The sequence below is a fragment of the Streptomyces sp. NPDC107500 genome (genome assembly GCF_055582785.1).
This window is the reverse complement of the sequence record NZ_JBVJPF010000009.1, coordinates 400,086-446,521: the sequence shown is the minus strand read 5'-3', so window position 1 is coordinate 446,521 and position 46,436 is coordinate 400,086. Positions and strand designations below refer to the sequence as shown.

General features: G+C 72.8%; 44 protein-coding genes and 1 rRNA gene (1 of these 45 only partly in view). 34 read left to right on the top strand and 11 right to left on the bottom strand.

Features of this window, described 5'->3' with window-relative positions; genetic code table 11:
* The 3 genes from rrf to ACZ67M_RS34010 form a co-directional block, all read left to right on the top strand.
* A 5S ribosomal RNA gene (gene rrf / locus ACZ67M_RS34020) occupies positions 1-91 on the top strand; the annotation flags it as partial.
* A 411-nt stretch (positions 92-502) separates the two neighbouring features.
* Positions 503-1,375: a hypothetical protein gene (locus ACZ67M_RS34015; protein WP_469853928.1), complete on the top strand. Its 873-nt coding sequence runs from the start codon at positions 503-505 to the stop codon at positions 1,373-1,375.
* Positions 1,267-2,013, top strand: a complete 747-nt coding sequence (locus ACZ67M_RS34010; RefSeq protein ID WP_392239423.1) for a tetratricopeptide repeat protein — start codon at positions 1,267-1,269, stop codon at positions 2,011-2,013. Before ACZ67M_RS34015 ends, ACZ67M_RS34010 begins: the two co-directional genes overlap by 109 nt.
* A 49-nt stretch (positions 2,014-2,062) precedes the next feature.
* On the opposite strand, the gene ACZ67M_RS34005 is transcribed toward ACZ67M_RS34010, so the two are convergent.
* Complete coding sequence (locus ACZ67M_RS34005; RefSeq protein ID WP_451854950.1) at positions 2,063-3,355, bottom strand: DUF1015 domain-containing protein; 1,293 nt, start codon at positions 3,353-3,355, stop codon at positions 2,063-2,065.
* A gap of 72 nt (positions 3,356-3,427) precedes the next feature.
* On the opposite strand from ACZ67M_RS34005, the gene ACZ67M_RS34000 reads away from it, so the two are divergent.
* From ACZ67M_RS34000 to ACZ67M_RS33985, 4 genes are all read left to right on the top strand, one after another.
* Positions 3,428-4,459: an HAD hydrolase-like protein gene (locus ACZ67M_RS34000; protein WP_451854951.1), complete on the top strand. Its 1,032-nt coding sequence runs from the start codon at positions 3,428-3,430 to the stop codon at positions 4,457-4,459.
* A 72-nt stretch (positions 4,460-4,531) separates the two neighbouring features.
* Positions 4,532-5,578, top strand: a complete 1,047-nt coding sequence (locus ACZ67M_RS33995) for a FecCD family ABC transporter permease (protein ID WP_469853924.1) — start codon at positions 4,532-4,534, stop codon at positions 5,576-5,578.
* Positions 5,579-5,592: 14 nt separating this feature from the next.
* A complete protein-coding gene (locus ACZ67M_RS33990; RefSeq protein WP_361360463.1) occupies positions 5,593-6,657 on the top strand; it encodes a FecCD family ABC transporter permease in 1,065 nt (354 codons plus the stop codon).
* Positions 6,654-7,553 (top strand): ABC transporter ATP-binding protein, encoded by a 900-nt coding sequence (locus tag ACZ67M_RS33985; protein WP_361360465.1) that lies wholly within the window; start codon positions 6,654-6,656, stop codon positions 7,551-7,553. Before ACZ67M_RS33990 ends, ACZ67M_RS33985 begins: the two co-directional genes overlap by 4 nt.
* Here the strand turns inward: ACZ67M_RS33985 and ACZ67M_RS33980 are convergent.
* Positions 7,537-7,884 (bottom strand): sterol-binding protein, encoded by a 348-nt coding sequence (locus ACZ67M_RS33980; RefSeq protein WP_361360467.1) that lies wholly within the window; start codon positions 7,882-7,884, stop codon positions 7,537-7,539. The two genes, ACZ67M_RS33985 and ACZ67M_RS33980, sit on opposite strands and share 17 nt — an antisense overlap.
* 42 nt (positions 7,885-7,926) lie before the next feature.
* On the opposite strand from ACZ67M_RS33980, the gene ACZ67M_RS33975 reads away from it, so the two are divergent.
* From ACZ67M_RS33975 to ACZ67M_RS33950, 6 genes are all read left to right on the top strand, one after another.
* On the top strand, positions 7,927-8,244 hold the full coding sequence (locus ACZ67M_RS33975) for a hypothetical protein (protein WP_392013901.1): 318 nt from the start codon (positions 7,927-7,929) through the stop codon (positions 8,242-8,244).
* A 7-nt stretch (positions 8,245-8,251) separates the two neighbouring features.
* Positions 8,252-9,067: a hemolysin gene (locus ACZ67M_RS33970; protein WP_392104877.1), complete on the top strand. Its 816-nt coding sequence runs from the start codon at positions 8,252-8,254 to the stop codon at positions 9,065-9,067.
* Positions 9,064-9,969, top strand: a complete 906-nt coding sequence (locus ACZ67M_RS33965) for an NAD kinase (RefSeq protein ID WP_064727154.1) — start codon at positions 9,064-9,066, stop codon at positions 9,967-9,969. The genes ACZ67M_RS33970 and ACZ67M_RS33965 overlap by 4 nt, the downstream gene beginning before the upstream one ends.
* A gap of 164 nt (positions 9,970-10,133) precedes the next feature.
* Entirely contained in the window at positions 10,134-11,852 is a 1,719-nt protein-coding gene (gene recN, locus ACZ67M_RS33960) for a DNA repair protein RecN (RefSeq protein ID WP_385797424.1), read from the top strand.
* Positions 11,853-11,885: 33 nt separating this feature from the next.
* Positions 11,886-12,644 carry a hypothetical protein gene (locus ACZ67M_RS33955; protein WP_469853923.1) on the top strand — a complete coding sequence of 253 codons (759 nt, stop codon included), beginning with the start codon at positions 11,886-11,888 and terminating at the stop codon, positions 12,642-12,644.
* 187 nt (positions 12,645-12,831) lie between these two features.
* Complete coding sequence (locus ACZ67M_RS33950; protein WP_385797387.1) at positions 12,832-13,980, top strand: glycosyltransferase family 4 protein; 1,149 nt, start codon at positions 12,832-12,834, stop codon at positions 13,978-13,980.
* A gap of 11 nt (positions 13,981-13,991) precedes the next feature.
* Here the strand turns inward: ACZ67M_RS33950 and ACZ67M_RS33945 are convergent, their stop codons facing one another.
* Positions 13,992-15,638 carry a PucR family transcriptional regulator gene (locus ACZ67M_RS33945; RefSeq protein ID WP_361360477.1) on the bottom strand — a complete coding sequence of 549 codons (1,647 nt, stop codon included), beginning with the start codon at positions 15,636-15,638 and terminating at the stop codon, positions 13,992-13,994.
* A 177-nt stretch (positions 15,639-15,815) separates the two neighbouring features.
* Positions 15,816-17,618 carry a glycoside hydrolase family 15 protein gene (locus tag ACZ67M_RS33940; RefSeq protein WP_122617436.1) on the bottom strand — a complete coding sequence of 601 codons (1,803 nt, stop codon included), beginning with the start codon at positions 17,616-17,618 and terminating at the stop codon, positions 15,816-15,818.
* 544 nt (positions 17,619-18,162) lie between these two features.
* Between ACZ67M_RS33940 and ACZ67M_RS33935 the strand changes: the two genes are divergently transcribed.
* From ACZ67M_RS33935 to ACZ67M_RS33880, 12 genes are all read left to right on the top strand, one after another.
* Positions 18,163-19,812, top strand: a complete 1,650-nt coding sequence (locus ACZ67M_RS33935) for a CTP synthase (protein WP_122617435.1) — start codon at positions 18,163-18,165, stop codon at positions 19,810-19,812.
* An 85-nt stretch (positions 19,813-19,897) separates the two neighbouring features.
* Positions 19,898-20,533: an NUDIX hydrolase gene (locus ACZ67M_RS33930; protein ID WP_361360479.1), complete on the top strand. Its 636-nt coding sequence runs from the start codon at positions 19,898-19,900 to the stop codon at positions 20,531-20,533.
* Positions 20,534-20,708: 175 nt separating this feature from the next.
* Positions 20,709-22,736: a tetratricopeptide repeat protein gene (locus ACZ67M_RS33925; RefSeq protein ID WP_469853922.1), complete on the top strand. Its 2,028-nt coding sequence runs from the start codon at positions 20,709-20,711 to the stop codon at positions 22,734-22,736.
* A gap of 142 nt (positions 22,737-22,878) precedes the next feature.
* Entirely contained in the window at positions 22,879-23,994 is a 1,116-nt protein-coding gene (ald, locus tag ACZ67M_RS33920; protein WP_392013910.1) for an alanine dehydrogenase, read from the top strand.
* Between the two features lie 387 nt (positions 23,995-24,381).
* Complete coding sequence (locus ACZ67M_RS33915) at positions 24,382-25,512, top strand: ParA family protein (protein WP_161328082.1); 1,131 nt, start codon at positions 24,382-24,384, stop codon at positions 25,510-25,512.
* Positions 25,509-26,069, top strand: a complete 561-nt coding sequence (locus ACZ67M_RS33910) for a hypothetical protein (RefSeq protein ID WP_392014469.1) — start codon at positions 25,509-25,511, stop codon at positions 26,067-26,069. Before ACZ67M_RS33915 ends, ACZ67M_RS33910 begins: the two co-directional genes overlap by 4 nt.
* Positions 26,070-26,087: 18 nt before the next feature.
* Entirely contained in the window at positions 26,088-27,170 is a 1,083-nt protein-coding gene (locus ACZ67M_RS33905) for a segregation and condensation protein A (protein ID WP_469853921.1), read from the top strand.
* On the top strand, positions 27,167-27,820 hold the full coding sequence (scpB, locus tag ACZ67M_RS33900) for an SMC-Scp complex subunit ScpB (RefSeq protein ID WP_125490791.1): 654 nt from the start codon (positions 27,167-27,169) through the stop codon (positions 27,818-27,820). The genes ACZ67M_RS33905 and scpB overlap by 4 nt, the downstream gene beginning before the upstream one ends.
* Positions 27,820-28,935 (top strand): pseudouridine synthase, encoded by a 1,116-nt coding sequence (locus ACZ67M_RS33895; protein ID WP_361360488.1) that lies wholly within the window; start codon positions 27,820-27,822, stop codon positions 28,933-28,935. The genes scpB and ACZ67M_RS33895 overlap by 1 nt, the downstream gene beginning before the upstream one ends.
* Positions 28,936-29,009: 74 nt before the next feature.
* Entirely contained in the window at positions 29,010-29,729 is a 720-nt protein-coding gene (locus ACZ67M_RS33890; RefSeq protein ID WP_361360913.1) for an NUDIX hydrolase, read from the top strand.
* Positions 29,726-30,748 (top strand): ADP-ribosylglycohydrolase family protein, encoded by a 1,023-nt coding sequence (locus tag ACZ67M_RS33885; RefSeq protein WP_469853920.1) that lies wholly within the window; start codon positions 29,726-29,728, stop codon positions 30,746-30,748. The genes ACZ67M_RS33890 and ACZ67M_RS33885 overlap by 4 nt, the downstream gene beginning before the upstream one ends.
* Before the next feature lie 4 nt (positions 30,749-30,752).
* Positions 30,753-31,505, top strand: coding sequence for a nucleotidyltransferase domain-containing protein (locus ACZ67M_RS33880; RefSeq protein ID WP_469853919.1), 753 nt, complete (start codon positions 30,753-30,755; stop codon positions 31,503-31,505).
* Here the strand turns inward: ACZ67M_RS33880 and ACZ67M_RS33875 are convergent.
* Together ACZ67M_RS33875 and ACZ67M_RS33870 are read right to left on the bottom strand one after the other, a co-directional pair.
* Positions 31,431-32,174: a nucleotidyltransferase domain-containing protein gene (locus ACZ67M_RS33875; protein ID WP_469853918.1), complete on the bottom strand. Its 744-nt coding sequence runs from the start codon at positions 32,172-32,174 to the stop codon at positions 31,431-31,433. The genes ACZ67M_RS33880 and ACZ67M_RS33875 overlap by 75 nt on opposite strands.
* A 23-nt stretch (positions 32,175-32,197) precedes the next feature.
* Positions 32,198-32,590, bottom strand: coding sequence for a Rieske (2Fe-2S) protein (locus ACZ67M_RS33870; RefSeq protein ID WP_392239398.1), 393 nt, complete (start codon positions 32,588-32,590; stop codon positions 32,198-32,200).
* Positions 32,591-32,740: 150 nt separating this feature from the next.
* Here ACZ67M_RS33870 and aroH point away from each other — a divergent pair, with 150 nt between their 5' ends.
* The 5 genes from aroH (at position 32,741) to der (ending at position 37,190) form a co-directional block, all read left to right on the top strand.
* A complete protein-coding gene (aroH, locus tag ACZ67M_RS33865; RefSeq protein WP_469853917.1) occupies positions 32,741-33,103 on the top strand; it encodes a chorismate mutase in 363 nt (120 codons plus the stop codon).
* Positions 33,100-34,185 (top strand): prephenate dehydrogenase, encoded by a 1,086-nt coding sequence (locus tag ACZ67M_RS33860; RefSeq protein WP_361360498.1) that lies wholly within the window; start codon positions 33,100-33,102, stop codon positions 34,183-34,185. Before aroH ends, ACZ67M_RS33860 begins: the two co-directional genes overlap by 4 nt.
* Positions 34,186-34,297: 112 nt before the next feature.
* Positions 34,298-34,993, top strand: a complete 696-nt coding sequence (cmk, locus tag ACZ67M_RS33855; RefSeq protein ID WP_361360500.1) for a (d)CMP kinase — start codon at positions 34,298-34,300, stop codon at positions 34,991-34,993.
* Positions 34,990-35,637 (top strand): lysophospholipid acyltransferase family protein, encoded by a 648-nt coding sequence (locus tag ACZ67M_RS33850; RefSeq protein WP_122617420.1) that lies wholly within the window; start codon positions 34,990-34,992, stop codon positions 35,635-35,637. The genes cmk and ACZ67M_RS33850 overlap by 4 nt, the downstream gene beginning before the upstream one ends.
* Before the next feature lie 74 nt (positions 35,638-35,711).
* Positions 35,712-37,190, top strand: a complete 1,479-nt coding sequence (gene der, locus ACZ67M_RS33845; RefSeq protein ID WP_361360502.1) for a ribosome biogenesis GTPase Der — start codon at positions 35,712-35,714, stop codon at positions 37,188-37,190.
* 69 nt (positions 37,191-37,259) lie between these two features.
* Here der and ACZ67M_RS33840 read toward each other — a convergent pair whose 3' ends face one another.
* Positions 37,260-37,550 carry a hypothetical protein gene (locus tag ACZ67M_RS33840; protein WP_469853916.1) on the bottom strand — a complete coding sequence of 97 codons (291 nt, stop codon included), beginning with the start codon at positions 37,548-37,550 and terminating at the stop codon, positions 37,260-37,262.
* 76 nt (positions 37,551-37,626) lie between these two features.
* The gene (locus ACZ67M_RS33835) at positions 37,627-38,427 is read right to left on the bottom strand and encodes a hypothetical protein (RefSeq protein WP_361360504.1); all 801 of its coding nucleotides are present in this window, start codon (positions 38,425-38,427) and stop codon (positions 37,627-37,629) included.
* A 409-nt stretch (positions 38,428-38,836) separates the two neighbouring features.
* On the opposite strand from ACZ67M_RS33835, the gene ACZ67M_RS33830 reads away from it, so the two are divergent.
* A complete protein-coding gene (locus ACZ67M_RS33830; protein ID WP_392104893.1) occupies positions 38,837-39,658 on the top strand; it encodes a hypothetical protein in 822 nt (273 codons plus the stop codon).
* Between the two features lie 367 nt (positions 39,659-40,025).
* A complete protein-coding gene (locus tag ACZ67M_RS33825) occupies positions 40,026-40,241 on the top strand; it encodes an I78 family peptidase inhibitor (RefSeq protein WP_161327356.1) in 216 nt (71 codons plus the stop codon).
* Between the two features lie 7 nt (positions 40,242-40,248).
* On the opposite strand, the gene ACZ67M_RS33820 is transcribed toward ACZ67M_RS33825, so the two are convergent.
* Positions 40,249-41,268: a phosphatase PAP2 family protein gene (locus ACZ67M_RS33820; protein ID WP_469853915.1), complete on the bottom strand. Its 1,020-nt coding sequence runs from the start codon at positions 41,266-41,268 to the stop codon at positions 40,249-40,251.
* A gap of 238 nt (positions 41,269-41,506) precedes the next feature.
* Positions 41,507-42,694: a mannosyltransferase family protein gene (locus ACZ67M_RS33815; RefSeq protein WP_469853914.1), complete on the bottom strand. Its 1,188-nt coding sequence runs from the start codon at positions 42,692-42,694 to the stop codon at positions 41,507-41,509.
* 257 nt (positions 42,695-42,951) lie between these two features.
* Here ACZ67M_RS33815 and ACZ67M_RS33810 point away from each other — a divergent pair, with 257 nt between their 5' ends.
* Positions 42,952-44,553, top strand: a complete 1,602-nt coding sequence (locus ACZ67M_RS33810; RefSeq protein ID WP_392013938.1) for an MFS transporter — start codon at positions 42,952-42,954, stop codon at positions 44,551-44,553.
* Between the two features lie 286 nt (positions 44,554-44,839).
* Positions 44,840-46,033: an acyl-CoA dehydrogenase family protein gene (locus ACZ67M_RS33805; RefSeq protein ID WP_450733791.1), complete on the top strand. Its 1,194-nt coding sequence runs from the start codon at positions 44,840-44,842 to the stop codon at positions 46,031-46,033.
* A 62-nt stretch (positions 46,034-46,095) separates the two neighbouring features.
* On the opposite strand, the gene ACZ67M_RS33800 is transcribed toward ACZ67M_RS33805, so the two are convergent.
* On the bottom strand, positions 46,096-46,436 hold the 3' portion of the coding sequence (locus ACZ67M_RS33800) for a cell division protein SepF (RefSeq protein ID WP_122617409.1). It continues 97 nt past the right edge of the window; only the last 341 of its 438 coding nucleotides appear in the window; its start codon lies beyond the right edge, outside the window; the stop codon is at positions 46,096-46,098.

Here is a 46,436-nt window from a genome sequence, read left to right as displayed (position 1 = left end):
GCCCGGTTACATTCCGAACCCGGAAGCTAAGCCTTACAGCGCCGATGGTACTGCAGGGGGGACCCTGTGGGAGAGTAGGACGCCGCCGAACAATCTTTGGGAAGGACCCCTGGTCCCCAGCGTTCAGCTGGGGACCAGGGGTCCTTTCGTTTTTCCAGGGCGCACCGGGTACCCGGCTGCGCGAGAATGACTTGCGGTACCGAAGACAGGAGTCACCCGATGTCCACCAACTCTCCCGACGACCGACCGGAGCGCGATCAGCGGCGCCGGGACAGTGGTGACCGCGGCGACCGTGGAGGTCAGCGCGGAGACCGTGGCGGCTTCCGTCGTGACAACGACCGTGATCGCGGCGGGCAGCGTGGTGGCGCCTTCCGCCGTGACGACCGTGACCGCGGGCCGCGTCGCGATGACCGCGATCGGGGCGGTGACCGCGGGGCCCGTCGCGACGACCGTCCCTCGTTCCGCCGCGACGACCGCGGTGACCGTCCTGCCTTCCGCCGCGATGATCGCCGTGACGACCGGCGCGATGACCGCCGTGACGATCGCCGTGACGACCGGGGCGGCCAGCGCGGTGGCTTCCGTCGTGACGAACGGCGCGATGACCGTCCCTCGTTCCGTCGCGATGACAACCGAGGTGGCGGGTACGGGCGTCGTGACGACCGTGACCGTGGTCCGCGTCGTGACGACCGCGGTGACCGTCCCTCGTTCCGCCGTGATGACCGCCGTGACGATCGCCGTGATGACCGCCGTGATGAACGGCGCGATGACCGTCCTTCGTTCCGCCGTGATGAGCGTCCGTCCTACCGTCGCGATGACCGGCGTGACGACCGGCGTGACGACCGGCGGGACGAGCGCCCCTCGTACCGCCGGGACGAGCGCCCCTCGTACCGCCAGGACGACCGCCGTGAGCGTCCGTCCTACCGGCGCGATGACCGGCGTGACGACCGTCGGGACGACCGGCGTGACGACCGTCCTCCGTTCCGTCGTGACGACCGCGGTGACCGCGGTGACCGTCCCGCCTACCGTCGTGACGACCGGCGTGATGACCGTCGCGACGACCGGGGCGACCGGGGTGGCTTCCGTCGGGACGACAGCCGTGGGGGTGACCGCGGTGGGTTCCGTGGCCGGGACGACCGTGGTGGGCGTGGGCCCCGTCGGGACGACCGTGGCGGCCGGCCCGGAGGCTTCCGGGGGCGTGACGACCGGCAGGGTGGCGGTGGACGCTTCCGCGAGGAGCGGGACCGTGACCGGGAGCCGATCAAGCGCCTGCCGATCCCCGAGGAGGTCACGGGCGACGAGATCGACAAGGACGTACGGCAGGAGTTGCAGAGCCTGCCCAAGACGCTCGCGGAGGACGTCGCCAGGAACCTGGTGATGGTCGCCAAGCTGCTGGACGAGGACCCGGAGAAGGCGTACGGCTACTCCAGGGTGGCCCTGCGCCTGGCGTCCCGTGTCGCCGCCGTACGGGAGGCCGCCGGTTTCGCGGCGTACGCCAACCAGAAGTACAGCGAGGCGCTGGCGGAGTTCCGTGCCGCGCGGCGGATGACCGGGTCCGTGGAGCTGTGGCCGGTGATGGCCGACTGCGAGCGCGGGCTGGGCCGTCCGGAGAAGGCGCTGGACATGGCCGGCACCCCCGAGGTGCACAAGCTGGACAAGGCCGGTCAGGTCGAGATGCGTCTCGTGGCGGCCGGCGCCCGGCGCGACATGGGGCAGCTGGACGCGGCCATCGTGACGCTTCAGAGCCCCGAGCTGGCCTCCAACTCCGTGCAGCCGTGGACCGCGCGGCTGCGGTACGCCTACGCCGACGCTCTGCTGGCCGCGGGCCGTGAGCAGGAGGCGCGGGAGTGGTTCGCGAAGGCCGTGGAGTCCGACCGGGACGGCAGCACGGACGCCTCGGACCGGCTGGCCGAGCTGGACGGCGTGGACTTCGTGGACGCCCTCGACGAAGAGGCGGACGACGCCGGGGAGAGCACGGCCGTTCAGGACGAGGCCGGGGACGGCGACAAGGACTGACGCGACATCGAAGGGGCGGGACCGTGCGTACGGTCCCGCCCCTTCCGCGTTACGCGTCGAGTGCGCGCAGCACCAGACCGGAGGCCGGCTTCGGGCCGAAGGACGTCGACTTGCGGGGCATCGTGACGCCCTGGCGGGCCAGGTCGCGGACGACTTCCTCGCGGACCGGGTGCATCAGCACCGCCGTACCGCCGTCGCGTTCCGCCTTCTCGACCGTGGCCGCCGTGTCGTGGATGTAGGAGACGTGCGCCGCCGAGTCGTCCGGGATGTGCCAGACGTGGGCGAGGAGTGTGGTGTGCAGGACGGTGGCGTCCAGCGTGCGCCAGGCCTCGGGCCGGTCGGTGGGGACCGTGCGGGCCAGCAGACCGGGCTCGGGGCGGTCCACGAGATGGAAGGCGCCGTCGCCGGCGAGCAGGAAGGCGTTGCCCGCGCCGGCCGCCTTCGCCAGGGTGTCCAGGGACTCGGCCAGCGGAGTCTCCAGGCGGCGGACCTGGAAGTGGCCGTCCAGGGCGGCGACGGCGTCCCGCACCGGGAGATCGTGCAGCAGGCGGTGGATGGCGCGGACCCGCAGCGGATAGCGGACCGTGTCGACCAGCAGGACCAGGCCGTGGTCCCACGGGCTGGGGGAGGGGTGCTCCGCGCGGAGGGTGCGGTAGGTCGCCCAGCGGTGGTGGCCGTCCGCGATGAGGGCCTGGTGCCGTGCCAGCTCGCCGCGGACCCGGGCCACGGCGTCGGGGTCGGTGACCGACCACAGCCGGTGGCGGTAGCCGTCCTCCGTGGTGGTCGCGAGCAGCGGTGGCCGTTCGGCGGTGCGTTCCACGAGGGCGGTCGTGGCGGACGTGGTGTCGTCTCCGCGGTAGGTCAGCAGCAGGGGTTCGAGGTTCGTCCAGGTGGCGCGCATCAGCGCCGCGCGGTCGGCGACGACGTGCGGCATGACGTCCTCGTGCGGCAGGACCACCCGCTCGGCGGGGTCCGACACGCGCAGGGCGCCGATGATGCCGCGTTGCAGGAGGCCGTCGCCGGCGCGCTGTTCGTAGACGTACAGGCCCGGTTCGGGGTCGGTGGTCAGGACGCCCTCCGCCAGCCAGCGCCGCAGGGTCTGGGCGGCCTGTTCGTGGCGCGCCTCCGGGGTGGCGGCCTGGGGCAGGATCAGGCGGACGATGTTGTGCGGGTCGGCGGACTCCAGGTGCAGCAGGCCGTCGGGGCGGACCACGACGTCGTAGGGCGGGGACGTCACGGCGGCCAGGCTGCCGACCCGGTCGGGGTCGTAGCGGAGGCCTCGGAACGGGGTGAGTTCCAGGCCCCGGTGCGCCGTTGCTTCCGGGTGACCTGCAGAGTTCATCCCGGCATCGTACGTCTGTCGGTGGCATGGGGGATGATCGGGGGAAAGGCGTCGAACGAGGAGCGATGTGCAATGAGCCGGAGCGTCAGGACGAGGCCCGCGGGCAGTGGGCGGCACCTGAGCGAGGCGTACGACACGGCGCTGCTCGACCTGGACGGCGTGGTGTACGCCGGGGGGAACGCGATCGCGCACGCGGTCGACTCGCTCGCCGTGGCCCGCGACGGCGGCATGCACCTGGCGTACGTGACGAACAACGCCCTGCGGACGCCGGACGCGGTGGCCGGGCACCTGACCGAGCTGGGAATCGCGACGGACGCCGCCGATGTGATCACGTCCGCCCAGGCGGTGGCCCGGCTGATCGCCGACCAGATGCCGTCGGGGTCGCGGGTGCTGGTCATCGGGGGCGAGGGACTGCGCGTGGCGCTGCGTGAACGCGGCCTAGAGCCCGTGGAGTCCGCCGACGACGACCCGGCGGCCGTGGTGCAGGGGTACGGCGGGCCCGAGCTGCCGTGGGGGCGGTTCGCCGAGGCGTGCTACGCCATCGCGCGGGGCCTGCCCTGGTACGCCTCCAACACCGACCTCACCATTCCGGGCGCCCGCGGAATCGCCCCGGGCAACGGCGCGGCGGTGGAGGTGGTGCGGATCGCGACCGGCGCCGAGCCGCAGGTCGCGGGGAAGCCGTTGCCTCCCATGCACCGGGAGACGATCCTGCGCACCGGCGCGCGGCGGCCGTTGGTGGTCGGGGACCGCCTGGACACCGACATCGAGGGCGCGTTCAACGGCGAGGTCGACTCGCTGCTCGTCCTGACCGGCGTGACCGACGGCGCCCAGCTGCTGTCCGCGCCGCCGCGGCACCGGCCGACGTACGTCGACGCGGATCTGCGCGGACTGCTCACCGGGCAGCCGGAGGTCACCGGTGACGCGGACGACGGATTCCGCTGCGGCGGCTGGACGGCGACCGCGGGCGAGGACCGGCTGGAACTGGAGGGCGACGGCGGGGCGCTGGACGGTTTGCGCGCCTTGTGCGCGGCGGCATGGACGGCCGGCGGGGAGGAAGGGTGCCGTCTGGACTCGGGGAAGGCGCTGGCGCGGCTGGGGCTGTGAGCCACCGGGACGGCCGGCGGTCCCGCGCCACGGAATCGTGATCGCTTGGCAGGGTAGGCTAGCCTAACCAACGTGTTGGTCGAGAGTCCCCCCGAACAGCGCGCGGAGACCGCCCCCGCGCCGCGCGCCAAGCGCCGCGTCCTGCGTGCCGCAGGGCTGCCCGTGTCCGTGGCCGTGCTCGTGTCCATCGCGTTGGCGAGCATCGCGATCGGTGCGAAGGACCTTTCCCTGGCGCAGGTCTGGCACGGTCTGTTCCACGACTCGGGCACCTACGGCGACGTCGTGGTGGGCGAACGCCAGTCGCGGACCGTCCTCGGTCTGCTGGCCGGTGCCGCGCTCGGCCTCGCGGGCGCGGTGCTCCAGGCGCTGACCCGCAATCCACTGGCCGACCCGGGACTGCTCGGCATCAACGCCGGAGCCTCGGCCGCGGTCGTCACGGCCATCACCTTCTTCGGCGTCACCTCGCTGACCGGATATGTCTGGTTCGCCTTCGCCGGTGCGGCCGGGGTCGGTGCGCTGGTCTGGTTCCTGGGCGGCAGCCGGGGGGCCACGCCGGTGCGGCTGGTCCTGGCCGGCACCGCGATCAGCGCCGCGCTGTTCGGTTACCTCCAGGCCGTGATGATCATGGACGACGCGGCGCTGGGCAGGATGCGCTTCTGGACGGTGGGTTCGCTCGCCTCGGCGACCGGTGACACCATCATGGAAGTGCTGCCGTTCTTCGGCGTGGGCACGATCCTCGCGCTCGCGCTCGCCCGGCCGCTCAACGCCATGGAGATGGGCGACGACACCGCCAAGGCCCTCGGCGCCAATCTGAACCGCACCCGGGCGCTGGCCATGCTCGCCGCGACCGTGCTGTGCGGGGCGGCGACCGCGGCCTGCGGGCCGATCGTGTTCGTCGGCCTGATGGTCCCGCACGTCGTCCGCTCCTTCACCGGGCCCGACCTGCGCTGGATCCTGCCGTACGCCGCGATCCTGTCGCCCGTGCTGCTGCTGGGCGCGGACGTCCTCGGCCGGATCGTCACCCGGCCCGCGGAGCTCCAGGTCGGCATCGTCACCGCCGTCCTCGGCGGGCCGGTCTTCATCTATCTCGTACGACGGCGGAGGACGGCCCAGCTGTGAGGACCGCGAAGACCGTGAAAACCGCCAAGAACGCCAAGACCCTCAAGAGCAACCGATCCGTCCGCGGCCCCGGTGGCCTGTCGTTCCGCCTCGACGTGCGGGCCGTGGTCGTCGTCGCCCTGCTGCTGGTCCTCGCGCTCGCCGCGAGCGTGGTGCTGATCGGCACCGGCGACTTCGAGATACCGGCCGCCGACGTGCTGCGGACCCTGGCCGGCGAGGGCAACGCCGGCCAGGAGTTCATCGTCAACGAACTGCGGCTGCCGCGGGTCCTGGTCGGACTGCTGGTCGGCGCCGCGCTCGGTGTCGGCGGGGCGCTGTTCCAGGCCATCTCCCGCAACCCGCTCGGCAGTCCGGACGTACTCGGCCTCGGACAGGGCGCGACGGCCGGCGCGCTCACCATGATCGTCCTGTTCTCCGGCAGCTCCGCCCAGGTCACCTTCGGCGCGCTCGCCGGCGGCCTGGTGACCGGCACCGCCATCTATCTGCTCGCCTGGAAGCGTGGCGTGCACGGGTACCGGCTGGTCCTGGTCGGCATCGGCGTGTCCGCGATCGTCACGGCGGTCAACGGCTACCTCCTCACCCGGGCCGACATCGTCGACGCCTCCCGCGCCGTCGTCTGGATGACCGGCTCTCTCAACGGCCGTGACTGGGACCAGGTCTGGCCGCTGCTCGCGCTGTGCGCCGTGCTGGTGCCGCTCGTACTCGGCAACGGTCGGGCGCTGCGGATGATGGAGATGGGCGACGACGTCTCGTACGCCCTCGGGGTGCGCGTCGAGCGGGTGCGCGCGCTGCTGATGGTGGCCGCCGTGCTGCTGACCGCCGCCGCCACGGCCGCCGCCGGCCCGGTCAGCTTCGTGGCGCTCACCGCGCCGCAGCTGGCCAGGCGGCTGACCCGTTCGCCGGGCCCCAACCTGCTGCCCTCCCTGTGCATGGGCGCCGCGCTGCTGGTGAGCGCCGACTGGATCTCGCAGCGGGCCTTCGGCGCGGACCAGCTGCCCGTGGGCGTGGTCACCGGTGTACTCGGCGGCGTCTATCTGCTGTGGCTGCTGGTCACCGAGCGCAAGGCGGGCCGGATATGAACGCCGGCACCGGCGCTCGCAGCGGGCCGAACGATCAAAGGAGCAACGTGAACCGCCTGACCGCCGAGAACGTCACCCTCGCCTACGACCAGCGGGTCATCGCGGAGCAGCTGTCGGTGGAGATACCCGACAACTCCTTCACGGTGATCGTCGGCCCGAACGCGTGCGGCAAGTCGACCCTGCTGCGGGCCCTGTCGCGGATGCTCAAGCCCACCCAGGGCCGGGTGCTCCTGGACGGGTCGGTCATCCAGTCGATGCCCGCCAAGCAGGTCGCGCGGACCCTCGGCCTGCTGCCCCAGTCCTCCATCGCGCCCGACGGGATCACCGTCGGCGACCTCGTCGGCCGCGGCCGCTACCCGCACCAGGGTCTGCTGCGGCAGTGGTCGACCGAGGACGAGCGGGTCGTCCAGGAGTCCATGGCGCAGACCGGCGTCTCCGAACTCGCCGAGCGGTACGTCGACGAGCTCTCCGGCGGTCAGCGCCAGCGGGTGTGGATCGCCATGGCGCTCGCCCAGCAGACCCCGCTGCTGCTTCTCGACGAGCCGACGACATACCTGGACATCCAGCACCAGATCGACGTCCTCGACCTGTGCGCCGAACTCCACGAGGAGCAGGGCCGCACGCTCGTGGCGGTCCTGCACGACCTCAATCACGCCGCCCGGTACGCCACCCACCTCATCGCCCTGCGCGAGGGGGAGATCATCGCCGAGGGCGCGCCGGGGGACATCGTCACGGCCGACCTGGTCGAGCGGGTCTTCGGGCTGCGCTGCCAGGTCATCGACGACCCGGAGACGGGGACGCCGCTGGTGGTGCCGGCCGCGCGCAAGGCGCGGGGCGCGGGCGGCACCCAGCTCGGCAAGGCGGGCCGGAAGGTGGCGGCTACAGAAGCTTCCTGAGCCGCAACAGGTCGCGCAGGCCCGCCTCCAGCCGCACCCGGCCCGAGCCCCAGGCCTTGGCGAAGTTCAGCTCGCCGGCGACCAGCGCCACCAGGTCGTCGCCGGTCATCGCCAGCCTGATCCCGGCCTTCTCGCGCGGGGGCCCCGCCAGGGTCTCGCGCACGTCGATCCCGCCGTCCGCCATGCGTCCGGCGAAGGTGACGTCCAGGTCGGTGATGTGGCAGCTCACCGAGCGGTCCAGCGCGGCGGCCGACCGCACGTCCCCTTCGGCGCCCCGCATGTCGTTCGAGAGCTTGTCGAGTGCGGCGCGGCACTCCTCAGTCGTCGCCATCGGGACGAACCGTACCCCAGCGGTACGCGGTAGCGTCGGGGCATGAGCGACGCAGTACCGGAGCCGGCGGTCCAGGAGAACGGGGCCGGGCCGCAGCCCGGGGAGGCGGAGTCCGGGTACGAGCCCGCGGCCCCCGCCCCGCTGGGCGTCCCCCGCACCCCGACCGGCAACGCCGAGGTCGACGCCCGGCTGGCGCGGCTGGCCGACGCCGACCACCTGGCCACCGACGGACACGTCGAGGTGTACGAGGATGTACACCGGGGGCTGCGCGACGCGCTCACCGCGCTCGACGCCCGCCCGGGACCCCAGGGACCCCCGGCGCCCCCGCCGCCGCCATCACCGTACGACCGCAGGAGCTGAACCGAACGTGGCAGGAGTCGCACGCCGCCGTCTCGACGCGGAGCTGGTCCGCCGCAGACTGGCGCGCTCGCGCGAGCACGCCAGCCAGCTGATCGCCGCCGGGCGGGTCTCCGTCGGCAAGACCGTCGCGACCAAGCCGGCCACACAGGTGGAGACGGCCGCCGCGATCGTGGTCAGCGACGACGACGGCGATCCCGACTACGTCTCGCGCGGCGGCCACAAGCTCGCCGGAGCCCTCGCGGCGTTCGGGCCGCAAGGGCTCGTCGTTCAGGGCCGCCGGGCGCTGGACGCCGGCGCCTCCACCGGCGGCTTCACCGACGTACTGCTGCGGGCGGGCGCCGCGCACGTCGTCGCCGTGGACGTGGGATACGGACAACTCGCCTGGAGCCTCAGGCAGGATGAACGCGTCACCGTCAAGGACCGTACGAACGTACGCGAGTTGACGCTGGAAGCGATCGATGGGGAGCCCGTGGATCTTGTCGTGGGGGATCTGTCCTTCATCCCGCTCGGACTGGTGCTGCCCGCCCTGGCGCGGTGCACCCGGCCGGACGCCGACCTGGTGATGATGGTGAAGCCGCAGTTCGAGGTGGGCAAGGAGCGGCTGGGCAGCGGGGGAGTGGTACGCAGTGCGCAGCTGCGGGCCGAGGCCGTGCGGGGAGTCGCCCACAAGGCCTGGGAACTGGGGCTCGGTGTGAAGGGGGTCACCGCCAGTCCGCTGCCGGGTCCCTCCGGGAACGTCGAGTACTTTCTGTGGCTGCGGGCCGGGGCCGGCGCACTGGACCCGGCCGACGTTGACCGTGCAGTGGCGGAGGGGCCGCGTTGACACAGAACCGAGCTCGTACTGTTTTCCTGCTCGCCCACACCGGGCGTCCCGCCGCCATCCGCAGCGCGGAGCTGGTGGTCAAGGGGCTGCTGCGGGCCGGGATCGGCGTACGGGTCCTGGAGGCGGAGGCGCGGGACCTGCCGCTGCCGAGCGAGGTGCAGCTGGTCGGCGAGGCCACCCCGCAGTGCCTGGACGGGTGCGAGCTGCTGATCGTGCTGGGCGGTGACGGCACGCTGCTGCGCGGCGCCGAGTTCGCCCGCGCGTCCGGCGTGCCGATGCTCGGGGTCAACCTGGGGCGGGTCGGCTTCCTCGCGGAGGCCGAGCGGGACGACCTCGACAAGGTCGTCGACCGGGTGGTGAGCCGGGCGTACGAGGTCGAGGAGCGGATGACCGTCGACGTCGTCGTGCACCGCAACGGCGACATCGTGCACACCGACTGGGCGCTGAACGAGGCGGCCGTGCAGAAGGCCGGCGCCGAGAAGCTGCTGGAAGTCGTGCTGGAGATCGACGGGCGGCCGGTGACCGGGTTCGGCTGCGACGGCATCGTGCTGTCGACGCCGACCGGGTCGACGGCGTACGCCTTCTCCGCCGGCGGGCCGGTGGTGTGGCCCGAGGTGGAGGCGCTGCTGATGGTGCCGATCAGTGCGCACGCGCTGTTCGCGAAGCCGCTGGTGACCTCGCCGGACTCCGTGCTCGCGGTGGAGGTGCTGCCGCACATCCCGCCGGGGGTGTTGTGGTGCGACGGGCGGCGGACGGTGGAGCTGCCGCCGGGGGCGCGGGTGGAGGTTCGGCGGGGGGCGGTGCCGGTGCGGCTGGCCCGGCTGCACCATGCGTCGTTCACGGACCGGCTGGTGGCGAAGTTCGCGTTGCCGGTGTCCGGATGGCGCGGGGCGCCGCACTGACGGACTCGATGGGGTGGTTCGGTGTGCCGGCGGCCGCGGGTGCGTCGTGGCTGGTCGCGCAGTTCCCCGCGCCCCTTCCCGGCATGCGGTCCCCGGCGTGAGAAGGGCGGCCTGTGTGCGCTCCCCGCCCCCGACCTCGTAAGGTCGTGTCCGTGCTTGAGGAGATGCGGATACGGTCGCTCGGAGTCATCGACGACGCCGTGGTCGAGTTGTCGCCCGGGTTCACCGCTGTCACCGGTGAGACGGGTGCCGGTAAGACCATGGTGGTCACCAGCCTCGGGCTGCTGCTGGGCGGACGCGCGGACGCCGCGCTGGTGCGGATCGGGGCGAAGAGCGCGGTCGTCGAGGGGCGGATCGCCGTGCCCGGGGGTGCCGCCGCCGCCGTCCGGGCCGAGGAGGCCGGGGCCGAGCTGGACGACGGGGCGCTGCTGATCAGCCGTACCGTCTCCGCCGAGGGGCGCTCGCGGGCGCATCTGGGCGGGCGGTCCGTGCCCGTGGGGATGCTCGCCGAGCTGGCCGACGAGCTGGTGGCCGTGCACGGGCAGACCGACCAGCAGGGACTGCTCAAACTGTCCCGGCAACGGCAGGCGCTCGACCGGTACGCGGGCGACGCGGTCGCCGGGCCCCTCGACAAGTACGCCGGGGCCTACCGGAGGCTGCGGGCCGTCGCCACCGAACTGGACGAGATCACCACCCGTGCGCGTGAGCGCGCCCAGGAGGCCGACCTGCTGCGCTACGGCCTCGACGAGGTCGCGGCCGTCGAACCGCGCGCCGGTGAGGACGTCGAGCTGGCGGAGGAGGCCGAGCGGCTGGGACACGCCGAGGCGCTCGCCTCGGCCGCCACGGCCGCCCACGCGGCCCTGGCCGGCAACCCCGAGGACCCCGAGGGCGTCGACGCGGCGACCCTCGTCGCGGGCGCCCAGCGGGCCCTGGACGCCGTACGGTCGCACGACCCGGCGCTGGCCGCGCTCGCCGAGCGGATCGGCGAGGTCGGCATTCTGCTGCGGGACGTGGCCGGGGAACTGGCGGGGTACGCGGACGACCTGGACGCCGATCCGCTGCGGCTGGCCGCGGTCGAGGAGCGGCGGGCCGCGCTCACCGCGCTGACCCGGAAGTACGGCGAGGACGTCGCCTCCGTGCTCGCCTGGTCCGAGCAGAGTGCCGCGCGGCTGACCGAGCTGGACGGCGACGACGAGCGGATCGGTGAACTGACCGCCGAACGGGACGCGCTGCGGTCGGAACTGGGCGGTCTGGCGCAGGCGCTGTCGGACGCGCGGACGGAGGCCGCCGAGCGGTTCGCCGCCGCGGTGACCGCCGAGCTGGCCTCGCTCGCCATGCCCCACGCGCGCGTGTCGTTCGAGATCCGGCAGACCGAGGACCCGGAGGGCGTCGAGGTCGGCGGACGCGTGGTCGCGTACGGGCCGTCGGGTGCCGACGAGGTCGAGCTGCTGCTCGCCCCGCACCCGGGGGCGCCGCCGCGTCCGATCGCCAAGGGCGCGTCCGGGGGTGAGCTGTCGCGCGTGATGCTGGCCGTGGAGGTCGTGTTCGCCGGGACCGACCCGGTGCCGACGTACCTCTTCGACGAGGTCGACGCCGGTGTCGGCGGCAAGGCGGCGGTGGAGATCGGCCGTCGGCTCGCGCGGCTGGCGAAGAGCGCGCAGGTCGTGGTCGTCACCCATCTGCCGCAGGTGGCCGCCTTCGCCGACCGGCAGCTGCTGGTGGAGAAGACGAACGACGGGTCCGTGACCCGCTCCGGCGTGAAGGTCCTGGAGGGCGAGGAGCGGATCCGTGAACTCTCCCGGATGCTGGCCGGCCAGGAGGACTCGGAGACGGCACGGGCACACGCGGAGGAACTGCTCGAAACGGCTCGGGCGGACGCGTAGAGGCGGGGTTCCGGACGCCCGTAGGGTGTCCGGATGATCAACCGCAGTGGCCGCACCGCCTCCCTCGCCCTCGCCGCCGGTCTCGCCCGGACCGGCCTGACCGCGCTGCGCGCCGTGGCGCCGGGCGGCCGGGAACGCTGGGAGCGCGTGAACCACGCGGGCCGGACGGTGGATCTGTACGCCGGGCCCGCCTGCGCCCTGGCGGCGGCGGTCGGCACCGCGAGGGTGCGGCCCGCCGCCGGGCTCGCCGTGCTCGCGGCGGGTGCCTGCGGGGCCTACGACGACGTGGCGGGCGCGGGCGACGCCCGGCGCGGGTTCCGGGCGCATCTGACGGCGTTGCGGGACGGCGAGGTCACCGGCGGTGCGGTCAAGCTGTTCGGCGTCTGCGGGGCCGCGCTCGCCGCGGGGGCGGTCCTGAAGGAACGGCCCCTGGACCGGTTGCTGGCCGGCGTCGTCATCGCCGGGGCCGCGCACTTCGTCAACCTCCTGGACGTACGCCCGGGGCGGGCCGGTGCGGCGGTCCTCGCGCTCGGGGCGCCGGGGCTGCTGCGCGCGGGCCCCGGGGCACGGACGGCGGCGGTCGCGATGGGAGCGGCGGCGGCCGTGCTGCCCGACGACGTCGCCGAGCGCACCATGCTCGGGGACAACGGAGCACACGCGCTGGGCGCGGCCCTCGGGGTCGCGGTGGTGGCCGCGGGCGGGCGGGCCACGGTCGCCGCGCACGCGGTCGCGCTCGTGGCCGCGGCGGTCGGCGGTGAGTTGGCCGCAGGCCCGCGTCGTTCACTCGTGTGAGTGAAGCGGTGCCGTTCCGTTGCCCCGGTCGTCGACCGCCCGGGGCGTCCGTCGTTCCCGGAACACCCGTACGGCCTGGCATCCTTGACGGAGTGACGCGCGGCACGACGCGCGGCGCACACCCTCCGCACCATCGTTCTGTACGTTCTTCGTGTCCCACCCCCGCCGAACCAGGAGCCCCGGCCAGGTGACCCCCGTGAGCAGCCACTCACCGCACGGCCAGTCGCCGCTGCGCACCGTGCAGGTGCTGGGCGGCGGCAACGCCGGCAGCAGCGCGCACGTGCGTTCACTGGCCGCGGGGCTCGTCGCCAGGGGCGTGAAGGTCACGGTGTGCGCCCCCTCCGATGCCGAGTGCACCTACGACTTCACGGGCACCGGGGCCGAACACGTGCACGTGCCGCGCAGCAGCGACCCCGTCTCGGTGGCCGCGCTGCGGGCGGTCTGCGCGGACGCCGACCTCGTGCACGCGCACGGACTGCACGCCTCCTTCCGCGCGGTGCTGGCCCTCGGCGGGCGACGAGTGCGTACCCCGCTCGTCGTCACCTGGCACGACCGTGCGTACGCCGAGGGCGCGCGCGCCCACCTGCTGCGGGCGCTGGAACGGCGGGTGATGAAGGCGGCCACCGTCGTTCTCGGCACCACCTCGGGGCTGGTCGACGGGGCCCGGCGGACCGGCGCGCGCGACGCCCGGCTCGGCCCCGTGGCGTTCCCCGTCCGCCCGGGAGACCCGGCCGGACCCGAGGACCCCGACCGGCTGCGCCCGAAGCTGAGGGCCGAACTCGGTGCGGTCGAACGCCCCTTGCTGGTCGCGGTCGGCTCCCTGGAGGGGCACCGGGGGTACGACGTCCTGCTCGACGCCGCGCGGGTGTGGCGCCGCCTGGACCCCGCACCGCTGGTCGTGATCGCGGGGGAGGGGCCACTGCGCGCGCAGTTGCAGGGGCGGATCGAGAGCGAGGGGCTGCCGGTGCTCCTCGCCGGCCGCCGCGACGACGTCCCCGACCTGCTGGCCGCCGCCGACCTCGCGCTGCTGCCGGCCCGCCGGGAGACAGGACGCTCCGTGCTCGCCCAGGAGGCGCTGCACGCGCGCGTGCCGCTCGTCGCCGCCGGGGTGGGCGGCATCCCCGAACTCGTCGGCGACGCCGCCGAACTCGTCCCGGACGGGGACGCGCAAGGGCTCGCCGACGCCGTCGTGCGCCTGCTCGGCGACCCCGGCCGGCGGGACGAGCTCCGGGCGCGAGGAGTGAGGCAGGCGGCCACCTGGCCGACCGAGGACGAGACCGTCGCCCAGGTCCTCAGCGTCTACGACGAGCTGACCCAGCCCACCCCGCTGCTCTAGGTCCCATCGACCTAGGGCACGTGCCGGCGGGCACGCAGGGCCAGGCTCAGGGCCAGTACGGTCTGCGGGTCGTCGAGGTCCGTGCCCAGCAACTCCCCGATCCGCGCCAGCCGGTTGTAGAGCGTCTGCCGGTTGAGGTGGAGTTCGCGCGCGGTCTCCGCCTTGCGGCCGGCGTGCGCCAGGTACGTCTGGAGCGTGGGCAGCAGGGGCGGCTTCGAGCGGTCGTCGTGGTCGCGCAGCGGGCCGATCGCCCGGTCCACGAAGGCCGCGAGGTCCGGATGGTCGCGCAGCCGCCACAGCAGCAGGTCGATGTCGAGGCGCCGCGCGTCGTACCAGGGCCGGTCGGTCAGCCCCTGCGCCGCGGTCGCCGTCTCCGCCGCGTGCCGCAGGCTCGCCGACGCCGCCGCCCAGCCGCCGGCCACCCCGACGACCACGACGGGCGGCTGCGCCCCCGGCCGCTGCATCCCGGCCCGCTCCACGCCCGCCCGCAGCGCCGCCGCGACCCGGTCCGCGACCGCCGCCCGCTCCGACTCCGAACGCAGCCCGAGAAGCAGCGGCACCCGGCCCTCCACCGGCCGTACGCCCAGCAGCACCGGCACCCCGACCGACGCCAGCTCCTCGGCGACGGCGCGGGCCAGCACCGCCCAGCCGCCGCCGGCCGGGGACAGGGCGTCGCCGAGCCGCATCACCACCGGGAGCATCGGACCGTCGCCCGGCTTGAAGCCCAGGACGCGTGCCTGGGCCGGGGCGTCCTCCGCCGTGACCCGGCCCTCGGCGAGGTCGCTGAGGAAGTCGCCGCGCCCACGCGCCGCCAGTTCCTCCTCCTGCCGCGCCTGCATCAGCACCACGGCGAGGCTGCCCGCCGCCCGCTCCGCCGCCATCCGGTGCACCGGCGCCAGCGGCGAGCGCACCGGCAGCAGCACCAGCCGCGCCCGCACCGACCCGGCGCCGGGCCCGCCGCCGGGCACGTCCACCAGGACCGAGCCGGCCGGGGGCGGCGCGTCCTTGTGCGGGCCGCGCAGTCCTTCCCACACCTGGAGCGGGTCCGCGCCCTCCGGCCCGGAACCGGCGGCGTACAGCAGGCGGCCGTCGGTGGTCTCCAGGAAGACCGGGTTGTCGCCGAAGTCGGCCAGGATGCCCAGCACCTGGGGGACTCCGCCGCCGCCCAGCAGGGCCCGGGTGCACCGGCGGTGCACCTCCTCGGCCCGCCGCAGCAGCGCGTAGTGGCCGTTGACGATCTCGGTGTGGATCTCCTCGGTGACCGTGACGAACGGCACCTCGCGGTGCAGCTGGACCAGCGGCAGCCCGGCCGTCCGGGCGGTGTCGACGAGGGCCGCGGGCAGCCGGGTGAAACGCGGGCCCAGTTCGACGACGAGGGCCGCGATGCCGCGCTCGGCCAGCGTACGGACGAACGCCCGCTGCTCGGCGGGGCGGGTGCCCAGGCCGTATCCCGTGGTCAGCAGCAGTTCGCCGCCCTTGAGGAGCGAGGCGATGTTCGGCACCTCGCCGGCGTGCACCCAGCGCACGGTGCGGTGCAGCCGGTCGGCGCCCGCCAGGATCTCCGGCAGGCCGCTGCGCAGCCCGGGCAGCTCCAGTGCCCGCTGCACGGTGATACCGGCGCCCTGGGTGTCGAATCCGCTGTTCCTGCCGCTGTCCATGTCCCGGACGCTACCCGCCGGGGCACCCCCGGGACATCCGCGGGCCGGGGGCACCCGGTTGGCGGCGGGGCGGCCCGGCAGGGCACCGAGACCACCGCGGCGGCCGCCGCGCGCGAGGACGACGGTTCCCCCGACGCCGCTCTCGGTCTCGGTGGGCCCGTCGCCCCGTACGCCCCGCTAGCCCCCGTACGCCCCGCTCGCCGTCAGCCGCAGTGCCGTGTCGATCAGGGGCACGTGGCTGAAGGCCTGGGGGAAGTTGCCGACCTGGCGTTGCAGGCGCGGGTCCCACTCCTCGGCCAGCAGACCGAGGTCGTTGCGCAGGGAGAGCAGCTTCTCGAAGAGCTTGCGGGCCTCGTCCACGCGGCCGATCATCGCCAGGTCGTCCGCCATCCAGAACGAGCAGGCGAGGAAGGCGCCCTCGTCGCCCGGGAGGCCGTCGACGCCCTCGTCCTTGCCGTCCGTCGGGTAGCGCAGGATGAACCCGTCCGACGTGGACAGCTCACGCTGGATGGCCTCGATGGTGCCGATGACCCGCTTGTCGTCCGGCGGCAGGAAGCCCATCTGCGGGATCAGCAGCAGCGAGGCGTCCAGCTCCTGGGACCCGTAGGACTGCGTGAAGGTGTTGCGTTCCTTGTCGTAGCCCTTCTCGCACACGTCCCGGTGGATGTCGTCGCGCAACTGCTTCCAGCGCTCCAGCGGGCCGTCCGCGTCGCCGGACTCGATCAGCTTGATCGTGCGATCGACGGCGACCCAGGCCATCACCTTGGAGTGCACGAAGTGGCGGCGCGGGCCGCGCACCTCCCAGATGCCCTCGTCCGGCTCCTGCCAGTGGTCCTCCAGGTAGCGGATCAGCTTCAGCTGGAGCACCGAGGCGTAGTCGTTGCGGGCCAGGCCGGTCATGTGGGCCAGGTGCAGGGCCTCGGTGACCTCGCCGTAGACGTCCAGCTGGAGCTGGTGCGCCGCGCCGTTGCCGACCCGCACGGGGGTGGAGTTCTCGTACCCCGGCAGCCAGTCCAGCTCCGCCTCGCCCAGCTCCCGCTCACCGGCGATGCCGTACATGATCTGGAGGTTCTCCGGGTCGCCCGCGACCGCGCGCAGCAGCCACTCGCGCCACGCGCGGGCCTCCTCGCGGTAGCCGGTGCGCAGCAGTGAGGACAGGGTGATCGCCGCGTCCCGCAGCCAGGTGTAGCGGTAGTCCCAGTTGCGGACGCCACCGATCTCCTCCGGAAGGGAGGTCGTGGGCGCGGCGACGATGCCGCCGGTGGGGGCGTACGTCAGGGCCTTCAGGGTGATCAGGGAGCGGACCACGGCCTCCCGGTAGGGACCGTGGTACGTACAGTGATCGACCCAGTCGCGCCAGAAGTCCTCGGTGGCCTCCAGGGACTGCTCGGGCTCGGGCAGCGGCGGCGGCTCCTTGTGCGACGGCTCCCACGAGATGGTGAACGCGATCCGGTCACCCGGAGCGACGGTGAAGTCCGCGTACGTGGTGAGCGCCTTGCCGTAGGTCTCGACATCCGTGTCGAACCACACCGAGTCGGGCCCGGCGACGGCCACCGTGCGGCCCTCGTGCTTGTGCACCCAGGGGACCACCCGGCCGTAGCTGAACCGCATCCGCAGCTCCGAGCGCATCGGCACCCGGCCGGAGACGCCCTCCACGATCCGGATCAGCTGCGGCGCGCCGTCGCGCGGCGGCATGAAATCGGTCACTCGGACGGTGCCCCGGCCGGTGTCCCACTCGGACTCCAGGATCAGCGAGTCGCCGCGGTAGGTCCGCCGGGCCGCGGTCGGTGGCTCGGCGCCGGGGGCGTAGGCCGGTCCCATCCGCCAGAAGCCGTGCTCCCCGGTGCCCAGCAGACCGGCGAAGATGGCATGCGAGTCGAAGCGGGGCAGGCACAGCCAGTCGACTGTGCCGTCCCGGCAGACCAGTGCGGCGGTCTGCATGTCTCCGATGAGTGCGTAGTCTTCGATGCGCCCGGCCACGTGCAACTCCAGTCGAACGGCCACGTCACCCCGCGATGGGGGCGGTCGCTAGTGCGGTCAAGGGTGGGGTCAGGGTGTATGTCATGCGTCGTTGAGCCATGAAGCAAAGCAGTCGTCCGGCCGTCGAGCCAAACGCTGAGCCGCAAACGACAATTGTCGCTCAACCAACTGACGAGCTCTCGTTGTTCCGGCGGTGACGGGCGAGGGGTGGTGCCGCGTCGCCGGGGCCGGCTCGGCAGCGAACGTCCGAGCAGGATACGACGCACGTAGATGATCTGTGTGCCGCTCCGGGCAACCCGGGTCCGCCGAACGGGTGACCACCGGGTGAGGAAAGTGTGACGCCTCCACCTGCGTGTCCGCGCGTGCGCGGAGGGTGGCCGGAAGCCGCCGCCCCGAGGCGCTGATACGCTGGTAGCCCGTGGACCGGTGGGAGAAAAACCCCGGAACCGCAGCGACGGCGCCACCGCCGACACCCCCGGACGACGGGGGCGGAGGGCGAGCGCACCGCACCCCAGACCGCGACCACGGGAGCCCCCTCTTGGCCATGCCGCCCAAATCTTCGACGACCAAGCACATCTTCGTCACCGGGGGTGTCGCCTCCTCGCTCGGCAAGGGGCTGACCGCCTCCAGCCTCGGCATGCTGCTCAAGGCCCGGGGTCTGCGCGTCGTGATGCAGAAGCTCGACCCGTACCTGAACGTCGACCCGGGCACGATGAACCCCTTCCAGCACGGTGAGGTGTTCGTCACCAACGACGGCGCCGAGACCGACCTGGACATCGGCCACTACGAGCGCTTCCTCGACCGCGACCTCGACGGCTCCGCCAACGTCACCACCGGCCAGGTCTACAACACGGTGATCGCCAAGGAGCGGCGCGGCGAGTACCTGGGCGACACGGTCCAGGTCATCCCGCACATCACCAACGAGATCAAGCACCGCATCCGCCGCATGGCGACGGACGAGGTCGACGTCGTGATCACCGAGGTCGGCGGCACGGTCGGCGACATCGAGTCGCTGCCCTTCCTGGAGACCGTCCGTCAGGTCCGGCACGAGGTCGGCCGGGACAACGTCTTCGTGGTCCACATCTCGCTCCTGCCCTACATCGGCCCTTCGGGTGAGCTGAAGACCAAGCCGACCCAGCACTCGGTGGCGGCGCTGCGCAACATCGGTATCCAGCCGGACGCGATCGTGCTGCGCTGCGACCGCGAGGTCCCGACCGCGATCAAGCGCAAGATCTCCCTCATGTGCGACGTCGACGAGGCCGCCGTGGTGGCCTGCCCCGACGCCCGCTCGATCTACGACATCCCGAAGGTCGTCCACACCGAGGGTCTGGACGCGTACGTCGTCCGCAAGCTGGACCTGCCGTTCCGCGACGTGGACTGGACGACCTGGGACGACCTGCTCGACCGCGTCCACAAGCCCGACCACGAGATCACCATGGCCCTGGTCGGCAAGTACATCGACCTGCCCGACGCCTACCTCTCGGTCACCGAGGCGCTGCGCGCCGGCGGCTTCGCCAACAAGGCCCGCGTGAAGATCAAGTGGGTCACGTCCGACGACTGCAAGACCGCGGCGGGCGCGGCGGCGCAGCTCGGCGACGTCGACGCGATCTGCATCCCGGGCGGCTTCGGCGACCGCGGTGTACTCGGCAAGGTCGGCGCCATCCAGTACGCCCGCGAGAACCGGATCCCGCTGCTCGGCCTCTGCCTGGGCCTGCAGTGCATCGTGGTCGAGGCCGCGCGCAACCTGGCCGGCATCGCGGACGCCAACTCCACCGAGTTCGACCCGGCCACCGGCCACCCGGTCATCTCGACCATGGCCGAGCAGCTGGACATCGTGGCCGGCGAGGGCGACATGGGCGGCACCATGCGGCTCGGCATGTACCCGGCGAAGCTGGCCGAGGGCTCCATCGTGCGCGAGGTCTACGACGGCAAGGAGTACGTCGAGGAGCGGCACCGTCACCGCTACGAGGTGAACAACGCCTACCGCGCGGAGCTGGAGAAGAAGGCCGGCATCGTCTTCTCGGGCACCTCCCCGGACGGCAAGCTCGTCGAGTACGTCGAGTACCCGCGCGACGTCCACCCGTACCTGGTCGCCACGCAGGCGCACCCGGAGCTGCGCTCGCGCCCGACCCGCCCGCACCCGCTCTTCGCCGGGCTGGTCAAGGCCGCGGTCGAGCGGAAGACGTCGAAGTAGCACACCAGTTGTACGGTGGCCGGGGCACGCGCACTCAACGGCGCGGGCCCCGGCTTTCGCGTACGTCTGAAAGGGCAGGTCAGGCATGACGGGCAGTACGATCAAGGACACCCGCGAGGAGTGGGAGGTCCGGGGCACCGAGACGCCCTTCCGGGGGAAGAAGACCTCCGTCCGCACGGACGACGTGGTCATGCCCGACGGCTCCGTGGTGACCCGCGACTACCAGGTCCACCCCGGCTCGGTGGCCGTCGTCGCCCTGGACGGCGAGGGCCGGGTGCTGGTCATCAAGCAGTACCGCCACCCCGTGCGCGAGAAGCTGTGGGAGATCCCCGCCGGCCTCCTCGACGTCCCCGGCGAGAACCCGCTGCACGCCGCCCGGCGCGAGCTGTACGAGGAGGCGCACGTCAAGGCCGAGGACTGGCGGGTGCTGACCGACGTCTACACCACCCCCGGCGGCTGTGACGAGGCCGTGCGGATCTTCCTCGCCCGGAACCTCTCCGAGGCCGAGGGCGAGCGCTTCGAGGTCGAGGACGAAGAGGCCGACATGGAGCTGGCCCGGGTGCCGGTCGCGGACCTGGTGCGCGGTGTGCTCGCGGGCGACCTGCACAACAACTGCCTGGTCGTGGGCGTGCTCTCGCTGATCGCCGCGGAGCGGGGCGACGGACTCGACGCGCTCCGACCGGCCGAGGCGCCGTGGCCGGCCCGCCCCTTCGAGGCCTGACCCGCCGACCCCGGACCACCTGGCATCCCCCGCCGGTGTGACCATCTGTTGATCCGATCGAGGGACCTGCCCGCCGCGCTCCACCGGGAACGTCGCAGAGCGTGAACTAGGCTCTGGAAACGCCCGAACCGGGGTTCCGGCGGGCGCCGGTGCGGTGGGATCGGGAGTGTGGCCCGTGACGGATCAGGCGGTGGACACGGACGGCGAACGGCTGTCGGAAGAACCTGTCGTGGAGAGTCGGTTCCTGGGCCGCAACCGGGAGCTGAAGGAGCTGCGCGCCGACATCGAGCGCGCGGGCCTGGACACCCTCTCCGGACGCAAGGCCCCTCGCGCGCGCGTGCTGCTCATCGCCGGCCGCCCCGGCTCGGGCCGCACCGCGCTTGCCGGGGAACTGGCCGCCCAGGTCGCGGAAAACTACCCCGACGGCGTGCTGCGGGCCCGGCTGAGAGAACCGGACGGCACGCGCGTGCCGGTCGCGCGCATCGCCCGCGAACTCCTCACCGACCTGGACCGTCCCACCCCGCCCGGCGCCGGCGAGGACGACCTGACCGAGGCGCTGCGCACCGCCCTGGCCGACCGCCGGGTCCTGCTGCTGCTCGACGACGCCGCCGACGCCGAGCAGGTCGACGCCCTGCTGCCGGACACCCCGGACTGCCTGGCCGTGGTGGTCGCCGAGGGGCCGCTGACCGGGATCACGGACGTCCGCCCGTGCACGCTGGGCGGCCTCGACACCAAGTCGGCCATGGAACTGCTGTCCTGGTACACCGGCTCGGTCCGCATCACCGTCGACCCCCGGGCCGCCGAGCAACTGGTCGAGGTCTGCCAGGCCCAGCCCGCCGCGCTCACCCTGGCCGGCGGCTGGCTCGCGGCCCGGCCCCAGGCGGCCGTCGCCGACCTGGCCAGACACGTGCACGCGGAGGGCGACGAGGGCACCGCGCTCAGCCGCGTGTTCCGCCTCGTCTACGCCTCGCTGCCCAGCACCGCCGCCCGGATGCTGCGCCTGCTCTCCCTCGCCCCGGCCGGCCTGGTCGACCCGCACACCGCCTCCGCGCTCGCCGGGTGCTCGGTGAGCGGCGCCCGCACCACCCTCGACGACTTCGTCGGCCTCGGCCTGCTGCGCGCGGTCGGCTCCACACCGCCCGGGTACGAGGTTCCCGCCTGCCTGCACGCCCGGCTGACCCGCCTCGCCGAGACCCAGGACCGGCCGGCCGAGCTGCAACTGGCCCGCGCCCGGATGCTGGAGCGGACGGTGCGCCTGCTCCAGTCCTGCCGGGCGGTCACCGAGACGGACAGCGCGCAGGCCCGCGAGAAGCTCGTGGGCATGCCGCGCGACCTGCGCTTCCCCACCCCGAGGGCGGCCGCCGACTGGTTGCGCGCCCGGCGCCCCGCCCTGCTCGCCTCGGCCCGCCTCGCGGTCGCCGACGGGGAACTGGACACCCTGGCCCGTCGGCTCATGTCCCAGCTGGTCCGGGCCATGGTGGCGCACTTCGGCACCCAGGCCGCGGCCCCCGACCTGTACGGCATCCACCGCCTCGTGCTCGACGTCGCGGAGCGCCGCGAACTGCCCCGGGAGAAGGCCGCTGCCCTGCTGAACCTGGCCGACCTCGACGCCCGCACCGGCCGTACCGCCGAGGCCCTGGTGCGCTACCGGGCCGCGCTGGACGCCGGACGCGAGGCGAACGACCCGTACGCCACCGGCCGCGCGATGGAATCCGTGGGCGGCGCCCACCTGGAGCTGGGGGACTACGACCGGGCCGCCGACTGGTTCGGCCGGGCCCTGGCCCAGCGGCTGGCCCGCGACGAGCGCGCCGACGCCGCCCGGATCTACGGCCGCATCGCCACCGCCCACACCTACGCGGGCCGCTACGGCGAGGCGGTGCGCTCCTGGCGCGCGGCCGTCGCCGGGTACCGCAAGGGCGGGGACGTGGCCGCGCAGGCGCGGGCGCTGTCGGAGCTGGCCCGGGTCCAGGAGTACGCCGGACGGCCCGAGGAGTCGCTGCGCACCTGCCAGGAGGCCGTCGAGTGGGCCCGCCGGGCCGAGGACGTCCGGCTCCAGGCCGCCCTGCACCTGCGGCTGGCCGACACCCTCGACCGGCTCGGCGACCCCGTCGCGGCGGGCCTGGAGCGGAGTACCGCGGACCGCATGTTGAAGGAAGATTCCGAAGACGCCTGCGAAATCCGTAGCGCATCGTCTGAAGATTGATGCTTTGAAAGGCTAGACAGAGAGAACGCCTTCATTAGACTGGCTCTGCCGCACATTCTCCTGCGGTCTCTCCAGGTGTGCCCGCGCTTGAGCGGGTATGTCTTGTAATAGCCCATTCTCTGAGCCAAGGACCGTGATCCCCGTGAAGGTCGGCATCCCCCGCGAGGTCAAGAACAACGAGTTCCGGGTGGCCATCACCCCCGCCGGCGTGCACGAGCTGGTGCGCCACGGCCACCAGGTGGTCATCGAGCGCGAGGCCGGCGTCGGCTCCTCCATCCCGGACGCCGAGTACGTCGCCGCCGGTGCCCGGATCCTGGACACCGCCGACGAGGTCTGGGCCACCGCCGACCTGGTGCTGAAGGTCAAGGAGCCGATCGCGGAGGAGTACCACCGCCTCCGCAAGGACCAGACGCTCTTCACCTACCTGCACCTGGCCGCGTCCAAGGAGTGCACGGACGCCCTCGTCGAGTCCGGCACCACCGCGATCGCCTACGAGACGGTCGAGCTGCCCAGCCGCGCCCTGCCGCTGCTGGCCCCGATGTCCGAGGTCGCGGGCCGGCTGGCCCCGCAGGTCGGCGCCTATCACCTGATGGCCTCCAACGGCGGCCGCGGTGTGCTGCCGGGCGGCGTGCCCGGCGTGATCCCGGCCAAGGCCGTCGTCATCGGCGGTGGCGTCTCCGGCTGGAACGCCACCCAGATCGCCGTCGGCATGGGCTTCGACGTGACCCTGCTCGACCGCGACATCAACAAGCTGCGCGAGGCCGACAAGATCTTCGGCACCAAGGTAAAGGCCGTCATGTCCAACTCCTTCGAGCTGGAGAAGGCCGTCCTCGACGCGGACCTGGTCATCGGCGCGGTGCTCATCCCGGGCGCCAAGGCCCCGAAGCTGGTCACCAACGAGCTGGTCTCCCGGATGAAGCCCGGAAGTGTTCTTGTCGACATCGCGATCGACCAGGGCGGCTGCTTCGAGGACTCGCGCCCCACCACGCACGCCGAGCCGACCTTCCCGGTCCACAACTCGGTCTTCTACTGCGTGGCCAACATGCCGGGCGCGGTGTCCAACACCTCCACCAACGCCCTCACCAACGCCACGCTTCCGTACATCGTGGAGCTGGCCAACCGCGGCTGGGTCGAGGCGCTGCGCCGTGACCCCGCGCTGGCCCGGGGTCTCAACACGCATGACGGCAAGGTCGTTTACCGCGAGGTCGCCGACGCCCACGGCCTGGAGTACGTCGACCCGAGCACGCTGCTCGGCTAAGTCGGCAACCCGCAAAGGCGATACGTCAACAAGTGTCGTCAACCCCACACACCCGGCCGGACCTTGCCCGACAAGGTCCGGCCGGGTGTGTGTATGGTCACTTTGCGATTCTCGGTCAACTCGCCTCGAACGTAACGCTTCAACCGATTCGCGCACCGGTGAAACCTGCCGTGCGACGGCCGTACGCCCTTGACAGAGGGATGTTTCATTGCCGACACATCGGGCCGGGTCCGGCGGATTGTGTTGCTGCGGACGGCCGACACGCCATAGAGTCGCCGAACGTCGGCATGGTGCCACGCTGACCTGTCTAGAAGTTCCCTGGTCACCAAGGAGGTAAGACGACTTGTGAATGAGTCGACATTTACTCCCGGGGGTGGTCAACCAGGAATGCCTGCACGGGCCCACAGCCCGGGGCGTCTCGAGGCTGTCGGCTCCGTCGCCGTACGTACCTTCGAAGCCGCCCACCAGAGTCCGCAGGCAACTCTGACAGCACACATGAGTATGGATGGCCAACACGTGAACGCCATGGCCGGCGACGGAAGTGGCGCGCCCCGCAACCACTTCGCCGACTACGACGAACTGCCCGAGGGGCACTTCTACGACCCGGACGCGGAGTACGAGCCGGATCCCGAGTACGCCGCCACGCTCGCGCCCGACGCGGCCCGCCAGCGCCGTGAGCGCATCGGTCCGACCGGACGCCCGCTGCCGTACTTCCCGATCCCGGGCCCGCTGACCGATCACGGCCCCGCGAAGATCATCGCGATGTGCAACCAGAAGGGCGGCGTGGGCAAGACCACGTCGACCATCAACCTGGGTGCCGCCCTCGCCGAGTACGGGCGCCGGGTGCTGCTCGTCGACTTCGACCCGCAGGGCGCGCTGTCGGTCGGGCTCGGCGTCAACCCGATGGAGCTGGACCTCACCGTCTACAACCTGCTCATGGAGCGGGGCATGGCGGCCGACGAGGTGCTGCTGAAGACGGCGGTCCCCAACATGGACCTGCTGCCCAGCAACATCGACCTGTCGGCGGCCGAGGTACAGCTGGTGAGCGAGGTCGCGCGCGAGTCCACGCTTCAGCGCGCGCTGAAGCCGCTGATGGACGACTACGACTACATCGTGATCGACTGCCAGCCCTCGCTCGGCCTGCTCACGGTCAACGCCCTGACCGCCGCGCACAAGGTGATCGTGCCGCTGGAGTGCGAGTTCTTCGCGCTGCGCGGTGTGGCCCTGCTGACCGAGACGATCGAGAAGGTCCAGGAGCGGCTCAACCCGGACCTGGAGCTCGACGGCATCCTCGCCACGATGTACGACTCGCGCACGGTGCACAGCCGTGAGGTGCTCGCGCGTGTCGTCGAGGCGTTCGACGACCACGTCTACCACACGGTCATCGGGCGCACCGTCCGCTTCCCGGAGACCACGGTCGCCGGTGAGCCGATCACCACGTACGCCTCCAACTCCGTCGGTGCCGCCGCCTACCGCCAGCTCGCCAGGGAGGTGCTCGCCCGGTGTCACGCCGAGTGAGTCTGCCGGGGGCCGACGAACTCTTCCGTACGACAGGGGGGATGGCGCTCCAGGCGTCCAGCCCGCGGCGGCCGGCCAACGGCGAGGCACGCGTGCCGGCGCCTGCGGGGGAGAGCGACCAGGCCGCCGCCGAGGACGCGCCGCAGTCGGTGCCCGCGCAGGGCGGCGACGGCGAGGGCGCCGAGCACGCGGCGGCGGACGCGGAACCGGGCTCGGGCGGCGAGTCGCGCAGCCGGGGCGCGGAGCGCTCCGCACGGCCCTCCGTGCCGGGCGCGGGCGCGCAGGAAGGTTCTGCCACCGCCCAGCCCCGCAAGCGCGGCGGCAGGGCGGCCGCACGCCGTCCCAGCGGCCGTGAGCGCCACGACGAGAAGATCACCGTGTACGTCTCCGCCGAGGAGCTGATGGACCTGGAGCACGCCCGCCTGGTGCTCCGCGGTGAGCACGGGCTCGCCGTCGACCGGGGCCGCATCGTCCGCGAGGCGGTCGCCGTGGTCCTCGCCGACCTGGAGACCCGTGGGGACGCCAGCATCCTCGTACGACGGTTGCGCGGGCGGTAGCGGTAGCCTGCGGGGGCCATGACCTCGAACGACGCCTCCAGCCCCGGCCCCCGCGCCGGCCGTCGGCGCGCGCTGGGGCGGGGGCCCGGAGAGGCCCCGGGGCCCGCGCCCGCCCCCGAGGCGGAAGCACCGCCCCGCGCGGCGCCCGCGCCGGTCGCCGTCGAGCCGCCGCCGGAGCCCGCGCCCGTGGAGGTCCCGCCGGAATCCGCGCCCGCCGAGGCGCTGCTTCCCGCCCCGGCAGCCCCGTCCGACGCCGCCCCTGAGCGGGGCGCGGAGGCCGACGGTGACGCCGATGGTGTCTTCAAGGTTCGGCTCGCCAACTTCGAGGGGCCGTTCGATCTGCTCCTTCAGCTGATCTCCAAGCACAAGATGGACGTCACCGAGGTCGCGCTGTCCAAGGTGACCGACGAGTTCATGGCGCACATCCGCGCGATGGGGTCCGACTGGGACCTCGACGAGACCACCGAGTTCCTGGTGGTCGCCGCCACCCTGCTCGACCTGAAGGCGGCCCGGCTGCTGCCCGCCGCCGAGGTCGAGGACGAGGCCGACCTGGCACTTCTCGAGGCCCGCGACCTGCTCTTCGCGCGGCTGCTCCAGTACCGCGCGTACAAGCAGATCGCCGAGATCTTCAACGAGCGGCTGGAGTCCGAGGCCCGCCGCTACCCCCGCACCGTCGGCCTGGAACCCCACCACGCCGAGCTGCTGCCCGAGGTCGTCATCAGCATCGGCCCCGAGGGCTTCGCCAAGCTCGCCGTGAAGGCCATGCAGCCCAAGCCCAAGCCGCAGGTCTACGTCGAGCACATCCACGCGCCCCTGGTCAGCGTCCAGGAGCAGGCCCAGATCGTGGTGGCCCGGCTCCGGGAGCTGGGCGAGGCCAGCTTCCGCGTGCTGGTCCAGGACACCGCGGACACACTGACCGTCGTGGCCCGCTTCCTGGCCCTGCTGGAGCTGTACCGGGAGAAGGCCGTCGAGCTGGACCAGGAGACCGCGCTCGGCGACCTGCTGGTGCGCTGGACCGGCGGTGACGAGGACGCCGCACCGGTGGTGACCGACGAGTTCGACCGGCCGCCGGAGAAGACCGAGGAGGAGCGGAAGGCGTGAGTGAGCAGACCACGGAGGCCGTGCGCGCACCGGACGGCGTCGCCGACCTCGACCTCAAGCCCGCACTCGAGGCCGTCCTCATGGTCGTCGACGAGCCCGCGACCGAGGAGCAGCTGGCGAAGATACTGCAACGCCCCCGGCGGCGCATCGCGGACGCGCTGCGGGAGCTGGCCGACGAGTACACCGTCCAGGGCCGCGGCTTCGAGCTGCGCCTGATCGCCGGCGGCTGGCGCTTCTACACCCGCCCCGAGTACGCCGCGGCCGTCGAGGGCTTCGTCCTGGACGGCCAGCACGCCCGCCTCACCCAGGCCGCGCTGGAGACCCTCGCCGTCGTCGCCTACCGCCAGCCGGTCAGCCGCAGCCGCGTCTCCGCGGTGCGCGGCGTGAACTGCGACGGTGTGATGCGCACCCTCCTCCAGCGGGGTCTGGTCGAGGAGGCGGGCACGGAACCCGAAACAGGTGCGATCCTGTACGTGACGACGAACTACTTCCTGGAGCGGATGGGCCTGCGCGGCCTGGACGAGCTCCCGGAGCTCGCGCCCTTCCTCCCGGAGGCGGCGGCGATCGAGGCCGAGACGCTGGAAGGGGTCCCGTCGTTCGATCCGGACGCCCCGGATTCCGAGGACGCAGACGACAAGACGGAACTTTGATGCGAAGCAGCAGCGGCAGGAACAGCAGCGGAAACAACGGCGGGAGCCGTGGTGGCAACAGCGGCGGCCGCGGCGGGAGCGGTGGAGGCCGCGGTAACCACCGCGGCGCCGGCAACAACCGCGACGACAAGCCGGGCGGCCGGCCGAAGAAGCCCCGCCCGGAGGAGCGCCGGTACGACGTGGGCCCCGGAGCCTCTCCCGAGGGCCCCAAGTCCGGGCGCGGCGGCGCGGCCCGGGGCGGCGCCAAGGGCGGCCCCAAGCGGCCCCAGGAGCGTGGCCGCTCGGCTCCGGCCACGTCCCGCGAGTACGAGACACGGGCCGAGGAGCGCAACCGCGAGCGGTACGCGGGCAAGAAGGACGTCAAGCTCCCGAAGACCTTCCCCGGGGCCGAGCAGGAGGGCGAGCGGCTGCAGAAGGTCCTCGCGCGCGCGGGCTACGGCTCCCGGCGTGCCTGCGAAGAGCTGATCGAGCAGGCCAGGGTCGAGATCAACGGCGAGATCGTGCTGGAGCAGGGCCGCCGGGTCGACCCGGAGAAGGACGAGGTCAAGGTCGACGGCCTGACCGTCGCCACGCAGTCGTACCAGTTCTTCTCGCTCAACAAGCCCGCCGGCGTCGTCTCCACCATGGAGGACCCGGAGGGCCGCCAGTGCCTCGGCGACTACGTCACCAACCGTGAGACCCGCCTCTTCCACGTGGGCCGGCTCGACACCGAGACCGAGGGTGTCATCCTGCTCACCAACCACGGCGAGCTGGCGCACCGCCTGACCCACCCCCGGTACGGCGTGAAGAAGACCTACCTCGCGCACATCGTCGGCCCGATCCCGCGGGACCTCGGCAAGCGCCTCAAGGACGGCATCCAGCTGGAGGACGGGTACGCGCGCGCGGACCACTTCCGGGTCGTCGAGCAGACCGGCAAGAACTACCTCGTCGAGGTCACCCTGCACGAGGGCCGCAAGCACATCGTCCGCCGGATGCTGGCGGAGGCGGGCTTCCCCGTCGACAAGCTGGTGCGCACCGCCTTCGGCCCGATCACGCTGGGCGACCAGAAGTCGGGCTGGCTGCGGCGGCTGTCCAACACCGAGGTCGGGATGCTGATGGCGGAGGTCGAGCTGTAGGCGTCCCCTCGGGGTTGTCCCGAGCGGCCCACCCTCTTTATAGTCCTAGTGACTATTAAAGGGGGTGGGCCGTTCTGCACGGCTACGACAAGCACGCCTTCGAGCCCTTCGCCGTCACCGTCGATCTCGCGGTCCTCACCCTGCGCGCGGGCGCCCTGCACGTGCTGCTCGTCGAGCGCGGCCAGGAGCCGTACGCGGGCCGGTGGGCGCTGCCCGGCGGCTTCCTGCTGCCGGACGAGTCGGCGGAGACGGCCGCCCGGCGCGAGCTGGCCGAGGAGACTGGCCTGGCGGACGTGACGGGACTGCACCTGGAGCAGCTGCGGACCTACAGCGAGCCCGGCCGCGACCCCCGGATGCGCGTCGTCTCCGTCGCCTTCGCCGCGCTGCTGCCCGACCCTCCCGAGCCGCACGCCGGCACGGACGCGGCCGAGGCCCGCTGGATGCCGTACGACGAGGCCCGCGGCCTCGCCTTCGACCACGACCGGATCCTGGCCGACGCCCGGGACCGCGTCGGCGGCAGGCTGGAGTACACCTGCCTGGCCACCGCCTTCTGCCCGCCCGAGTTCACGCTGGGCGAGCTTCAGCAGGTCTACGAGACCGTGTGGGGCGCTCCTCTCGACCGGCCCAACTTCCGCCGCAAGGTCCTCGCCACCCCGGGCTTCGTGGAGCCCGTCCCCGGCGCCGCCCGGCTGACCGGCGGACGCGGCAAGCCCGCCGCGCTGTACCGCGCGGGCCGCGCCACCACCCTGCACCCGCCCCTGCTCCGCACCCCTCGGGAAGGACGCCCCGCATGACCACGAACACCGTCACCAAGCGCGCCGCCACCGGAGCGCTCACCGGCCTCGCACTCGGCGACGCGCTGGGCTTCCCGACCGAGTTCAACGACGTCCCGGCGATCCTCGCCAAGTGCGGCCCCTGGCGGGAGATGGCCCTGCCGGACCCGGCGTTCGTCACCGACGACACGCAGATGACGCTGGCGCTGGGGAAGGGGCTGCGGACGGCCATGGACCGCGGGCTGCTCGGACCCAAGCGGATGGAACGGCCGGTGCGTGAGGAGTTCGTCGACTGGTATCAGTCGCCCGAGAACAACCGTGCCCCCGGCCGGACGTGCCTGGTCGCGTGCAATCTCCTCAAGAAGCCCGACCTTCCCTGGCAGGACGCCAGCCAGATCCACTCCAAGGGCTGCGGCGCCAACATGCGCGTCGCGCCCATGGGCCTCATCCCCGGTCTGAGCGACGAACAGCGCGCGGGCGCCGCCCAGTTGCAGTCCGCGCTCACCCACGGCCACCCCACCGCGCTCGCCGCCTCCGACCTGACCGCGCACGCCGTACGGCTGCTCGCCGACGGAGCGGAGCCGACCGGACTGGTCGGGCTGCTGCGTTCGTACGCCTACGACAACCGCGGCCGCTACCACGAGCGCTGGCTCGGCGACCTGTGGACCCGCGCCCAGGACCCCACGCCGGAGCACTTCATCGCCCGCGGCTGGGACGAATGCCTGGCGATCCTCGACCGCCTCCAGCAGGCCGTGCGCACCGCCTCGCCCGAGACCGACCCCTGCCTGTCCGTCGGAGAGGGCTGGATCGCGGAGGAGGCCATGGCGGCCGGGCTGCTCTGCTTCCTGCTCTTCGTCGACGAACCGCTGACCGCCCTGCGCCGCGGCGCCTGCACCTCCGGCGACTCCGACTCCATCGCCTGCCTCGCGGGCGCGTTCGCCGGCGCCCACCTGGGCGCCGACGCCTGGCCCACCGCCTGGGCCGACCGCATCGAGTACCGCGGCGACCTGCTGTCCCTGGGCGCGCTCTGGGACGCTTGAGCCCATGACCGACGCCCTGGACATCGACCTGGCCCCGGTGGTGGCCGAACAGCCCTTCCCGGTGTTGTTCGCCACGGTCTCCGGCGCCCACCTCTACGGTTTCCCGTCCCGCGACTCGGACGTCGACCTGCGCGGTGTGCACCTGCTGCCCGCCGCCGACCTGGTGGGGCTGCGCGAGCCGGAGGAGACCCGGTCCCGGATGTGGGACCGGGACGGCGTCGAGATGGACCTGGTCACGCACGACCTGCGCAAGTTCGTACGGCTGATGCTCCGGCGCAACGGCTACGTGCTGGAGCAGTTGCTGTCGCCGCTGGTCGTGCACACCACCGAGGCGCACCGGGAGCTGGCCGCGCTCGCCCCGGACGTCCTCACCGGGCATCACGCCCACCACTACCGGGGGTTCGCGCAGACCCAGTGGCGGCTGTTCGAGAAGACCGGCGAGCTGAAGCCGCTGCTGTACACCTTCCGAGTACTGCTCACCGGCATCCACCTGATGCGGTCGGGCGAGGTCCAGCCCCATCTGCCCACCCTGGTCGGAGAGGTGGGCGCGGCCCCGGCGTACCTGCCCGACCTCGTCGCCGCCAAGGCGGAGCGTGAGCACGGGGAGGCCGACGTCGACCACGAGCGGGTGCGCGCCGACGTGGAGCGGCTGCACGGGGTGCTGGACGAGGCGCAGGCGGGGTCAGCGCTGCCCGGTGTCCCCGTCGGGTACGACGTCCTGCACGACTTCGTCGTGAGGGTTCGGCTGGAGGGCTGAGGTGTGGCGGGCCCGGGCGAGGAAGTCCTCGACGCGGCGGCGGTCCGGTTCGGCGGGGAGCGGGGTGTGGCGGGCGGCCTCGTCGTTCTCGTCGGCCAGGCGGGTCATCCGGGTCTCCACCTCCGGCCAGGGGACCTCGCCGCGCTTCACGGCGAGCAGCGACTCGCGCCGGTCGCCGACGTCGATGGTCAGCGTGCCCGTGCGCAGCAGGTCGCGGGCGGACTCCAGGAGGCGCAGGAGGTGCATGGCGTGCTTCCAGCGCGGGGCGCCGTGGGTGCGGACGTCGGCGTCGAGGTTGCGGCGCTGGCCCTGCGCGTAGCGGGTGAACGTCTCGTGGGCGCGGCGGGAGAGGAACGCCTCGCGCAGGGACAGCAGTTCACGGCCCGTGGCGTCGGTGTACTCCACGAGCGGCGAGTGCAGGCACTCCAGGACGTTGGGATTCGCGCGCAGGGCCAGCTCGCAGAACCGCTCCAGCTCCCAGGAGAACTGCTCCTCGGCCGGACCCTCCACATGCTCCGGCGGCTTCTCGAAGCGCCAGAAGAGGTACGTGGGGGCGAGGAAGACGCCCCGGCGGTCGGTGTCGCTGTCCTCCGTCGCCAGACCGAAGGCGCGCGAACCCATGACACAGGCGTAGATCGTGTGGTCGCGCACCAGCAGCTCGGGGTCCATGCCGGGGAGCGTACGCGGGCGCCTCACGCCAGGCGGACCGAATTTCCCTCCACCGTGATCCGCTTCTCGGGCAGCGGTTCGGTCGCCGGCCCCTGCTCCACCGAGCCGTCCGCGACACTGAACCGGCTGTTGTGGCAGGCGCAGTCGATGGTGCCGTCGCGCACGTCCGACACGATGCAGCCCTGATGGGTGCAGACCGCGGAGAACGCCTTGAAGTCGCCCGGTTCCGGCTGGGTCACCACGATCTTCCGCTCCGCGAGGACCCTGCCGCCGCGCACCGGGATGCCGTCCGTCGTCGTCAGCTCCTGGCCCGCGGAGGTCTCGGCGTCCCCGGAGTCGCCGCCGCCGCAGCCGACGGCGAACGCCGCCGCGCCCGCCGAGACGAGGGCCGTACGACGCGTCGGGCCGTGATTCATGGGTCACTCCGGGAGGCGTGGGGGAGGAGATGCCGGTCGGGGCCAGCGTCTCAGGGGGCGGGCGCCCGGGGCCGGTACCCGGCGGGCTGACTAGGCTGGACGGACCAAGAACCGATACACGCGTCAGCAACGTCAGCAAGGAGCATCGCCGTGGCGGTACGAGCGGTCCGGGGCGCCGTCCAACTGGAACGGGACGAGGCGGGGCACATGGACGAGCAGGTCGCCGCCCTGCTGACCGCCATCATGGAGCGCAACGGCCTCTCGGCCGACAGCCTGATCAGCCTGTGGTTCACGGCCACCCCCGATCTGCACAGCGACTTCCCGGCCGCCGCCGCCCGCGGGCTCGGCATCACCGACGGGCCGCTGATCTGCGCCCAGGAGCTGGACATCGAGGGCGCCATGCCCCGCGTAGTCCGGGTCCTCGCCCACATAGAGTCCGACCGGCCCCGCAACGAGATCGCCCACGTCTACCTCGGCGCCGCCGCGGCCCTGCGCAAGGACATCGCCCAGTGAGAACCGCACTCGTCATCGGCACCGGCCTCATCGGCACCTCCGCCGCCCTCGCGCTGACCCAGCGCGGCGTCACCGTCCACCTCTCCGACCACGACCCCGAGCAGGCCCGCACCGCCACCGCGCTCGGCGCCGGCACCGACGAGGCGCCCGAGGGCCCCGTCGACCTGGCGATCGTCGCGGCCCCGCCCGCCCTGGTGGCCGACGTCCTCGCCGAGGCCATGGGACGCGGCGCCGCCCGCGGGTACATCGACGTGGCCAGCGTCAAGGGCGGCCCCCGGCGGGAGCTGGAGGCCCGCGGCCTCGACCTGTCGTCGTACATCGGCACGCACCCCATGTCCGGCCGAGAGAAGTCCGGCCCGCTGGCCGCGACCGGCGACCTCTTCGAGGGCCGCCCCTGGGTGCTGACCCCGACCCGGGACACCGACACCGAGGTGCTGAACCTCGCCCTGGAGCTGATCTCGCACTGCCGCGCGGTGCCGGTGGTGATGGACGCGGACGCCCACGACCGCGCCGTGGCCCTCGTCTCACACATGCCGCACCTGGTCTCCAGCATGGTCGCCGCCCGCCTGGAGCACGCCGAGGAGGCCGCCGTACGGCTGTGCGGCCAGGGCATCCGCGACGTCACCCGGATCGCCGCCTCCGACCCCCGGATGTGGATCGACATCCTCTCCGCGAACCCGGGACCGGTCGCCGACCTGCTCACCGACGTCGCCGCCGACCTGGAGGAGACCGTACGGGCCCTGCGCGCCCTCCAGTCCTCCGACGAGGACAAGCGCCTGGCGGGCGGCACCGGTATCGCCTCGGTGCTGCGGCGCGGCAACGCCGGACAGGTCCGCGTCCCGGGCAAGCACGGCTCCGCCCCGCGGGTCTACGAGACCGTGGCCGTCCTCATCGACGACCAGCCCGGACAGCTGGCCCGCATCTTCGCCGACGCGGGGGTGGCCGGCGTCAACATCGAGGACGTACGCATCGAGCACGCGACCGGCCAGCAGGCGGGTCTGGTGCAGCTCATGGTCGAGCCGAAGGCGGCCGCCGTCCTCACGGCGGCGCTCAAGGACCGGGGCTGGGCCATCCGGCAGTGATCGGGTGGCTCGTACGGCTGTAAGAGGGGCTCCGGGGACCCAGTAACCTTGTGCGGGACGCGCTCGCGTCCCGCACACCACCCACCGCACCGCACCAGGAAGGTGTCCCCTCGTGGAAAACGGCGCCGCCCCGACCGTCCCGGCCGTGATTGTCGCCATCGACGGCCCCTCCGGCACGGGCAAGTCGAGCACGTCGAAGGCCGTGGCCGCGCAGCTCGGCCTGAGCTACCTGGACACCGGTGCCCAGTACCGGGCGATCACGTGGTGGATGGTGACCAACGGCATCGACACCGACGACCCGCACGCCATCGCCGCCGCGGCCGGCAAGCCCGAGATCGTCTCCGGCACCGACCCGCTGGGCCCGGCCATCACCGTCGACGGCGTGGACGCGTCCGGCCCGATCCGCACCCAGGAGGTCACCTCCAAGGTCAGCGCGGTCAGCGCCGTCCCCGAGGTGCGGACCCGGATCACCGAGCTCCAGCGCTCCATCGCCGCCGCCGCGCCGCTCGGCATCGTCGTCGAGGGCCGCGACATCGGCACGACCGTGCTGCCGGACGCCGACCTGAAGATCTTCCTCACCGCCTCCGCCGAGGCCCGCGCCGCCCGCCGCAGCGGCGAGCTGAAGGGCGCCGACGTCAACGCCACCCGCGAGGCCCTGATCAAGCGGGACGCGGCCGACTCCACCCGGAAGACCTCCCCGCTGGCCAAGGCCGGGGACGCGGTCGAGGTGGACACCACCGCCCTCACCCTGCCGCAGGTCATCGAGTGTGTCGTCACCCTCGTCGAGGAGAAGCGGGCGGGGAAGTGACCGAGGTCCCTTCGGCGCGGGGCGCCGAGGTCGGGCGGCGCATCGGCGTCGGCCTGATGTACGGGCTGTGGAAGCCGCGCGTGCTGGGCGCCTGGCGGGTCCCCGCCCGCGGCCCGGTGATCTACGCCGTCAACCACTCGCACAACATCGACGGCCCGATGGTCATGGGCGTGGCGCCCAGGCCGACGCACTTCCTGATCAAGAAGGAGGCGTTCATCGGCCCGCTCGGACGCTTCCTGACCGGCATCGGTCAGCTCAAGGTGGACCGCCACTCCACCGACCGCACGGCCATCGCGCAGGCGCTCGGCGTGCTGGAGAACGGCGGCGTGCTGGGCATCTTCCCGGAGGGCACGCGGGGCGTCGGCGACTTCGCCTCGCTGCGCGCCGGGCTCGCCTACTTCGCGCTCCGCAGCGGCGCCCCGATCGTCCCGGTCGCGGTGCTGGGAAGTACCGACCGTCCCGGACGGTTGATAAAGGCGCTGCCTCCCCTGCGCGCGCGGGTCGACGTCGTCTTCGGCGACCCGTTCGACGCGGGAGACGGCAGCGGACGCCGCACCCGCAAGGCGCTGGACGAGGCCACCGAACGCATCCAGAAGCAGCTGACCGCGCACCTGGAGAACGCCAGGCGGCTCACCACCCGCTAGGCGACACTTGAGTAGTGGATCACCCAGTACAGGGGTGTTCCACCGATCACCACGATGAACGAGGTACGGACTTCATGAACGACCACATCCACTCCGAGGGCTCGGGCGAGGAGCACGACCACGGGGCGCTCGGCGACGCCGAGTACGCGCAGTTCATGGAGCTGGCCGCCGACGAGGGCTTCGACGTCGAGGAGGTCGAGGGCGCGATCGAGGAGGCCGGGCACGGCCCGCTGCCCGTCCTCGCCGTCGTCGGCCGCCCCAATGTCGGCAAGTCGACCCTGGTGAACCGGATCATCGGCCGCCGCGAGGCCGTCGTCGAGGACAAGCCGGGCGTCACCCGCGACCGCGTCACCTACGAGGCCGAGTGGGCGGGCCGCCGCTTCAAGGTCGTCGACACCGGCGGCTGGGAGCAGGACGTCCTCGGCATCGACGCCTCCGTGGCCGCGCAGGCCGAGTACGCCATCGAGGCCGCCGACGCGGTCGTCTTCGTCGTGGACGCCAAGGTCGGCGCCACCGACACCGACGAGGCGGTGGTACGGCTGCTGCGCAAGGCCGGCAAGCCCGTCGTGCTGTGCGCCAACAAGGTGGACGGCCCGAGCGGCGAGGCCGACGCCGCCTACCTGTGGTCGCTGGGCCTGGGCGAGCCGCACCCCGTCTCGGCGCTGCACGGCCGGGGCACCGGCGACATGCTGGACCAGGTCCTGGAGGCCCTGCCCGAGGCGCCGCGCGAGTCCTTCGGCGGCGGCATCGGCGGCCCCCGGCGCATCGCCCTGATCGGCCGCCCGAACGTCGGCAAGTCCTCCCTGCTGAACAAGGTGGCCGGCGAGGAGCGCGTCGTCGTCAACGAACTGGCCGGCACCACCCGCGACCCGGTCGACGAGCTGATCGAACTCGGCGGCGTGACCTGGAAGTTCGTCGACACCGCGGGCATCCGCAAGCGCGTCCACCTCCAGCAGGGCGCCGACTACTACGCCTCGCTGCGCACCGCCGCCGCCGTCGAGAAGGCGGAGGTCGCCGTCATCCTCATCGACGCCTCCGAGTCGATCTCGGTCCAGGACCAGCGGATCGTCACCATGGCCGTCGAGGCGGGCCGCGCGGTCGTCGTCGCCTACAACAAGTGGGACACCCTCGACGAGGAGCGCCGCTACTACCTGGAGCGGGAGATCGAGACCGAGCTGGGCCAGGTGGCGTGGGCGCCCCGGGTCAACGTCTCGGCGCAGACCGGCCGCCACATGGAGAAGCTGGTCCCCGCCATCGAGACCGCGCTGGCCGGCTGGGAGACCCGTGTCCCGACGGGCCGTCTCAACGCCTTCCTCGGCGAGCTGGTCGCCTCCCACCCGCACCCGGTGCGCGGCGGCAAGCAGCCCCGCATCCTCTTCGGCACGCAGGCCGGCACCAAGCCGCCGCGGTTCGTGCTCTTCGCCTCCGGCTTCATCGAGGCGGGCTACCGGCGCTTCATCGAGCGCCGGCTGCGCGAGCAGTTCGGCTTCGACGGGACGCCGATCCACATCTCTGTGCGGGTGCGCGAGAAGCGCGGCGCGAAGAAGAAGTAGCGGTCGCGGTACGCGAGAGAGGGCGACCCCCGGCGGGGGTCGCCCTCTCTCGCGTCCGGCTCGTGGCCGTCAGGCACCCCTGCGCGGGGCCGGTGGCAGCGCCACCGGGACGTGCTGGGTCCCGACCCGCTGCCACACCGACTGCTGGCCGACGCGGGCGCTCTGGGCCCCCGCGCTGTAGGCGCTGTACGAGCCTCTGCCGCACGGGATGCTCCGGAAGGCGGTGAACCCCAGCTCCTCCTCCCCGCTGCGATCGCCGGGCAGCGATCGGAAGGACCTGACGTACTCGGCGTAGAGCGCGTCGTAGATCGGCGTGGCCGAGGGGCCGCCATGGCGGTGGAAGGCGTCGTATGCGTACACGTATGTCCAAACGACCTCACGCTGGAAGGGATGCGGCCCAGGTGGCGGCCGCCGGGCACCCGTGTGAAATCTCCGGTCAGGTTCCCGCCAGCGGCAGCGCCGCCGCGACCAGCTGTCCGCCCGCCGCCGCCTTGTCCAGCGCGTCCCGCAGCAGGTCCTCGCGCGGCTGCCGGCCGATCGAGCCCACCGGCGCCGCGAACATCAGTACCTGCTGGTGCTTGTTGGCCGCCGTACGCCAGCCCTCGGTGACCTGGAGGGGCTGGTGCGCCTGCCACCAGGCCACCGGGCGGCCCCCGTCCGTGCCGGGTTGCAGCACCGCGTGCAGCTGGCCCATGGCGAGCAGCACCGACCAGCCGTGCAGCACGGAGGGCGTGGCGGCCAGCTCGGTGACCGGCATGAAGCCCTGCTCGATCAGCAGCGGCAGGAAGTCGTCCCCGGCCCCCACCGTGCCGGGCCGCGCGATCGGCGCGGTCGGCTCCACCACGAGCGCCGGGTGCAGCTCCCCGGCGATCAGGACCAGACCGCTGGTCACGCCGAGCACCGCCTGCTCGGGGGCCTGCTCGGGCGGTGCGGTCCGCTGCCGCTCGGGCCGGGCGGCCTGGTCGGCGTTGATGGACCGCACGGCGCCCTGGAGCTGCTCCTCGGTGACCTTGACGACCTGCGAGGGCAGGCAGCCGGCGTGGGCGAAGGCGAGGACCGCGGTCTCGTCGCCGATGAAGAGAACGGTGCTGGTGCGCTCCTGCTCGCAGTCGCCCGGGGTGCGACAGGACGTGCAGTCGTAGCTGCCCGGGGCGGACTCCCCGGCGAGCAGGCGGTCGGCTTCTTCGTCGCCGATCTCGGCGCGTACGTCGTCGCTGACGTCGAGCATGCGCGGCACGGGGGGCTCCCTCGGGATGCGGTGCGTGACCGGACCGGGTGGCTCCTGGTCCGTGGTCCGGGCGGGTCCCCGGCTCATGCAGAGACAACGGGCGATCCGTGGCGGGAGTCACGCCCCATGGCCAACGGAATCGAACCATGTGACGCGCGTGATCGTCCCCCGGCCACCTTGGCTGCGGTGCACCCAAGTGACCTGCGGCGGAAGGGGGTTGAGGCCGGACGCGGACCGTGATCGTCGCCGTTTGAAGTCGACAAATCATGAAATCGGTGAATGAATTGGGTGACTGGAAACGGCCGTGGTGCCGGTCGACACTCCGGTCGTGACCACATCGCAATCGGACACGAACAACCAGAAGGCAGAGTTCCGGGTCTAACCGGACGATGAGCAGTCCAGGGAGGAACCGCATCGCATGACGCCGCCGAACCCACCGGCCGCACCGCTGCGCGCCGACTGCGTAGGCGACTCCGCGGGCGGGCTGACCTTCGACGTCGCCGCGCGCGGGAACACCGGGGCGGCCCTGCTCATCCTGCGCCGCCGCGACACCGACGCCGAGGAGACCGTCAGCCTGCCGCTGGCGCCGGCCGCCGAGGGGCTGCTGCGTGCCGCGCTGCCCAGCAGCGTCTCCCTGCCCGAGGGCCGCTGGGACGCCTACGCCGCCCTGTCCGACGGCGAGCCCCGGCGCCTGGTGCCCGGCGTCACCGATCTGCGCTCCCTGGCCGCCCGCACCCCCGGCGGGCTGCTCGGCCACGTCGCCGTCCGGATCCCGTACGCCACCCGCCAGGGCAACCTCACCGTCCGCAGCTGGCTGCGCGCCCCGCACGCGGAGACGGCGGAGCTGGGGCTGGTGAACGGCGGTCTGACCGTGCGCGGGCGCGTGTACGGCACGCAGCCGACCGCCGACGCCCACGCCGAGCTGCGGGCCAGGACCGCCACCGACGGGGAAGGGGGCGGAGTGCGGCGGGTGGACGTCGTCACCGATCGGGCCGACTTCGACTTCACCGTGCGCTACGACACCCTGGCGCCGGGCGACTGGGACCTGTGGCTGCGGCCCGCCGGTGAGTCCGGCCCGGTCGTGCGCCTGGCGCGGCTGCTGGACGACGTCGCCGACAAGCGCCCGGTCCTCACCTATCCCCGCGCGCGGGTGCTCACCCCGGACGGCCCCGTCGAGGCCGGGCCGTACTACACGGACGACAACGACCTGTCGCTCTCCGTCGTCGCGTCCACCCCCTGACCCCCCGCGGGGGAGATGGGGAGAACCTGTGAGCGAGGGGTGGGTTTCCTGTGTCCCATGTTCGATCCGCGTAAGTGATTTCGAAGCCGCCCGCACGTCCGTTCAGGGATGTTCGGGTACGGAATGCGGACCCGGCCGGGGGTGCAATGCGAGCCAATTGCGCCCGCCTATTCGACGGTCCGTCGCGACACGCGGTAATTCACCTCGCCCGCTCGCGAAAGGCGTACGAAACCGTCCGTCCGTGTGACGGAGTTCCCGCAAAACGCGCACCGTGATCCTGTGACAGAAATGTGACCGTAGGTGCATCCGTGCACTGTGTCGGCGGCCTGGGCTTCCCCGGTCCGTGGGCAGGGCATAGCGTGGCCGCATGGCACCGATTCCGACACCCCCGGCCGAACCCCAGGACAGCCCGGACGGCTACGTCGGCCTCGATTCCGACGAGGCCGAGCGGCTGGCGCGCGAGCGCGGCTGGTCGACGGTGCGGTCCCTGGCGCCGGGCACGATCATCACCATGGAGTACCGCGTGGGCCGCCTCAACTTCGAGGTGAAGGACGGCCGCGTGGCCCGGTCCTGGAAGGGCTGAGGCGCGCTCAGCCGCCCGACAGGGGCCGCGCGGCCGGGGCCGTGCTGCGTGGGTGCCGGTCGGAGTGCGGCGGCCGTCGGCTGCCCGCGGGCGTCATCGGCGTACGGTCCGAGCGCGCCGTGTGCGGGCCCGGAGCCAGATGCGCCGGGGCGCGGGTGGTGCGGGGTGAGGCCACCGGCTCGCGGGACGGCGCTTCCTCCCGGCCGGAGACCGGCGGGGTGAGGACCACGGGCGGGCCGGCCGGCCGGCTCGTGGCGTCCTCGCTGCCGCGGCGCGCGTACCAGCGGTCGCGCAGGCCGAGGATCCAGGCCTCGGCGCGGGTGATCAGCGGTTCGAACCAGGGCAGCGCCAGCAGGATCAGCAGTCCGGCCGCCCAGCCGAGGAGCACGTCGCTCAGCCAGTGCGTGCCGAGGTAGACGGTGGACATGCCCACCCCGAGCGAGGTGACCGCCATCAGGGCCGACAGCCAGCGCCGCGCCCTCGGCGTCGAGGCCAGGTAGGCCAGGATGCCCCAGGTCACGACGGCGTTCGCGGTGTGACCGCTCGGAAATATATCGCCGCCGAGCCACATCTCGTTGGAGCCGATCGTGGTCGCGTAGTGCGGTCCCAGCCGGCCCATGCCGTACTTGGCGGCACCGACCGTGACGTTCAGCAGGAGCAGGGAGGCGCCGAGCGCGAGCAGCGGGCGCAGGGTGTGCTGCCGCCAGGAGCGCCAGCCCAGCCAGGCCGCGACCATCACGGCGGTGGGGCCGCGCTGGCCCAGTACGACGTAGTAGTCGACGAAGGCGTGGATCTCCGGCCACTGCTGGTAGGGCCGGAAGAACATGACCTGCCAGTCGAGCCGGACCAGCCACGAGCTGATCAGCACGGCCCACACGATCGCGAGGTAGAACGCGAGGGTTCCGGCGAACAGCGCGATCCTGTGCCGGCTCATCTCCGGCACGGCCAGGAGCGCCGGTCGTTCCGGCTCCCGGTCCAGTCTCGCGAACACCCGGTCCAGACGGGTGAGCTTCCGTTCGGTACGCACCCAATCGACGTTACAGCGAGTGAGGAGTGATCCCGGCCGAATCAACGGGTTTGTGATGACGATGTGATGTGGGATTCCTCTCAGGCGGCGCTTTATTTCCGGCGAATGCGCAATCCCCGCGGGTCGTGGGCTTCAATTCCTTTGATCGGCCCGGTCGACGGTTTTATCGTGCTTATGAATTAGTTAACCGAATGCTGGTACGGAATTCTCCCGGCGGCCACCGGGTGCCCGCGGCCGGTCAGGGCGGTCCCGACCCGTTCAGCCAGAACGCCCCGTACACCGCCGACACCACCGCGAGACCCCCCACGACAAGCGCTGACCTGCGCGTTCGCTGCTCGGCCAGGGCCACGGCGAGGGGCAGCAGCAGGGGGAAGGCGGGCAGCAGCAGCCGGGGCTTGGATCCGAAGTAGCTCGACGCGCACAGGGCGAGCACCACGACGAGGCCCGTGTACACCAGCAGCGCGAGCGGCTGGCGCCGCCGTACGCACACCACGTAGAGCCAGACCAGCAGCGCGACCCCGACGATCAGTCCGACGCCCGCCATGGCCCCCGGGAACGACGTGAACTTCCCGGCCACGAAGCGGGCGAAGGCCGCGCCCCCGTCGAAGCCGTTGCGCCAGCCGGCCTGCACGTCGAGATAGCCGAGCGGGCCCCCGCCGGTGCGGTGGCCGACCCACAGCACGTAGCCGGCGGCGCCCAGGGGCGCGAGGAGCATGCCGAGCACGCGCCGTGCGCCGTCGCCGGGGGCGCGCTCGGGCCGGCGGGCGCCGTCCGGGACGGCACCGCTCCGGGTTCGCACGAATGCCGTCACCGCGGCCACCCACACCGCCGCCGTCACCGCGAGCCCCACCGGCCGGGTCAGCCCGGCCAGCGCGGCCAGCGTCCCCGCCGTCACCCAGCGCCCGGTCAGCACCGCGTACAGCGACCAGGCGGCCAGCGCCGTGAAGAGGGACTCGCTGTACGCCATCGACTGCACGACCGCGACCGGCAGCACCGCCCACAGCAGCACGGCGCAGACGCCGGCGCGGCGGCCGTACAGGTGCTCCGCCACCGCGAAGATCCCCCAGGCCGCGGCGAGCGAGGCGAGCAGGCTCACGACGAACCCGGCATCCGCGTACGACAGGGGCGTCACCGCCGCCCCGAGCCGCTCCAGCCACGGCAGCAGCGGGAAGAACGCCAGGTTGGAATGGACGTCCCCGTTGGGCAGCCGCACCTCGTAGCCGTACCCCAGCTCGGCGACCCTCGTGTACCAGACGGAGTCCCAGCGGGCCGTCAGCAGCGTGTACGCGCTCTTGTCGCGGGCGGCGCTCCACAGGGCCAGGGCGAGCAGGCCGAGGGCGCGTACGGCCGCGTAGCCCAGGAGCGCCGGGGCGGCCCGGCGCAGGGCACCGGGGCGGTCCGCGGCGCGCGTGTCAAGATCGGTCACGGGCTCGATTATCAGCCGTGCGGGGCGGCGGCCCGTCGGCCGGGGCGGGCGGAACCGCGGCCGCGGAGGCACATGCCGCACAGGTCACGCGGGATGTGTGAGGCCCGCCACATGTGCGCTGCGCGCTCTCGCGTAATCTGGCCAGTCACTCGCGTTCCGTTGCACGGCCCGGAGACCTCCGCTCCTCTCCGGCGACCCGCAGGGGAGTCCCCACCCCGCGCAGCCCGCCGGACGCGAGGGAACATGGAGGTACGTACATGTCCGGTACGACCACGGCCGCCGTCGAGCTGCGCCGTCGGGCTGCCGGGGCCGGTGCCAACCGCTGGGTGGTCCTGGTCGTCCTCTGCGTCAGCCTGCTGCTCGTCGCCGTGGACGCCACGGTCCTCCACGTGGCGGTTCCCGCCGTCACCGAGGACCTCAGGCCCGGTGCGATCGAGCTGCTCTGGATCGTCGACATCTATCCGCTGGTCTGCGCCTCGCTGCTGATCCTCTTCGGCACGCTGGGTGACCGGGTGGGCCGCAGACGGATCCTGCTGCTCGGCTACGCGCTCTTCGGCGTCGCCTCCGCGCTGGCGGCCCTCGCCGACAACGCCCAGGTCCTGATCATGGCCCGGGCGCTGCTCGGGGTCGGCGGCGCGATGATCATGCCCGCGACGCTGTCGATCCTGCGCCAGGTCTTTCCCGACCGGCGGGAGCGGGCGCTGGCCATCGGCATCTGGAGCGCGGTGGCCGCGGTCGGCGCGGCGGTCGGGCCGCTGCTCGGCGGGTTCCTCCTGGAGCACTTCTGGTGGGGCTCGGTCTTCCTCGTCAACATCCCGCTGATGCTGGTCAGCCTGCCGGTGGGGCGGCTGCTGCTGCCCGAGTCGAAGGGCGACGGGCGCGGGCCCTGGGACGTGGTCGGCGCGCTGATGGCGGCGGCCGGTCTCTTCGGGGTCGTCCTGGGCGTGAAGCGGCTGGGCGGCGGCGAACCGGTGGCCAGCCTGTTCACCGTGGTGCCGCTGGTGCTGGGCGCGGCCCTGCTGGTCGGGTTCGTACGGCGGCAGCGGCGGCGTACGCATCCGCTGGTGGACCTGGAGATGTTCCGGCGGCCGGCCTTCAGTACGTCGGTGGGGTGCATCGTGCTGGCCATGCTGGCGCTGGTGGGCCTGGAGCTGATCGCGGCGCAGTACCTGCAACTGGTGCTCGGCCTGTCGCCGCTGGAGACCGGGCTGCGGCTGCTGCCGCTGACCTTCGCGGCGATGGCGGCGGGGCTGGCGGGAGCGCGGATGCTGCGGCGGTTCGGGCCGCGGCGGATGGTGTGCGCGGGGTTCTGCCTGACGGCCTTCGCGGTGGTGCTGCTGACGGGGCTGGGGCGGAGCGACAACTGCGCGCTGATGCTGTCCGGGTTCGTGCTGCTCGGGTTCGGTCTGGAGACGACGCTGTTCGGCGCGTACGAGTCGATGCTGAGTGAGGCGCCTCAGGAGCAGGCGGGTGGGGCGGCGGCGATAGGCGAGACGTCGTACCAGCTCGGGGCCGGGATCGGGATCGCGCTGCTGGGGAGCGTGATGAACGCGGCGTACGGGCCCGGGGTGACGGGGGGAGTGCCGGGGGTGCCGTCGTCGGCGTCTTCGGCGGCGGGGCATTCGCTGGGGGAGGCGTACGAGGTCGCCGCGCAGCTGGGTGGGGCTGCGGGGGTCGCGCTGCGGCGGGCCGCGGGGGACGCGTTCGTGCACGGGCTGCATGTGACGTTGGTGGTGAGTGCGGGTTTGTTGTTGCTGGGCGCCGTGATGGCGTTGCGGTTGCCGCGGGCGATGCAGTGCGAGGAGCCGGTGTCGGTGCCCGCGCCGCGGGACGCCGCGGAGTCACGCGTCTCGGTGTGACCGCGACCCGTCTCCCACCCACGCACCACCCGTTCACCGTCAGAAGCGAGGTGAACGTCGCCCGTGGGGGTGCACCGCCATCGGCGGCCGCGGGTGGACAGGAACCACCCACCCACCGCTAGCCGCCGACGACGCCGCACTCCCACGGGCGACGTCCACTCCTATGTTGGCGGTGAACGGGTGGTGCGTGGGTGGGAGACAGGGTGGACGTGCGCCACACTGCCGCGTAACGTCGGCGTCGAGCCGTAACTAGCACTGCTAGTTTTATCGTCCCGGAGGGTGTCCCATGGCCTCGTCCCCCAAGCTGCCCGCCTTCGACCCCGTCGACCCCCTCGGTATCGACGACCTCCTGGACCCGGAGGACCTGGCGATCCGGGACACCGTGCGGGACTGGGCCGCCGACCGCGTGCTGCCGTACGTCGCCGACTGGTACGAGCGGGGCGAGCTGCCCGGCATCCGGGAACTCGCGCGCGAACTCGGCGGCATCGGCGCGCTCGGCATGTCGCTGGAGGGCTATGGCTGCGCCGGCGCCACCGCCGTGCAGTACGGCCTCGCCTGCCTGGAGCTGGAGGCGGCCGACTCCGGCATCCGCTCCCTGGTCTCCGTGCAGGGCTCCCTCGCCATGTACGCCATCCACCGCTTCGGCAGCGAGGACCAGAAGCGGGCCTGGCTGCCGCGCATGGCCGCTGGCGAAGTCATCGGGTGCTTCGGGCTGACCGAGCCCGATCACGGGTCCGACCCGGCCAACATGCGCACCCACGCCAAGCGGGACGGCGGCGGGGACTGGATCCTCAACGGCCGCAAGATGTGGATCACGAACGGGTCGGTGGCCGGCGTGGCCGTCGTCTGGGCGCAGACCGAGGAGGGCATCCGGGGGTTCGTGGTGCCGACCGACAGCCCCGGTTTCTCCGCCCCCGAGATCAAGCACAAGTGGTCCCTGCGGGCCAGCGTCACCAGCGAGCTGGTCCTGGACGACGTACGACTGCCCGCCGACGCCGTACTGCCGGAGGTCACCGGGCTGCGCGGACCGCTCGGCTGTCTCACCCACGCCCGCTACGGCATCGTGTGGGGTTCGATGGGCGCGGCCCGCAGCTCCTTCGAGGCGGCCGTGGAGTACGCGAAGTCGCGGGAGCAGTTCGGGCGGCCCATCGGAGGCTTCCAGCTGACCCAGGCCAAGCTCGCCGACATGGCGGTCGAACTGCACAAGGGGATCCTGCTCGCCCACCACCTCGGGCGGCGCATGGACGCCGGCCGGCTCCGTCCCGAGCAGGTCAGCTTCGGCAAGCTCAACAACGTGCGCGAGGCCATCGACATCTGCCGCACGGCCCGCACGATCCTCGGCGCCAACGGGATCTCCCTCGAATACCCCGTCATGCGGCACGCGACGAACCTGGAATCGGTGCTCACCTACGAGGGCACCGTCGAGATGCACCAACTGGTGCTGGGCAAGGCGCTCACCGGACTCGACGCCTTCCGGTAGACGGGTCAGGTCCCGGCGGAGTCCGGCGTGGGGCGGGCGGGGCCGTGGTGAACGGCCCCGCCTCAGCTCTGGTTGAAGAAACCGTCGGAACGGTGCGCGGCGGGCTCGCCGCTGATGACCTGGGTGTCGGCCGGGCTGAGCAGGAACACCCGGGTGGACACCCGCTCGATCGAACCACGCAGGCCGAAGATGAGCCCGGCGGCGAAGTCGACGACGCGCTTGGCGTCGGTCGCCTCCATGGCCGTCAGGTTCATGATGACCGGGACCCCCTCCCGGAACAGCTCGCCGATGGACCGTGCGTCCCGGAAGCTGTCCGGGGTGACGGTCGCGATGCGGCGGCCCTTCTCCTCGGCCACGTCCGAGGCCACCTTGACCCGCGGGTCCGTGACCCAGGCGTCCCCGG

What these genes read in the sequence shown, in the direction of transcription:
- ACZ67M_RS33825 (WP_161327356.1), top strand. Translation starts at nt 40,026, where the DNA reads ATGGCACCGATTCCGACACCCCCGGCCGAACCCCAGGACAGCCCGGAC.
- ACZ67M_RS33955 (WP_469853923.1), top strand. Translation starts at nt 11,886, where the DNA reads ATGATCAACCGCAGTGGCCGCACCGCCTCCCTCGCCCTCGCCGCCGGT.
- ACZ67M_RS34015 (WP_469853928.1), top strand. Translation starts at nt 503, where the DNA reads ATGATCGCCGTGACGACCGGCGCGATGACCGCCGTGACGATCGCCGTG.
- ACZ67M_RS33880 (WP_469853919.1), top strand. Translation starts at nt 30,753, where the DNA reads ATGACCGACGCCCTGGACATCGACCTGGCCCCGGTGGTGGCCGAACAG.
- ACZ67M_RS33905 (WP_469853921.1), top strand. Translation starts at nt 26,088, where the DNA reads ATGACCTCGAACGACGCCTCCAGCCCCGGCCCCCGCGCCGGCCGTCGG.
- ACZ67M_RS34005 (WP_451854950.1), bottom strand. Translation starts at nt 3,355, where the DNA reads ATGAACTCTGCAGGTCACCCGGAAGCAACGGCGCACCGGGGCCTGGAA.
- ACZ67M_RS33885 (WP_469853920.1), top strand. Translation starts at nt 29,726, where the DNA reads ATGACCACGAACACCGTCACCAAGCGCGCCGCCACCGGAGCGCTCACC.
- ACZ67M_RS33805 (WP_450733791.1), top strand. Translation starts at nt 44,840, where the DNA reads ATGGCCTCGTCCCCCAAGCTGCCCGCCTTCGACCCCGTCGACCCCCTC.
- ACZ67M_RS33930 (WP_361360479.1), top strand. Translation starts at nt 19,898, where the DNA reads ATGACGGGCAGTACGATCAAGGACACCCGCGAGGAGTGGGAGGTCCGG.
- ACZ67M_RS33975 (WP_392013901.1), top strand. Translation starts at nt 7,927, where the DNA reads ATGAGCGACGCAGTACCGGAGCCGGCGGTCCAGGAGAACGGGGCCGGG.
- der (WP_361360502.1), top strand. Translation starts at nt 35,712, where the DNA reads ATGAACGACCACATCCACTCCGAGGGCTCGGGCGAGGAGCACGACCAC.
- recN (WP_385797424.1), top strand. Translation starts at nt 10,134, where the DNA reads ATGCGGATACGGTCGCTCGGAGTCATCGACGACGCCGTGGTCGAGTTG.
- ACZ67M_RS33895 (WP_361360488.1), top strand. Translation starts at nt 27,820, where the DNA reads ATGCGAAGCAGCAGCGGCAGGAACAGCAGCGGAAACAACGGCGGGAGC.
- ACZ67M_RS33945 (WP_361360477.1), bottom strand. Translation starts at nt 15,638, where the DNA reads ATGGACAGCGGCAGGAACAGCGGATTCGACACCCAGGGCGCCGGTATC.
- ACZ67M_RS33935 (WP_122617435.1), top strand. Translation starts at nt 18,163, where the DNA reads ATGCCGCCCAAATCTTCGACGACCAAGCACATCTTCGTCACCGGGGGT.
- ACZ67M_RS34000 (WP_451854951.1), top strand. Translation starts at nt 3,428, where the DNA reads ATGAGCCGGAGCGTCAGGACGAGGCCCGCGGGCAGTGGGCGGCACCTG.
- ACZ67M_RS33870 (WP_392239398.1), bottom strand. Translation starts at nt 32,590, where the DNA reads ATGAATCACGGCCCGACGCGTCGTACGGCCCTCGTCTCGGCGGGCGCG.
- ACZ67M_RS33985 (WP_361360465.1), top strand. Translation starts at nt 6,654, where the DNA reads ATGAACGCCGGCACCGGCGCTCGCAGCGGGCCGAACGATCAAAGGAGC.
- ACZ67M_RS33875 (WP_469853918.1), bottom strand. Translation starts at nt 32,174, where the DNA reads ATGGACCCCGAGCTGCTGGTGCGCGACCACACGATCTACGCCTGTGTC.
- ACZ67M_RS33980 (WP_361360467.1), bottom strand. Translation starts at nt 7,884, where the DNA reads ATGGCGACGACTGAGGAGTGCCGCGCCGCACTCGACAAGCTCTCGAAC.
- ACZ67M_RS33830 (WP_392104893.1), top strand. Translation starts at nt 38,837, where the DNA reads ATGACGCCGCCGAACCCACCGGCCGCACCGCTGCGCGCCGACTGCGTA.
- ACZ67M_RS33810 (WP_392013938.1), top strand. Translation starts at nt 42,952, where the DNA reads ATGTCCGGTACGACCACGGCCGCCGTCGAGCTGCGCCGTCGGGCTGCC.
- ACZ67M_RS33915 (WP_161328082.1), top strand. Translation starts at nt 24,382, where the DNA reads ATGCCTGCACGGGCCCACAGCCCGGGGCGTCTCGAGGCTGTCGGCTCC.